The following is a 57,489-nucleotide window of genomic DNA, read 5'->3' as shown; positions in this document are numbered from 1 at the left end:
GATATAGAGTTCCTGATTTTTCAAGACAATTTCACGTACACTTGCAAATTTCTTCAGCTTTTTAAGGTCTTCTGGATGCGTTACTAGAGTGATGACATATCCTTCTTTACCCATACGACCTGTACGTCCTGCACGGTGGGTATAGGTTTCCATATCTCTAGGGACGTCGAAATTGACAACACATTCCAAGCTATCAATGTCGATACCACGAGCGAGAAGGTCTGTGGCAAGAAGTAGTGTCAGTTGATTATCTTTGAATTTTTCTAGAATAACTTTTCTAAATTTAACGTTGACATCGCTAGCTAGCGAAACTGCTAAAACATCACGATATTGTAATTTTTCCTCGGCGCTTCCAAGGTCAGACAAGCTATTAAAGAAGACAAGGCCGCGGAAATCTTCAACCTGTGCCAGTTTACGAAGCATATCTACTCTGTGACGTTGGTCCACCTGCATGTAGAAGTGTTGGATGTTGTCTAACTTTTGGTCTGATAGGTCAATGATGCGCGTGTTAGGTGCAATCTTATCTTGGTCAAATTTGGTAGTGGCACTCATGTAAATAAGTTGATGGTCACGAGGTGCGTAGTGGGTAATCTTTTCTACAAAGTGGATTTGAGAATCATCTAGCAACTGGTCGAATTCATCAAGAATGATTGTTTCCACGTTCATCATCTTGATTTTTTTCAATTTAATGAGTTCGAAGATACGACCGGGAGTTCCGATCAAAATTTCTGGTCCTTTTTTTAGTCGTTCAATTTGGCGTTTTTGACTCGAACCGGATAGAAATAGCTGAGCTGTTAATCCGATAGCCTCACCCCAGATTTTAGTGACTTCAAAAATTTGTCCAGCAAGCTCAGTATTAGGTGCTAAAATCAATAATTGTTGTGCTTTTTTCTTTTGCAGTTTGAGAAGACTAGGTAGGAGATAAGCTAAAGTCTTTCCTGTTCCAGTAGGACTGACTCCAAGGAGTGATTCTCCTTCTAAAATAGGATTAAACAGTTGTTCTTGAATGGGAGTGAATTCTTGGAATCCCAGTTGATCAATCAATTCTTGCCATTCGGTAGGTAGTTTGGTTTTCATTTTTCTGCCTCAAATCTAATGCCAGCATCTTGTCGCATGGCATAGAGAACTTGATGTACATCTGTTGCATCAGTAAGCCATTGCTGATAGAGTGTCTGGTCTGGTTGATTTATCATATGTGCGAAAGCATCGACTTCCTCTGTCATGGTATGAGGAGCCTGCTGGATAGGAAGTTGAACTTCATTTCCTTGATGGTCTGTAAAAGTAGCTGATTGGACATGCTCGATTGTATTAAGTGTCAAGGTTCCATCAGTAGTATAAATCTCACAAGGAAGATTAGAAGTGATATTCTTTCCTGCTTTGATGTGTACTTGATAGTTAGGATATGAGAGAATACCATCCCCATTTAAATCAATGCTATTATCTAGTTTCTGAGCTTGATAGGTTGCACGAGTCGGTTTTCCAAATAAGCAAACAGCAGCGTAGAGAGGATAAATACCAAGATCCATAAGTGCACCACCTGCAAAACGGTCTGAGAAAACATTAGGAGTATCGCCAGCAAGTAGGTTAGGCATCTTAGAAGAGTATTTAGCGTAGTTAAAGTCTGCACCTAAAACATGTTTATCAGCTAAAAAGTTCTTAATTGTAGCGAAAGCATATTCATGATAGTTACGTGCTGCTTCAAAGATAAACCGTTGATTTTCTTGAGCGACTTCAATTAATTCCTGCCATTCGTGTGGTTGAGTGACGGCTGGTTTTTCAAGGACAACATGTTTTCCAGCAGATAAAGCAACTTTAGCTTGGCTGTAGTGCAAGGAGTTTGGACTAGCAACATAAACCACATCAAATGGATGCTTGAAAAATTCATCTAGCTGGTCAAATAATGTTACATTTGAATATTGAGAAGCAAACCTTTCTGCAGTTTCGATTTTTCTTGAATAGACTGCAACCAGTTGATATTCTCCACTTGTATGAGCTGCTTCGATAAAATGATGGCTGATTGCGCCAGTTCCGATAATGCCGAGTTTAAGCATAGAGACTCCTTTTTAAAAACGATTCATTGTGTTTATTATATCACAGATAGGGTGAACTAGCTAGAGAGCTCTTTTGAGATTAGTAGTCACTCTTTGAGCTTTTTTAGAACAATGATTTTATCTCACAGATAAATACTGAACAAGATAGATATTCATAAATTAAAAAAAGCAAAGAAAAGCATCATTTTGATTGAAAATACTTGTCAAAAATTTGGAATCATGCTATACTTGTAGAGTTGACTATGCACATGCCTGTGCAACCGCTCGAACATCGTCGCTCGTTTTATAACAAATTTAAACTTCGTCATGATCGCCTTGCCTAACATAAGTTATGTCTTAGGCTTCATTCCTAGTTTATTCTTTGTTCTATTTGGAGCTCTTCTTTTAAGTGGTTCGTCCCACGATGCTAGGCGAGTCTTCACAAAAATTCGGGGAAACCCCAAAAAATCATAGGAGGTGCATAATGAGCACATACGCAATTATCAAAACTGGCGGAAAACAAGTTAAAGTTGAAGTTGGTCAAGCAGTTTACGTTGAAAAATTGAACGTTGAAGCTGGTCAAGAAGTTACTTTTAACGAAGTTGTTCTTGTTGGTGGTGAAAACACTGTTGTCGGAACTCCACTTGTTGCTGGAGCTACTGTAGTTGGAACTGTTGAAAAACAAGGAAAACAAAAGAAAGTTGTTACTTACAAGTACAAACCTAAAAAAGGTAGCCACCGTAAACAAGGTCACCGTCAACCATACACTAAAGTTGTCATCAACGCAATCAACGCTTAATTTTAAGGAGAACACATGATACAAGCAGTCTTTGAGAGAGCCGAAGATGGCGAGCTGAGGAGTGCGGAGATTAGTGGACACGCCGAGAGTGGCGAATACGGCCTAGATGTCGTGTGTGCATCGGTTTCTACGCTTGCCATAAACTTTATCAATTCCATTGAGAAATTTGCAGGCTATGAACCAATCTTAGAATTAAACGAAGATGAAGGGGGTTATCTGATGGTTGAAATTCCAAAAGATCTTCCTTCTCACCAGAGAGAAATGACACAATTATTTTTTGAATCATTTTTCTTAGGTATGGCAAACTTATCGGAGAACTCATCTGAGTTCGTCCAAACCAGAGTTATCACAGAAAACTAACACGGAGGAAAACATTATGTTAAAAATGACTCTTAACAACTTGCAACTTTTCGCCCACAAAAAAGGTGGAGGTTCTACATCAAACGGACGCGATTCACAAGCTAAACGTCTTGGAGCTAAAGCAGCTGACGGACAAACTGTAACTGGTGGATCAATCCTTTACCGTCAACGTGGTACACACATCTATCCAGGTGTAAACGTTGGACGTGGTGGAGACGATACTTTGTTCGCTAAAGTTGAAGGCGTAGTACGCTTTGAACGTAAAGGTCGCGATAAGAAACAAGTTTCTGTATACCCTATCGCAAAATAAAAGGGGTTAGTAAACCTTTTTATCTCTAGCCTTAAAATGGAAGGTTAGTAGGCTTTAACTAGCATATAATAGAGCTTTTCGAGATTCTCGGAAGGCTTTTTTGTTCCATAAAATTAGAGAAAGTAATGTTTTAAGAATACTTTGGAAATTATTTGGATTCAGTATAGTCTTTAGCAATATATTTCATCAACATCAATAGAAAAAAAGAAAGAAATATGATATAATATAAGGTGAGACCTCATGAATAAATAGTGAAAGAGTTTATAGTAATTAATGAAAAAAATTGTCATTAACGGTGGCCGTCCATTAAAGGGTGAGATAACCATTAGCGGAGCAAAAAATAGTGTGGTTGCTCTGATTCCAGCTATTATTTTATCAGATGATCTTGTCATCTTGGACTGTGTACCAGACATCTCAGACGTGGCTAGTTTGATTGATATAATGGAAATCATGGGAGCTAGTGTTAAACGCTATGACGATGTTTTAGAAATAGATCCTCGTGGAGTTCAAAATAAACCAATGCCATACGGTAAGATTAATAGTCTTCGTGCATCTTATTACTTCTATGGGAGTCTTCTAGGTCGTTTCGGTGAGGCAACAGTAGGTTTGCCTGGTGGATGTGACTTGGGACCTCGTCCGATTGATTTGCATTTAAAAGCATTTGAAGCGATGGGAGCCGTTACAACTTACGAGGGAGACAATATGAATCTCTCCACAAATGGTTCTAAATTGCATGGCGCACATATCTATATGGATACTGTCAGTGTCGGAGCGACCATTAATACAATGCTTGCTGCGGTTAAAGCTCAAGGCCGTACAGTTATTGAGAATGCTGCTCGTGAGCCTGAAATCATTGATGTAGCAACATTGTTAAACAATATGGGAGCTCATATCCGTGGTGCAGGTACAGATATGATTACCATTGATGGTGTTGAATCCTTACACGGAACTCGGCATCAAGTTATTCCAGACCGTATTGAAGCTGGAACTTATATTTCCTTAGCTGCAGCCGTAGGGAAGGGAATCCTTATTAATAATGTACTTTATGAACATCTTGAAGGATTTCTTGCTAAGTTAGAAGAAATGGGTGTTCATATGACTGTTTCTGAAGATAGTATCTTTGTTGAAGAGCAGAAAAATCTAAAAGCTGTTAATATCAAAACTGCTCCATATCCAGGATTTGCTACAGACCTTCAACAACCGATTACACCACTTTTGTTGAAAGCAGAAGGACGAGGAACACTGATTGATACCATTTATGAAAAACGTGTGAACCATGTCTTTGAATTAGCTAAAATGAACGCAGATATTACAACGACTAATGATCACATTATCTATAAGGGTGGTAATTCTTTACACGGTGCAAGTGTAAGAGCGACTGACTTACGTGCAGGTGCAGCCCTAGTTATTGCAGGCCTTATGGCTGAAGGTAGAACTGAGATTACTAGTGTTGAGTATATCTTACGAGGTTACTCAAATATTATTGAGAAATTACGTAACCTTGGAGCAGATATTGAGCTAATCGAAGATTAGACATTTTGAGGAACACAATGAATATCTGGACAAAATTAGCAATGTATTCTTTCTATGAGACGGAACGTTTGTATTTCCGTCCATTCTTTTTTACGGATGTAGATGACTTTCATGCTCTAGCATCAGACCCTGAAAATCTCCAATTTATTTTTCCTACGCAAGCCAGCATTGAGGAAAGTCAATATGCTCTTGCTAACTACTTTATGAAATCACCTTTGGGAATTTGGGCGATTTGTGATAAGAAAGCACAGAAGATGATTGGAGCCATCAAGTTTGAAAAGCTGGATGAAATCCGTAAAGAAGCAGAAATTGGCTATTTTTTAAGGAAAGATTATTGGTCTCAAGGATATATGACGGAAGCAGTGACTAAATTACGCGATTTGTCTATGGATCAGTTTGAATTAAAGCAACTTTCTATTGTGACGCATTTAGAAAATAGTGCTAGTCAAAAGGTTGCACAAAAATCAGGCTTCGTTCTATATCGTCGTTTCAAGGGTAGTGATCGATATACTCGTAAGATGCGGGATTATCTAGAATTTCGCTATACAAAAGGAGAGCTAAATGAGTAAACACCAAGAAATTTTAGCTTATTTAGAAGAATTACCAGTCGGAAAACGGGTCAGTGTTCGAAGTATTTCAAATAGGCTGGGAGTGAGTGATGGTACAGCTTATCGTGCTATCAAAGAAGCTGAAAATAGAGGATTGGTTGAAACACGTCCTCGAAGTGGAACTGTCCGTGTCAAGTCCAAAAAAGTTGCCATTGAGAGATTAACCTTTGCAGAAATTGCAGAAGTCACTGGTTCAGAAGTTTTAGCTGGCCAAGCAGGTTTGGAGAGAGAATTCAGTAAATTCTCCATTGGAGCCATGACAGAAAAAAATATTCTTTCTTATCTTCATGATGGTGGTCTACTTATTGTCGGTGATAGAACACGGATCCAATTATTGGCACTTGAAAATGAAAATGCTGTCTTGGTAACGGGTGGATTTGAAGTTCATAAAGATGTTTTGGATGCTGCTAATAAAAAAAATATCCCAGTGTTACGCAGTAAACATGATACATTTACCATTGCAACCATGATTAACCGAGCTTTGTCAAATGTACAAATAAAGACAGATATTTTAACGGTTGAAAAAATCTATCGCACTTGTCATGAATATGGTTTTTTACAAGAAACGGATACTGTAAAAGATTATTTAGATTTAGTTCGTAAGAATAGAAGTAGTCGATTCCCTGTTATCAATCAGCACAAGGTTGTTGTTGGTGTTGTGACCATGCGTGATGCCGGAGATAAATCACCAGGGACTACCATTGATAAGGTCATGACAAGAACTGTCTACATGACAGGTTTAGCCACAAATATTGCTAACGTGAGCCAGAGAATGATTGCTGAAGATTTTGAAATGGTACCTGTTGTACGGAGCAATCAAACCTTGCTTGGTGTCATTACTAGACGTGATGTTATGGAAAAAATGAGTCGTTCTCAGGTCTCAGCTCTCCCAACATTTTCTGAGCAGATTGGTCAGAAGTTATCATACCATCATGACGAAGTTGTCATTACGGTTGAACCATTCATGCTTGAAAAAAATGGTGTCCTTGCTAATGGAGTTCTTGCAGAAATTTTAACCCATATGACGCAGGATTTGGTTGTTAATAGTGGACGTAATCTTATCATTGAACAGATGTTGATTTATTTCTTACAGGCTGTTCAGATTGATGATATTTTACGGATTCAGGCACGAATTATCCATCATACGAGACGGTCAGCAATTATTGATTATGACATTTATCTCAATCACCAAATAGTATCAAAAGCAAATGTAACTGTAAAAATTAATTAGAATTAGGAGAAAACATGATTACATTAAAATCAGCTAGAGAAATCGAAGCAATGGATAAGGCGGGTGATTTTCTTGCAAGTATTCACATCGGTTTGCGTGAAATCATCAAACCAGGTGTAGATATGTGGGAAGTCGAAGAATATGTACGTCGCCGTTGTAAAGAAGAAAACTTCCTTCCCTTACAAATTGGGGTTGACGGAGCGGTGATGGATTATCCTTACGCAACATGTTGTTCTCTAAATGATGAGGTTGCGCATGCATTTCCGCGACATTATATTCTTAAAGACGGAGACTTACTAAAAGTAGATATGGTTTTAGGAGGTCCTATTGCCAAGTCTGAATTAGACGTTTCTAAGTTAAACTTTGACAAAGTCCAACAAGTGAAGAAATATACTCAAAGCTATACAGGCGGTTTGGCAGACTCTTGTTGGGCTTATGCAGTTGGAACACCTTCTGAGCAAGTAAAGAACTTGATGGAAGTCACTAGAGAAGCTATGTATATAGGCATTGAGAAAGCAGTTGTCGGAAATCGTATTGGTGATATCGGCGCTGCTATCCAAGAATATGCAGAAAGTCGTGGATACGGTGTTGTTCGTGACTTGGTAGGTCACGGTGTTGGACCAACCATGCATGAAGAACCAATGGTTCCCAACTATGGAATTGCAGGCCGAGGACTTCGTTTAAGAGAAGGTATGGTGTTAACAATTGAACCGATGATTAACACAGGTGATTGGGAAATTGATACTGATATGAAAACAGGATGGGCTCATAAAACGGTTGACGGAGGCCTTTCTTGTCAATATGAACACCAATTTGTGATTACAAAGGATGGGCCAGTTATCTTAACTAGTCAGGGTGAAGAAAGAACTTATTAAGTAAAAAGGAGCTAAGCTCCTTTTTTGATCTTTTAAAGTTGAAAATAAATTTGCGTAGCAGATATCTTACAAACGTTTTCTTTTATAGTAAAATAAAATATAACTAAATGAAAGAAGGTTCTGAATTGGAAAGTATTTTATTTTTTATTTCTGTCTTTATAGCTGGGGTCTTGTCATTCTTTTCTCCCTGTATCTTTCCCTTGTTACCAGTCTACGCTGGAATTTTGTTAGATGATCAAGAGGAGTCGAAGACATTTCGTTTTTTGGGTAAAGATGTTTCCTGGTCTGGATTGATTCGCACTCTTTGTTTTATTGCAGGTATTTCTCTTATTTTCTTTATCCTTGGTTTCGGAGCTGGATTTCTTGGGAACATACTCTATGCTGACTGGTTCCGTTATACTATGGGAGTTGTTATTATCCTATTGGGATTACATCAGATGGAAATCCTTCATCTAAAAAAATTAGAGGTACAAAAAACACTAAAGTTTAAACAGGAACAGTCCAGCAAGTATCTATCAGCCTTTCTATTAGGAATTAGCTTTAGTTTTGGCTGGACTCCTTGTATCGGACCAGTTTTAAGTTCTGTTTTAGCATTGGCTGCATCAGGAGGAAATGGAGCACTTCAGGGAGCTTTACTAACTCTTGTTTACACTCTTGGAATGGCACTTCCATTTTTAGTGTTGGCCTTGGCATCAGGTCTTATCATGCCGTTTTTTAGTAGAATCAAATCCCATATACTCTTATTAAAGAAAATTGGTGGTTTGCTGATCATTCTCATGGGAATTTTATTAATGTTGGGACAGTTAAATATATTATCGGGTATTTTAGGATAAAAGGAGTTACATATGAAAAAAATTATTTATTTCGGATTTAGTTTCTTGTCGCTATTTCTTCTGTTTGCTTGTGGCAAAGAAGAGAGTAAACCAAGCCAAACAACTCAGAGTCAACCACAGCAACAAACGACTGTGAAGCAAGTGGCTGTGGGAGCAGAGGCACCAGATTTCACTCTTCAATCAATGGATGGAAAAGAAGTCAAATTGTCTGATTATAAAGGTAAAAAAGTCTATCTTAAATTTTGGGCTTCTTGGTGTGGACCATGTAAGAAAAGTATGCCAGAATTGATGGAACTTGCTGCTAAGGAAGATCGTGACTTTGAAATTTTATCAGTTATTGCACCAGGGATCCAAGGTGAAAAAACTATAGACCAATTTCCAAAATGGTTTGAAGAACAAGGTTATAAGAATATTCCTGTTCTGTATGATACAAAAGGAAGCATTTTCCAAGCTTACCAAATCCGAAGTATCCCAACAGAATATCTTATTGATTCCAATGGTAAAATTGCTAAGATTCAATTAGGAGTAATTAGTAATGCAGATGCTGAAGCAGCATTTGCTAAAATGGATTAAACTATTTTGAAATAAAAAAGTCTAGACAAGTTTGTCTAGACTTTTTATTTCTATGTGAACTTAGTTTTTAGAAGCTGCTTGGAATTCTGGGTTTTTCCATGCTTCGTCAATGATTGCTTTCAATTCTTTAGCAGAAGCGTGCATTTTTTGAAGTTCAGCATCGTTCAATGGGATGTTTACTGGACGTACAATTCCGTGTGCTCCAACAACAGCAGGTTGACCGATATAGACTTCTTTAATTCCGTATTGACCTTCTTGGAATACAGAAAGTGGAAGTACTGCATTTTCATCATCAAGGATTGCTTTAGTGATACGAGCAAGGGCAACTGCGATACCATAGTATGTAGCACCTTTCTTGTTAATGATTGTGTAAGCAGCATCACGAACACCTTCAAACAATTCGATCAATTCAGTTTCTTGAACATTTTGAGTATCTTTCAAGAATTCTTCAAGGTTCACACCAGCGATGTTAGCGTGTGACCAAACGGCGAATTCTGAGTCACCGTGTTCACCCATGATGTAGGCGTGAACTGAACGAGCGTCAACATCCAATTTTTCAGCAAGGGCTTGACGGAAACGAGCTGAGTCAAGTGAAGTACCTGAACCGATAACACGTTCTTTAGGGAATCCAGAGAATTTCCATGTAGAGTATGTCAAAACGTCAACTGGGTTAGCAGCTACTAGGAAGATACCGTTAAATCCAGATTCAACAACTTGTGTTACGATTGATTTGTTAATTGCAAGGTTTTTACCTACAAGGTCAAGACGAGTTTCACCTGGCTTTTGAGGAGCACCTGCTGTGATTACAACGAGGTCAGCATCCGCACAGTCTGCGTATTCAGCTGCATAAATCTTCTTAGGTGAAGTGAAAGCGAGGGCGTGGCTAAGGTCAAGAGCATCACCAACAGCTTTTTCGTGCAATTGAGGGATTTCAATGATACCAAGTTCTTGAGCGATACCTTGGTTTACAAGAGCGAAAGCGTAAGATGAACCTACGGCACCGTCACCAACGAGGATAACTTTTTTGTGTTGTTTAGTTGCTGTCATTTGCCTAAACATCTCCTTTATTTTTATTGTGGGATTTCCCGTTCATCTTCATTTTAGCACTTTTAAAAAGCTTTGTCACGAATAACCTATTTACTTTTTTATGTAAACGTTTTAGACGTTTCAGAACACTGAAATAGACAAGAATTTATGGTATAATAAAACTAGTTATTAATAGTGAAATGAGGCATTTGTTAATGCAGGATAAAAATTTAGTGAATGTCAATTTGACAAGGGAGATGAAGACTAGCTTTATCGACTACGCCATGAGTGTTATCGTTGCTCGAGCTCTTCCTGATGTCCGTGATGGATTGAAACCAGTTCATCGTCGTATTTTATATGGGATGAATGAATTAGGAGTTACTCCTGATAAACCTCATAAGAAGTCCGCTCGTATTACTGGGGATGTTATGGGTAAATACCACCCACACGGAGATTCCTCAATCTATGAAGCTATGGTCCGTATGGCACAATGGTGGAGTTACCGTTACATGCTTGTAGACGGACATGGAAACTTTGGTTCTATGGATGGTGATGGAGCTGCTGCTCAACGTTATACCGAAGCACGTATGAGCAAGATTGCTCTTGAAATGCTTCGTGATATCAATAAAAATACAGTTGATTTTGTTGATAACTATGATGCCAATGAGCGTGAACCTTTAGTTTTGCCTGCACGTTTTCCAAATCTTTTGGTCAATGGAGCAACGGGTATCGCAGTTGGTATGGCGACCAATATTCCGCCACACAACTTAGGAGAGACCGTTGATGCTGTTAAGTTGGTCATGGATAATCCAGAAGTTACAACCAAAGAATTGATGGAAGTACTGCCTGGTCCAGATTTCCCAACTGGTGCTCTCGTTATGGGGAAATCAGGTATTTATAAAGCCTACGAAACAGGAAAAGGCTCTATCGTACTTCGTTCTCGCACTGAAATCGAGGTCACTAAAACTGGTCGCGAGCGTATTGTTGTTACAGAATTTCCATACATGGTTAACAAGACGAAAGTGCATGAGCACATTGTACGATTAGTACAAGAAAAGCGTATCGAAGGTATTACAGCTGTTCGTGATGAGTCAAACCGAGAAGGTGTACGTTTCATCATTGAAGTGAAACGGGATGCGTCTGCCAATGTCATTTTAAATAACTTGTTCAAGATGACTCAGATGCAAACTAGCTTTGGTTTTAACATGTTGGCCATTCAAAATGGTGTTCCAAAGATTCTCTCTCTGCGTCAAATCTTAGATGCTTATATTGAGCACCAAAAAGAAGTGGTGACTCGACGCACTCAGTTTGATAAAGAGAAAGCTGAAGCGCGTGCGCATATCTTAGAAGGTCTCTTGATTGCACTAGATCATATTGACGAAGTCATTCGTATCATCCGTGCCAGTGAAACTGATGAAGAGGCTCAAGCAGAATTGATGAGCAAGTTCAAGCTTTCTGAGCGTCAAAGTCAAGCAATTCTTGATATGCGTCTCCGTCGTTTGACAGGTTTGGAACGTGATAAGATTCAGTCTGAGTATGATGAACTCATAGCATTGATTGCTGACTTAGCAGATATTCTTGCTAAGCCAGATCGTGTGGCACAAATCATCAAGGAAGAATTGGATGAGGTCAAACGTAAGTTTGGTGATAAACGTCGTACTGAGTTGATGGTCGGTGAAGTCTTGACACTCGAAGATGAAGATTTGATTGAAGAATCTGATGTTCTCATCACTTTATCAAACAAAGGTTATATCAAACGTTTGGATCAAGACGAGTTTACTGCTCAAAAACGTGGTGGACGTGGTGTTCAAGGTACTGGCGTCAAGGATGATGACTTTGTGCGTGAGTTGGTATCTACTAGCACCCATGATCACTTACTCTTCTTTACCAACAAAGGGCGAGTTTACCGACTTAAAGGTTATGAAATCCCTGAGTATGGTCGTACAGCCAAAGGATTGCCTGTTGTGAATCTCTTGAAGCTGGATGAAGGAGAAAGTATCCAAACCATTATCAATGTTGATTCAGAACGTAGTGATGATGCTTACCTCTTCTTCACAACTCGAGCAGGTATTGTCAAGAGAACGAGCGTCAAAGAATTTGCAAACATTCGTCAAAACGGTCTCAAAGCCTTAAATCTGAAAGATGAAGATGAGTTAATTAATGTTCTCCTTACTCAAGAAGATATGGACATCATCATCGGAACAAAACTAGGCTACGCAGTCCGCTTTAACCAATCAACTGTTCGCAGTATGAGCCGTAGTGCTACTGGTGTTCGAGGGGTGAACCTTCGTGAAGGTGATACAGTAGTTGGAGCCAGTGTTATTACTGATCAGGATGAGGTTCTGATTATCACCGAAAAAGGTTATGGTAAGCGAACGGTCGCTACAGAATATCCGACCAAGGGCCGTGGTGGTAAAGGTATGAAGACAGCCAATGTTACCGATAAAAATGGTCCACTTGCCGGTCTTTTGACTGTTACGGGTGATGAAGACTTGATGATCATTACAGATAAAGGTGTGATGATTCGAACAAACGTTGCCAATATTTCGCAAACAGGACGCTCAACTATGGGAGTTAAAGTGATGCGTCTTGATCAGGATGCTAAAATTGTGACCTTTACGACAGTTGCGGCAGCAGAGAAAGAAGAAGTTGGGGCAGAAAATGAAATAGAAAGTGAAGAATAATGTCTCAAAAAAGAACTAAAAGAAAAAAGAATAAGCATAAGAATCTGCTGATTAATATTATATCCGGGTTTTTAATCCTTTTGTCTCTAGCTTTAATTTTTAATTCACAGATTCGAAATTTCTTTATGATTTTAAATACCAATAAGTATCAGGTAGGACAAGTTTCTAAAGAAACACTTGATAAAAATGCTTCTGCGGATGGAAATTTTGATTTTAACTCAGTTAAAGCTCTATCATCAGAGGCAGTGCTATCAGCTCAATGGGATTCCCAACAGCTTCCTGTTATTGGTGGAATTGCAATTCCAGAACTTGAAATGAACTTGCCTATATTTAAAGGACTCGCAAATGTTAACCTTTTCTATGGTGCTGGGACAATGAAACCAAATCAGGTAATGGGAGAAGGAAACTATTCTTTGGCGAGTCACCGGATATTTGCTGGAGAAAATGCGGATAAGAAGTTATTTTCACCTCTTGCTCGTGCTCAAAAAGGAATGAAAATTTATCTCACTGATAAAGAAAAAGTCTATACATACGAGATTGAAGAAGTCAAAATTGTAACTCCTGATCGAGTAGATGTAATTGATGAACGAGATGGTGTTAGTGAGGTTACCTTGGTGACCTGTGAAGATGCTAATGCTGTTGAAAGAATTATCGTTAAAGGAAATTTGATAGAGACAAAATCATATGCAGATACTCCATCAGATATTTTAAACGCTTTTAATAAGCCATACAAGCAATTTTACGAATAGTAATAAAAGGTTCGCTAGTATTAGCGGCCTTTTTTGTCATTTTCAGAAAATAGGTATGGTAAAGACTTTTCAATTTTCTTAAAAAGTAGTATAATAGCTCTATTACAGAAATTTTTAGAAAATTCCAAAAGAGGTTTGTTATGGGATACACAGTTGCTGTTGTCGGTGCTACAGGTGCCGTAGGTGCTCAAATGATCAAAATGTTAGAAGAATCAACTCTTCCAATTGAAAATATTCGCTACCTTGCGTCTGCACGTTCTGCAGGGAAGGTCTTACAATTCAAGGGTCAAGATGTGACCATTGAAGAAACCACAGAAGATTCTTTTGAAGGTGTTGATATTGCTCTTTTCTCTGCTGGTGGTTCAACTTCTGCAAAATTCGCACCTTATGCTGTTAAAGCAGGAGCAGTTGTTGTAGATAATACTTCCTACTTCCGTCAAAATCCAGATGTGCCACTGGTTGTTCCTGAAGTGAATGCTCACGCACTTGATGCTCACAACGGAATTATTTCTTGCCCTAACTGTTCAACTATTCAAATGATGGTAGCTCTTGAGCCTGTTCGCCAAAAATGGGGCTTGGAACGTATCATCGTATCTACTTACCAAGCTGTCTCAGGTGCTGGTATGGGTGCTATTCTTGAAACACAGCGTGAGTTGAAAGAAGTTTTGAATGAAGGTGTGAATCCACGTGATGTCCAAGCAAACATCTTGCCATGTGGTGGGGACAAGAAACATTATCCAATTGCGTTCAACGCACTTCCTCAGATTGACGTCTTCACTGACAATGACTACACTTACGAAGAGATGAAGATGACAAACGAAACCAAAAAAATCATGGAAGACGATAGCATTGCCGTATCAGCAACCTGTGTGCGTATTCCGGTCTTGTCAGCTCACTCTGAGTCAGTCTATATTGAAACAAAAGAAGTGGCCCCAATTGAAGAAGTGAAAGCAGCTATTGCTGCCTTCCCAGGTGCAGTTCTTGAAGATGATGTTGCTCACCAAATCTATCCTCAAGCAGTAAATGCTGTTGGTTCACGTGATACATTCGTCGGGCGTATCCGTAAGGACTTGGATGCAGAAAAAGGAATCCATATGTGGGTGGTTTCTGATAACCTCCTTAAAGGTGCTGCCTGGAACTCAGTTCAAATCGCAGAAACTTTACATGAACGCGGATTAGTTCATCCAACTGCTGAATTAAAATTTGAATTGAAATAATGTGTAGGAGTTCTTTTGAACTCCTTCTTTAAAGTAGAGAGGTATTTTGTATGTCTTATCAAGATTTAAAAGATTGTAAAATTATCACGGCTTTTATTACTCCTTTCCATGAGGATGGTTCTATAAATTTCGATTCGATTCCAGATTTGATTGAGCATTTATTGGCTCACCATACGGATGGTATCCTTCTAGCAGGGACAACCGCTGAGAGTCCAACCTTGACCCACGATGAGGAGTTGGAATTATTTGCCGCCGTTCAGAAGGTTGTCAATGGCCGTGTCCCCTTAATCGCTGGTGTGGGGACAAATGACACACGTGACTCTATCGAATTCGTTAAAGAAGTAGCAGAGTTTGGTGGTTTTGCGGCTGGTCTTGCGATTGTTCCTTACTACAATAAACCTTCTCAAGAGGGAATGTACCAACACTTTAAAGCTATTGCAGATGCCTCTGATTTACCAATTATTATCTATAATATCCCTGGACGTGTAGTAGTCGAAATGACTCCAGAAACTTTACTTCGCTTAGCAGAACATCCAAACATCATTGGTGTCAAGGAATGTACGAGTCTTGCGAATATGGCCTACTTGATTGAGCATAAGCCAGAAGGGTTTTTGGTTTATACTGGTGAAGATGGAGATGCCTTCCATGCGATGAATCTTGGTGCTGACGGGGTTATCTCTGTTGCATCACATACCAATGGTGATGAGATGCATGAAATGCTTACGGCTATTGAAGAAAGTGACTTGAAGAAAGCAGCGGCTATTCAACGTAAATTCATCCCTAAAGTCAATGCTCTTTTCTCTTATCCAAGTCCTGCACCCGTTAAAGCAGTTCTCAACTATATGGGATTTGAAGTTGGGCCAACTCGCCTACCGCTAGTTCCTTGCCCTGAAGAGGATGCCAAACGCATTATCAAGGTTGTTATTGATGGGGACTATGAGGCAACCAAGGCAACTGTCACAGGAGTTCTTCGTCCTGATTACTAAAATCATCATTATTAATAATGGAAACTTCCTAAAAAAGTTAAATTTTTGGGAAGTTTTTTTCTTTTTTTACGAATAAATAAATAGATAGAAAAAAAGGAGTCGATCATGAAAATTAAGATTGATAATTTTGAAATTTATAAGTTAAAACAGGCAGGATTAAGTAATCAACAAGTGTTAAATGTTCTTCAATATGGAGAAATTTATGATCAAGAATTGAGTTTAGAGACCATCGCAGAAGCTTCAGAGTGTCGAAATCCAGTGGCTTTTATGGAACGTTATCACAAACTTACCTTTGAAAGTATGGAACGATTGCAAAAGGATTTTGAAAAGTTTCCTTCATTTTCTATTTTGGATGATGTTTATCCAATTGCGCTAAGTGAAATTTATGATGCTCCTGTATTGATATTTTATAAAGGAGATTTAAATCTCTTAAAATTACCAAAGATTGCAGTTGTGGGTAGTCGCTCTTGTAGTCAAGTAGGTACAAAATCTGTGAAAAAAGTTATTGAAGAACTTGAAAATGAATTGGTTGTAGTAAGCGGACTTGCTAAGGGAATTGACACAGCAGCCCACATGTCAGTTCTACAAAAAGGTGGTAAAACGATTGCGGTTATCGGGACGGGTCTAGATGTTTACTATCCTAGAGCCAATAAACGTTTACAGGAATATATTGGAGACAATCATTTAGTATTAAGCGAGTACGGTCCAGGTGAAGAACCCTTGAAATATCATTTCCCAGCTAGAAACCGGATTATTGCAGGCTTGTGTAGAGGAGTCATTGTGGCTGAAGCCAAGATGAGATCAGGAAGTTTGATCACTTGTGAACGTGCTATGGAGGAAGGTAGAGATGTATTTGCTATCCCAGGTTCTATTTTGGATGGGCGCTCAGATGGGTGTCATCATTTGATTCAGGAGGGAGCAAAGTTGGCAACATGTGGGCAGGATATTCTCGGCGAATTTGAGTTTTAGACATAGAATCATTTCATCTAGCAAACTTTTCTTCTATTATATGGGTGTTAAGTCTTGACAGGTTTTTAAAAATGGTTTACACTTTATAAAGTTTATTACTTTGAAAAGGTGTGATACTGTGGCTACGGCAACAAAGAAGAAAAAATCAACAGTTAAAAAAAATCTGGTAATCGTGGAATCGCCTGCTAAGGCTAAAACGATTGAAAAATATCTAGGGCGTAACTATAAGGTTTTAGCTAGCGTCGGTCATATTCGTGACTTGAAAAAATCAAGTATGTCAGTCGACGTGGAAAATAATTACGAACCGCAATATATCAATATTCGAGGAAAAGGTCCTCTAATTAATGACTTAAAAAAAGAAGCAAAAAAAGCCAATAAAGTTTTTCTTGCAAGTGACCCGGACCGTGAAGGAGAAGCGATTTCATGGCATTTGGCTCATATTTTAAATCTTGATGAAAATGATACAAACCGTGTTGTTTTCAATGAGATTACCAAGGATGCGGTCAAAAACGCTTTTAAAGAACCTCGTAAAATTAATATGGACTTGGTAGATGCTCAACAAGCTCGGCGTGTTCTTGACCGCTTGGTAGGATATTCCATCTCGCCTATTTTATGGAAGAAGGTCAAGAAGGGCTTGTCAGCTGGTCGTGTGCAATCTATCGCACTTAAATTAATCATTGACCGTGAAAATGAAATCAATGCCTTTCAGCCAGAAGAATACTGGACTATTGATGGTACCTTCAAAAAAGGAACCAAGCAATTCCAGGCTTCTTTCTTTGGCTTGAATGGTAAAAAGATGAAGGTCACCACCAATGATGAGGTTAAGGAAGTTCTTTCTCAGCTAACCAGTAAAGACTTTATTGTGGATCATGTTGATAAGAAAGAACGCAAGCGAAACGCTCCACTTCCTTATACTACCTCCTCTATGCAGATGGATGCGGCTAACAAGATTAACTTCCGTACACGCAAAACCATGATGGTAGCCCAGCAACTCTATGAAGGAATCAATATTGGTACAGGTGTTCAAGGTTTGATTACCTATATGCGTACCGATTCTACTCGTATTAGTCCTGTGGCGCAAAACGAAGCTGCAAGCTACATTACCGAACGCTTTGGTAGTAACTATTCTAAGCATGGCAGTCGCGTAAAAAATGCTTCTGGTGCTCAGGATGCCCACGAAGCTATTCGTCCTTCAAGTGTTTTCAATACACCAGAAAAGATTGCTAAGTATTTGGATAAAGACCAGCTTAAACTCTATACACTCATATGGAACCGCTTTGTGGCTAGTCAGATGACTGGTGCGATTTTCGATACCATGGCTGTTAAATTGTCGCAAAATGGAGTTCAATTTGCAGCCAATGGTAGTCAGGTTAAGTTTGATGGTTATTTAGCCATTTACAACGATTCTGATAAAAATAAGATGCTGCCAGATATGAAAGTAGGAGATGTGGTCAAACAGGTCAATAGCAAACCTGAACAACATTTCACACAACCGCCTGCACGGTATTCAGAAGCAACACTGATTAAAACCTTGGAAGAAAACGGAGTTGGACGTCCATCTACCTATGCTCCAACCATTGAGACAATCCAAAAACGTTACTATGTAAGACTAGCATCTAAACGCTTTGAGCCAACTGATCTAGGTCAAGTCGTAAACAAGCTGATTGTCGAATACTTCCCAGATATTGTTAACGTGAAGTTTACCGCTGAAATGGAAGGTAAACTGGATGATGTTGAGGTTGGAAAAGAAGAGTGGCAACGGGTTATTGATGAATTTTACAAACCATTCTCTAAAGAGGTCGCAAAAGCTGAAGCAGAGATGGAAAAGATTCAAATCAAGGATGAACCAGCGGGATTTGACTGTGAAGTCTGTGGTAGTCCGATGGTGATTAAGATTGGACGATTTGGTAAGTTTTACGCATGTAGCAATTTCCCAGATTGTCGACACACACAGGCCATTGTCAAAGAAGTCGGTGTTACTTGTCCAAGTTGTCATCAAGGGCAAATCATCGAACGCAAAACTAAACGTAATCGCATTTTCTATGGATGCAATCGTTATCCAGAATGTGACTTTACTTCTTGGGATAAACCGGTTGGACGTGATTGTCCTAAGTGTGGTCACTTCCTGATGGAGAAAAAAATCCGTGGTGGTGGTAAACAAATTGTATGTAGCAATGGTGACTACGAAGAAGAAAAAGTTAAATAAAAGTGAAAGGACTGAAGTAGATATTTTAGTCCTTTTCTAATTTAAACTTGACAGATTTCATCTTTTTATGCGAAACTAGAAGAAGATTATACTGACCTTGGAGTAGACATGCGTATCATTTATCTCAGTATTGGATTCATCTCATTAGCTCTGGCAATCATTGGTGTTGTTTTGCCGCTATTACCAACAACTCCCTTTCTCTTATTGTCAATCGCTTGCTTTTCTAAATCTTCTAAGCGTTTTGAAGATTGGCTCTATCAGACCAAACTTTATCAAACCTATGTTGCTGACTTTAGAGAAACTAAGTCTATTGCGCGTGAACGCAAGAAGAAAATCATTGTTTCGATTTATATCTTGATGGGAATTTCGATTTATTTTGCTCCGCTTTTACCCGTAAAAATTGCTTTAGGTTGTTTAACAGTATTTATAACCTATTATCTATTTAAGGTGATTCCAGATAAGGAATAGCTTTAAAAAGTCGTATTTTTTAAAAAATAGGGTTACTTAAAACAATATGATATAATAACATTAAATAAATCGTCGAGGAGTATCAAATGATTTATGAATTTTGTGCTGAAAATGTGACCTTGATTGAAAAGGCCATGCAGGCTGGAGCTCGACGTATTGAGCTCTGTGATAACCTTGCTGTTGGTGGAACGACACCAAGCTACGGAGTAACCAAGGCAGCTGTTGAACTAGCATCTAACTACGATACGACTATTATGACTATGATTCGTCCACGTGGTGGTGACTTTGTTTACAATGACCTCGAGATTTCTATTATGCTCGAGGATATTTGTCTAACTGCTCAAGCAGGTAGCCAAGGGGTTGTCTTTGGTGCATTGAGAGCGGATAAGAAGCTGGATAAGGTCAACCTTGAAAAATTGATTGCTGCTTCTAAAGGCATGGAAATTGTTTTCCACATGGCTTTTGATGAATTAAGCGATGAAGATCAGTTGGAAGCCATTGATTGGCTTAGTCAAGCTGGAGTGACACGCATCTTGACTCGCGCTGGTGTATCTGGAGATTCGTTAGAGAAACGATTTGCTCACTATCGTAGAATTCTAGAACACGCTGCAGGTAAAATTGAAATCCTACCAGGTGGAGGTATTGACATGGACAACCGTCAAACCTTTATCGATCAACTAGGTGTGACACAATTACATGGAACAAAGGTTGTCTTTTAAAAAATAGAAAGGAACTGCTAGCTTTTGGTAGCAGTTTTCGCTTATGTTTGAAATTTTTAAGTCCTATCAATTTAATACTAAGAAGGCTAAAGAATATGGATTTGTAGAAAATCAAGGAATATGGAACTATAATTTGACTATCTTGGAGGGAGACTTTCTAATGGTAGTTACAGTTGAAGATGGAGACTTATCTTTTCAAGTTTATGACCAAGAAACAGGAGATCTTTATCCTCAAGTCCACATGGAAAGCATGAGAGGAACTTTTGTCGGAAGCGTTCGAGAGGCTTGTTTAGAAGTTCTTTATGGCATTCGAAAGGCTTGTTTTGAGGTACAGGAATTTCTCTGTCCACAGACCAAGAGAATCATGGCGCTTGTTCAAGAAAAGTATGGCAATCAGCTGGAATATCTATGGGAGAAATCGCCTGATACGGCTGTTTTGCGCCATGAAGATAATCAGAAGTGGTATGCTATTTTAATGAGAATTCCTTGGGATAGGCTAGATAAGGAGAGAGATGGGCTAGTGGAAGCAGTCAACCTCAAACACGACCAAGTAGCTGATTTGCTTTCACAAAACGGAATTTACCCAGCCTTTCATATGAATAAACACTATTGGATTAGCGTTCCACTTGATGATACTCTAACTGACGAAAGGGTTCTTGAACTATTTGAAATAAGTTGGTCTTTGACTTCAAAAAAAGAAATAGGATAAAACAACTGACAAGGAGGCTTATACACAGATGATTGATATAAAACAACTTGCTAGCATTTTACTCTTGCTATGGAATTTCTTTATCTTTATCCTATATGGAATAGATAAATATAAGGCCAAACGCGGATACTGGAGAATTCCAGAGAAGTATTTACTCTTAGGAGCTTTTATACTTGGTGGCTTTGGAGCCTGGATGGCAGGACTAATGTTCCATCATAAAACTCGAAAATGGTATTTTAAAACGGTATGGATTTTGGGGATGGTGGTAACAGTAGGAACTTTATATATGGTTTGGAAATGAATTTTATGATGATTGGTTGTATTCTGAGAGGTACTAACTATCAAGTAACATTATAATGTAGCAATAAAAAATTAGAGATATTAGAAAAAATTTTCAAAATAATATAAAACAAAAATAGAGGGCCTATAAACTCTCTATTTTTTGTGAAATAACGAGTAAAATCCGAACATAATAATTTTAATACTTCAAAATGTTTGACAAAAACTTTACATTAGTTTATAATCGTAAAAGGAAACGTCGGAAAAGACGTAGTGATGCGAAAGCGTAGGTAGGTCATCATAAAAGAAACGAGATATCGAAATGTTAAACGAATTTCCGATTTTTGACTATGAAGATATTCAGCTTATTCCAAATAAATGTGTGGTCAAAAGTAGATCTGAGGTTGATACTCATGTTACTTTAGGAAATCATACATTTAAGTTACCTGTCGTTCCTGCAAATATGCAGACGATTTTGGACGAAGATGTGGCAGAACAACTTGCTAAGGATGGTTATTTCTACATTATGCACCGTTTTGATGAAGAAGGACGAATCCCCTTTGTGAAACGCATGCATGATAAAGGCTTGATTGCTTCTATCTCTGTTGGAGTTAAGGAGTACGAGTATGATTTTGTGAGTCAACTCAAGAATGACGCTCCAGAGTATATCACCATTGATATTGCTCATGGCCATTCAGATAGTGTGATTTCCATGATTCAACACATCAAGAAAGAATTGCCAGAGACCTTTGTCATTGCGGGGAATGTTGGAACTCCAGAAGCTGTGCGTGAACTTGAAAATGCGGGTGCCGATGCTACTAAAGTTGGAATTGGACCTGGTAAGGTATGTATTACTAAGGTTAAAACAGGTTTTGGTACTGGTGGTTGGCAGTTAGCAGCTCTTCGTTGGTGTGCTAAGGCTGCTCGTAAACCGATTATTGCTGACGGTGGCATTCGGACACATGGAGATATTGCTAAGTCAATCCGATTTGGTGCTAGAATGGTTATGATTGGTTCTCTGTTTGCTGGACACATTGAAAGTCCAGGAAAAACGATTGAGATTGATGGAGAACAGTTCAAAGAATATTATGGTTCAGCTTCTGAATATCAAAAAGGCGCTTATAAAAATGTCGAGGGTAAAAAGATTCTTTTACCAGTAAAAGGTCACTTACAAGATACATTAACTGAAATGGAGCAGGATTTGCAAAGTGCTATCTCTTATGCAGGTGGTCGCAAGGTAGCTGATCTTAGACATGTTGATTATGTCATTGTGAAAAATTCCATCTGGAATGGAGACGCTCACTAAATCGTATTTTTTACTCATTTATATCACGAATTGGCGTGGTGTTTCTACAAGGTACCGTAAATACCTAACAATGAGTAAGTCACGGGGAAGTATGGTTACTGGACTATATTTCTTATTGGGGACTTACTTTGTAGGTCCCTTTTTCTTTTGGAGGTTACTATGAAATTATTGGAAGAACGGATTTTAAAAGATGGGAATGTTTTGGGTAAAGATATTCTCAAAGTGGATTCTTTCTTAACGCACCAAGTAGATTATTCTTTGATGCGTGAGATTGGGCGTACTTTTTCTCAACATTTTAAAGAGGCTGGTATCACCAAGGTTGTAACCATTGAAGCATCAGGAATTGCTCCAGCTCTTTATGTAGCAGAGCAACTAGATGTGCCGATGATTTTTGCTAAAAAAGCTAAAAATATTACCATGAATGAAGGTATTTTAACAGCAGAAGTTTACTCATTTACCAAGCAAGTGACAAGCACAGTGTCTATCGCTGGTAAATTTTTATCCCCTGAGGATCATGTTCTCATTATTGATGATTTTTTGGCCAATGGTCAAGCTGCTAAAGGGTTGATTGAAATCATTCAACAGGCTGGTGCTAGTGTTGAAGCGGTTGGGATTGTGATTGAAAAATCTTTCCAAAAGGGCCGTGAATTGCTAGAAAATGCTGGACAAACAGTCGTATCATTAGCTCGTGTGGAACGTTTTGAAGATGGAAAAGTAATTTTTAAGGAGGCAGACATCTAATGAACAAGCAAGAAAAACATTCACAAGCAGCCATACTAGGGTTGCAACATTTATTGGCGATGTACTCAGGATCAATCCTGGTTCCTATCATGATTGCAGGTGCTTTGGGATATACCACCGAGCAATTGACGTATTTAATTTCAACAGATATCTTCATGTGTGGTCTTGCAACTCTTTTGCAAGTGCAACTGCATAAACAATTTGGGATTGGACTTCCAGTTGTTCTTGGTGTGGCTTTCCAATCAGTGGCTCCCTTAATTATGATTGGTCAGAGTCATGGTAGTGGTGCCATGTTTGGTGCCTTGATTGCTTCAGGGATTTATGTGATTTTGGTTGCAGGAGTCTTTTCTAAAGTAGCCAATCTCTTCCCTTCAATTGTTACTGGTTCCGTCATTACAACAATTGGTTTGACATTGATTCCAGTAGCTATCGGAAACATGGGAAACAATGTTGAAAAGCCAACAGGAGAAAGCCTTGCCCTAGCTGCTATTACCATCCTTATTATTCTCTTGGTCAACATCTTGACTAAAGGATTTATCAAATCCATTTCGATTTTGATTGGTTTAATCACAGGTACTGTAATCGCTTCTTTTCTAGGCTTGGTTGATTTTTCTCCAGTAGCAAAAGCACCTCTCGTTCATATTCCAAGTCCTTTCTATTTCGGAGCTCCTCAGTTTGAAATTTCTTCCATCGTTATGATGTGTATTATTGCTACAGTATCTATGGTTGAGTCAACCGGAGTTTATCTTGCCCTTTCAGATATTACAAAAGATCCGATTGATAGTACTAGACTACGTAACGGTTATCGTGCAGAAGGTCTAGCAGTATTATTGGGAGGTATCTTTAATACCTTCCCATACACTGGATTCTCACAAAATGTAGGTTTGGTGAAATTATCTGGTATCCGTACACGTTTGCCAATTTATTACGCTGCTGGTTTCCTGATTCTTTTAGGATTATTACCTAAGTTTGGAGCCTTGGCACAGATTATTCCAAGTCCAGTTTTGGGTGGAGCTATGCTCATTATGTTTGGTTTTGTTTCTATCCAAGGAATGCAAATTTTGTCACGTGTTGATTTTGCACACAATGAACATAATTTCCTGATTGCTGCTGTATCAATTTCAGCTGGTGTAGGGTTAAATGGAAGCAATCTCTTTAATAGTTTACCAACTGCCTTCCAAATGTTCTTTTCAAATGGGATTGTGGTTGCCAGTGTACTTGCTATCCTACTAAATGCAATTTTAAATCGTAAAAAATAAAAATTAGGTGAGAAGAGATAAAAATCTCTTCTCACTTTTTGTTTTTAAGGTTCTATCTACCTTATAGGCCCATTTTTATGGTAAAATAGTTCTATGAACGAAAGAATGAATGAGTTAGTAGAGTTACTAAATCGTTATGCGACAGAATATTACACAAGTGACAATCCATCTGTATCTGATAGTGAGTATGACCGCTTGTATCGTGAGTTAGTGGAGTTGGAGCAAGCACATCCAGAACAAGTCTTACCCAATAGTCCGACTCATCGTGTGGGGGGAAAGATTCTTGATGGTTTCGAAAAATATAGTCACCAGTATCCTCTATATAGCTTGCAGGATGCTTTTTCTCGTGAAGAATTACTTGCATTTGATGCGCGTGTTCGAAAAGAATTACCGAATGTTACCTATATTTGTGAATTAAAGATTGACGGTCTCTCCATTTCATTAACCTATGAACAAGGAGTTTTAGTAGTTGGAGCGACGCGTGGAGATGGCTCAATCGGTGAAAATATTACAGAAAATCTAAAACGCGTTAAAGATATTCCATTGACATTGCCAGAAGCGCTCGATATGACTGTTCGTGGTGAATGTTATATGCCCAGAGCTTCCTTTGACCAGGTTAATCAATCTCGTCAAGAAAATGGAGAGCCAGAGTTTGCTAATCCACGAAATGCTGCTGCAGGAACCCTACGCCAATTAGATACAGCAGTAGTAGCTAAGCGTAATCTCGCTACCTTCCTCTATCAGGAAGCTAGTCCTTCTACTCGAAATAGTCAAGAACAAGTTTTAAAACACTTGGAACAGTTAGGTTTTGTTGTCAATCCTAGACGTGTATTAGCTCACAGTATGGATGAGGTTTGGCAATTCATCCAAGAAGTCGGTCAAGAACGAGACCAGTTGCCTTATGATATCGATGGAGTTGTGATAAAAGTCAATGATCTAGTTGGTCAAGAGCAGTTAGGTTTTACTGTGAAGGCTCCAAAGTGGGCAGTAGCTTATAAGTTCCCAGCTGAAGAAAAAGAAGCTAAACTACTTTCTGTTGATTGGACAGTAGGGCGTACGGGTGTAGTGACGCCAACGGCTAATCTAACACCGGTGCAACTTGCTGGTACAACTGTTAGTCGTGCGACTCTCCATAATGTGGATTATATTTCTGAAAAGGATATTCGTAAGGATGATACAGTTATCGTCTATAAAGCTGGAGATATCATTCCTGCAGTCTTGCGTGTCGTAGAATCTAAGCGAATTTCTGAAGAAAAACTCGACATTCCAACAAACTGTCCAAGTTGTGAGAGCAAGCTTTTGCATTTTGAAGATGAGGTGGCTCTACGTTGTATCAATCCGCGTTGTCCTGCTCAGATCATGGAAGGTTTAATTCATTTTGCTTCACGTGATGCCATGAATATCTCAGGTCTTGGCCCATCAATGGTTGAAAAGCTCTTTGCAGCCAATTTAGTTAAGGATGTAGCCGATATTTATCGCTTGACTGAACATGATTTCCTCCAATTAGAGGGTGTGAAAGAAAAAACAGCTCAAAAACTCTATCAAGCTATTCAAGCTTCCAAAGAAAATTCTGCTGAAAAACTCTTATTTGGATTGGGAATCCGTCATGTTGGAAGTAAAGCTAGCAAATTATTAGTCCAACACTTTCATTCTATCGAGACACTAGCTCAAGCAGATCCAGAAGAAGTGTCCAACATTGAAACTTTAGGAAGTGTCATCGCAAAAAGTTTGCAAACTTATTTTGCAACAGAAGGCTCAAAAATTCTTTTAAGGGAATTGAAAGAATTAGGTGTTAGTCTAGATTACAAGGGACAGGTAGTTGCAGGTGATGCAGCTTTATCTGGTCTGACTGTCGTATTGACTGGAAAGCTAGAGCGCCTCAATCGCTCAGAAGCTAAATCTAAATTAGAAAGTCTGGGAGCCAAGGTTACAGGTAGTGTATCGAAAAAAACAGACCTTGTAGTTGCTGGAGCAGATGCAGGAAGCAAGCTCCAAAAGGCACAAGAACTAGGAATCGAGATTCGAGATGAAGCTTGGTTAGAGGGTTTGTAACCAGCACATATTTTACAATATCCGTTTTTTATTTCTTGATATCATTCGAATCATTTAAACAAGAAATGAAATGGTATAAAATCAACAATTAGAAATTAGGTAAATTTATGTACAATTATCCTGTACTTATTCATTACCATCGTAAAGATGAAGATTATGACGCATGCAATTATAGTAAAGATCCAATAGACACAGAAAAACTTAATAGAGTAAAAGAATATTTTGGAACTACATTTTCATTGACTCAAGCAAGTGAAACACCTCTTGAACAGTTTATCTTTAGAGTAGAAAAGGACGGGGAGACAAGAGAATATCCTATCCGATTCAACTATTATCCACTTTTGACAGAAGTTTGGATTTTGGATGGAGATGATACAGTTTATTATTCTGAAAATCCAGCCATTGCAAGTCCACACTATAAAGATCAAAATCCATTTGCTTTTGATAAAGCGATTAATAGTGCAAGCTTTGATCACCACTGGGGTTATCAAGGAGAATTGGGCTGCCGAGTTTCTGCTAACGAAACGAGCTTTAAACTCTGGTCGCCTACAGCAACAACTGTAAAAGTTGTAGTTTATGAATCAGCCAGCAATGATGCTCCTATCTTGAAAACTTATGAGATGAAACGTGGGAATAGTTATTCTTATAGTCACAAGGATAATACAATTGGTGTTTGGAGTTTAACAGTTCCAGAAGGTCTTGCAGGTCGTGCTTATCAATATCAGATTGATTTTCCTCATCACCAATCATTGACGCGCGATCCATATACGACTGCAACGAGTCCAGATGGTAAACGTTCAGCAATTCTTTCAGAAGAAGAACGTCAAGTTGAAGGATTTGAAGTTAAAAACGGAACAGAAGCAACTTGGCGATTGGAAAATCCTTGTCAAGCTGTTGTTTATGAAATGCATATTCGTGATTTGACCAAGTCTGAAACTTCTGGTGTTGCTCCTGAATTAAGAGGAACTTTCTTGGGTGCAGCCCAAACTGGAACAGTCAACCAATACGGCCAGTCTACTGCATTTGACTACATCAAGGAATTGGGTGTGAACTATGTTCAACTACAGCCAATAGCTGATCGTCACAAAGAGTATGATGCAGATGGAAATGTAACTTACAACTGGGGCTACGACCCACAAAACTACAATGCACCAGAAACTAGCCTTTCTACAAATCCTAATGATCCTGGTCAAGTTATTCGTGACTTGAAAAAGATGATTCAAGCTTATCATGATGCAGGTATTGGCGTTATCATGGATGTGGTTTATAATCATACCTTTTCAACTGTTGATGCTCCATTCCAAACAACGGTTCCAGACTACTATTATCGAATGAATCGTGATGGTAGTTATCAAAATGGAACAGGTGTAGGCAACGAGACAGCCAGTGAGCACGAAATGTTCCGTAAGTACATGATCGACTCACTGCTCTATTGGGTGAATGAGTTTAATATTGATGGTTTCCGCTTTGACTTAATGGGAATCCATGATGTTAAAACCATGCAGATGATTCGTTGGGCAATGGATGAAGTCGATCCTAAAATTATCCTTTACGGAGAAGGTTGGGATATGGGGACAGGTCTTGCTCCCTATGATAAGGCTAAGAAGGACAATGCTTATCAGTTGCCAAATATTGGATTTTTCAATGATGACCAACGTGATGCTGTAAAAGGTGGCGAAGTCTATGGAGATATCAAATCTGGTTTTGTCAGTGGAGCTGCTACTGAACCGATTGTTGCTAAAGCTATCCTTGGTAGCCGTGAGTTGGGTTCTTATTTAAGCCCTAATCAGGTTGTTAACTACGTAGAAGCACACGATAATTATAACTTGCATGATTTGCTGGCGACTCTTCATATAACGGAAGACCAAGAAAGCATCATGAAAAAGGTAGAAACAGCAACTGCCATGAATCTGCTTATGCAAGGTATCTCCTTTATGGAACTCGGTCAAGAATTTGGTCGTACCAAATTGGTACCTACAGGGGAAAATGGTGAGCTAACTCATGACGACCGCGAACGTGCTATGAATAGTTACAATGCTCCAGATGCAGTGAACCAGGTAGATTGGAACTTGATGAACGAACGTCAGGATAGTATTGAATTTATTCGTGAAATAATACGCCTAAAAACAAAGTGTGGTGCCTTTTCATATCCTACATATGAGGAAGTTTACCGTCACGTCTTTGTTCATACATCGGTTGAAAATAGTGGTTGGATTGTCTATGAAATTCATGATGAGGACGAGCATTTCTTAGTCGTTTTTAACGCCAAAGGAGAATCTCACTATTATGAGAATGCAGGTAACCTTGAAGTGTTGATTTCTAATAGTCGATCAAACCAAGAAAATACTCTTGACAATGTAAGCGTAGCTGTCATGAATATTTTATCTTAAATCATCAAGCAAAACTCAAGATTTAATCTTGAGTTTTTTTTGCGTAAAATGTAAGAATATATCAAAATAAAAAAAGTTACAATAAATAGTTGAAAATTTCAGAAAATTTGGTAAAATGATATCATATATGATTAAACCGAACAAAAAATAACATTTAATCATAAAACGTTAAGTTTCTGGGTGGTGTAATTCATAAAATAAGAACTGAAATCTTTATAGTAAGTAATTTGTTACTACAACAAATAAAATCAAGCAAGGATAATGATAAGTAAAGAAGATTACTAAAATAATAAGAAAATGATTTAAGGAAATTTTGAAAAAAATTTATATTAATTCGGAAATTAGTTGAAAGTTTCCTTAAAAGATAGTATAATAGAATTATAGAAAACGCTTACAATATAAAGGGGGATTTATGGATAAATTTGAAGCTTTAAGAACTTTTACAACTGGCGAAAATTTCCATCTTCAACACTATTTGGGCGCACACCTTGAGGAGAGAGATGGGGAATGGGGCTACTCATTCCGTGTTTGGGCTCCAAATGCGCAGGCAGTCCATCTAGTCGGTGATTTTACCAATTGGATTGAAAACCAAATCCCCATGGTTCGGAATGAATCTGGAGTTTGGGAAGTTTTTACCACTTTAGCCAAAGAGGGACATATTTATAAATATAATATTACTCGCGCTAATGGTCATCAACTTATGAAGCTCGATCCTCTAGCCATTCGCTATGAGGCTCGTCCGGGAACAGGGGCTGTTTTAACAGAAATTCCTGAGAAGAAATGGAAGGATGGGCTCTGGCTAGCTCGAAGAAAACGTTTAGGATTCTTTGAGAGACCTGTTAATATTTACGAAGCTCATGCGGGCTCTTGGAAAACAAATCCTGATGGAACACCATACAGTTTTGCTCAATTAAAAGAAGAATTGATACCTTACCTAGTTGAGATGAATTACACTCATATTGAGTTTATGCCGTTGATGGCGCATCCGCTAGGCTTGAGTTGGGGTTATCAACTCATGGGTTACTTTGCTTTAGAGCATACTTATGGTACCCCAGAAGAGTTTCAGGACTTTGTTGAGGAGTGTCACTTAAATAATATCGGCGTCATCGTAGACTGGGTTCCAGGCCACTTTACCATCAATGATGATGCATTAGCCTATTATGATGGAACACCAACTTTTGAATATCAAGACCATGATAAAGCACACAACTATGGTTGGGGGGCATTGAATTTTGACCTTGGTAAAAACGAAGTCCAATCTTTCTTGATTTCAAGTATTAAGTTCTGGATTGATTTTTATCATTTGGATGGTATTCGAGTTGATGCTGTAAGTAATATTCTCTATCTTGATTATGATAATGCTCCATGGACGCCAAATAAAGATGGTGGCAATCTTAACTACGAAGGTTATTATTTCCTTCAACGTCTAAATACTGTTATTAAACTTGCTCACCCTGATGTTATGATGATTGCTGAAGAGTCTTCTTCAGGAACTAAGATAACTGGAATGAGGGAGATGGGTGGACTTGGATTTGATTACAAGTGGAACATGGGATGGATGAATGATATTCTCCGTTTCTACGAGGAAGATCCAATCTATCGCAAGTATGATTTTAACCTTGTGACCTTCAGCTTCATGTATATCTTTAGCGAAAACTACCTTTTGCCATTTTCACATGATGAGGTTGTCCATGGTAAGAAGAGTATGATGCATAAGATGTGGGGAGATAGGTACAATCAATTTGCGGGTCTGAGAAATCTATATACCTACCAAATCTGTCACCCTGGGAAGAAATTACTTTTCATGGGTAGCGAGTTTGGCCAATTCTTAGAGTGGAAATCAGAAGAACAATTAGAGTGGTCTAACCTTGAAGATCCGATGAATGCTAAGATGAGATACTTCACATCTCAGTTGAATCAACTTTATAAAGAGAATCGTTGCCTCTGGGAAGTAGATATGAGTTATGATGGTATCGAAATCATTGATGCCGATAATAGAGATCAAAGTGTCCTATCCTTTATCCGTAAAGGAAAGAAAGGCGATATGCTAGTCTGTGTCTTCAATATGGCACCAGTTGAACGCCCTGACTTCACAATTGGTCTTCCTGTCGCAGGTGTTTATGAAGAAATTTGGAATACAGAGTTAGAACAATGGGGTGGTGTTTGGAAGGAACACAACCAAACAGTTCAAACTCAAGAAGGATTATGGAAGGATTATAAGCAGACATTAACCTTTACTTTACCAGCAATGGGGGCAAGTATCTGGAAAATGAAACGTCGCTTGAAACCTACTAAAAAAGAATTAAATAAAACATATAAAGGAGTAGAAAATGAAGAATGAAATGCTAGCCTTAATCCTTGCTGGTGGGCAAGGAACTCGTCTCGGTAAACTCACTCAAAGCATTGCAAAACCTGCTGTGCAATTTGGCGGGCGCTACCGCATTATCGACTTTGCTCTCTCAAACTGTGCTAACTCTGGTATCAATAATGTTGGTGTTATTACACAATATCAACCGCTAGCTCTAAATAGTCACATTGGTAATGGTTCTAGTTGGGGTTTAGATGGTATTGACACAGGAGTTTCTATCCTTCAACCATATTCTGCTAGTGAGGGAAATCGCTGGTTTGAAGGTACAAGTCATGCAATTTACCAAAACATCGACTATATTGATAGCATCAATCCTGAGTATGTATTGATTCTTTCAGGTGACCATATCTACAAGATGGATTACGATGATATGCTCCAATCTCACAAGGACAATAACGCCAGCTTGACAGTTGCTGTTTTGGATGTACCATTAAAAGAAGCAAGTCGTTTTGGTATCATGAATACCGATGCCAACAATCGTATTGTCGAATTCGAAGAAAAACCAGCCGAACCAAAATCAACGAAGGCTTCTATGGGTATTTACATCTTCGATTGGAAACGTCTACGCAACATGCTTGTTGCAGCTGAAAAAGCAAACATTGACATGTCTGACTTTGGTAAAAACGTTATTCCAAACTATCTTGAAACTGGTGAAAGTGTCTATGCTTATGAATTTAATGGATACTGGAAGGACGTTGGTACGATTGAATCACTTTGGGAAGCAAATATGGAATATATCTCCCCAGAGAATGCTCTAGATAGCCGTAACCGTCAATGGAAAATATATTCACGTAACCTTATCGCTCCACCAAACTTCCTTGGAGAACACGCACATGTAGAAGATTCTCTTGTAGTAGATGGATGTTATGTAAATGGAACAGTTAAACACTCTATCTTATCAACAGCTGCTCAGGTTCGTAAAGGAGCTGAAGTTGTTGATTCTGTAATCATGAGTGGAGCAGTTATCGGAAGAGGCGCTAAAATTACTCGTGCGATTATCGGAGAAGGAGCAGTCATTGCTGATGGTGTAGAGATTGATGGTACAGAAGAAGTACAAGTAATCGGATATAATGAAGTAGTGGGGGTAGCAACAGATGAAGATTGATAAATATTCAGCGATTTTAGGAAACACCGTTGGTTTTCATGATATGTCAACCTTGACAAGTAATCGTCCTGTGGCAAGTTTGCCATTTGGAGGAAAGTATCGTTTGATTGACTTCCCACTTTCAAGTCTAGCCAATGCTGGTGTTCGTAGTATCTTCGGAATTTTTCAACAAGATAATATCAGCTCTGTTTTTGACCATATTCGATCAGGACGTGAATGGGGCTTGAATACGCTTCTTAGTCACTACTACCTTGGAATTTACAATACCCGTGTAGAAAGCAGTACGGTTGGTAAAGAGTATTATCAACAACTCTTGACCTACTTGAAACGTTCTGGTTCAAATCAAACAGTATCCTTGAACTGTGATGTTTTGGTGAATATTGATCTTGCTCAAGTTTTCCACCTGCATAATACAACAAAATCACCAATCACAGTTGTGTATAAGAAATTGCCTAAGAAGGAAATTTCAGAAGTAAATGCAATCCTTGATATAGATGAAACTGATCATGTGGTTTCCCACAAACTCTTTGATAAAAAATCAAACCAAGAGTACTACAACATGTCTACTGATATTTTTGTTGTAGACACTCCGTGGTTGATTAAGAGATTGGAAGAAGAAGCTCAAAAGGAATTTCCGGAAAAATTACGGTATGTTTTGCGGGATTTGGCGGCAAAAGAGGGTGCTTTTGCGTATGAATACACAGGCTATCTAGCAAACATCCACTCAGTGGAAACATACTATCAAGCTAATCTGGATATGCTTGATCAGCATAAATTCTACTCTTTGTTCTCACCAAATCAAAAGATTCATACAAAGGTTAAAAATGAAGAGCCTACTTACTATGCACCTGGTTCAAAAGTAAACACCTCACAATTTGCTTCTGGTAGTATCGTTGAAGGTGAAGTCGTTAAGTCAGTTATTTCACGTAATGTTCGTATCAATAAAAATAGCTTTGTAAAAGAATCTATCATTTTCCCTCGCGTTGTCATCGGAGAAGGTGCACAAATTGAAAATGCTATCGTAGATAAGGGTGCTGAAATAGCTGCGGGAGTTGTGATTCGAGGTACAGTAGAAAACCCTGTAATCATCAAAAAAGGCGACAAAGTAACAGAGGATATCTTTTCATGAAAATTTTATTTGTAGCAGCAGAAGGTGCGCCCTTTTCAAAAACTGGTGGATTGGGAGATGTTATCGGAGCTCTTCCTAAATCACTAGTAAAAGCAGGACAGGAAGTTGCTGTTATCTTACCGTATTATGATATGGTAGAGGCTAAGTTCGGTGATCAAATCGAAGATGTTCTTCAATTTGAAGTCTATGTTGGTTGGCGCAAACAATTTTGTGGAGTTAAGAAAACAGTTTTAAACGGTGTTACTTTCTACTTTATTGACAATCAATACTATTTCTTCCGTGGGCATGTTTACGGAGATTTCGATGATGGTGAACGCTTTGCTTTCTTCCAACTTGCTGCCCTAGAAGCTATGGAACGTATTGGGTTTATCCCTGATGTCCTCCATGCTCATGATTACCACACAGCTATGATTCCTTTCTTGTTGAAAGAAAAATACAGATGGATTCAAGCTTACCAAAACATCAAAACTGTCTTGACTATCCATAATTTGGAATTTCAAGGTCAGTTCTCTGAAGGTATGCTTTGGGATTTGTTCCGAGTTGGTTTTGAACGTTATGCGGATGGTACAGTTCGCTGGAATGATTGCCTCAACTGGATGAAGGCTGGTATTCTCTATGCTGATCGTGTTACAACTGTATCACCAAGTTATGCTCATGAAATTATGACAACAGAGTTTGGGTGTGGTATTGATCAAATTCTCCGAATGGAATCTGGTAAGCTTTCTGGTATTGTAAACGGAATTGATACTGATTTATACAACCCAGTGACAGATGCTTTGTTAGAGTACCATTTTGATAAAACTGATTTGTCAGGTAAGGCTCAAAATAAAGCTAAACTTCAAGAAAAAGTTGGTCTTCCTGTCCGTCCGGATGTTCCAATGATTGGTATTGTATCACGTTTAACAAGACAGAAAGGTTTTGACGTCGTTGTTGAAGGATTGCATCGTATGCTTCAAGAAGACCTTCAAATCGTTCTCTTGGGTACAGGAGATCCTGGTTTCGAACAAGCTTTCTCCTGGTTTGGACAAGTATTCCCAGAAAAATTGTCTGCCAATATTACCTTTGATGTAAAACTCGCACAAGAGATTTATGCAGCGTGTGATATTTTCCTTATGCCAAGTCGCTTTGAACCATGTGGACTTTCACAAATGATGGCTATGCGCTATGGAACTTTGCCTCTTGTCAATGAGGTTGGTGGTTTGAGAGATACTGTTCAGCCATTCAATCCGATTGAAGGAACTGGTACAGGATTTAGCTTTAACAACCTAACTCCTTACTGGCTCAACTGGGCTTTACAAACCGCCTTGGATGTTTATCACAACCATCCAGATGTTTGGGAAAATATGCAAGTTCAAGCCATGGAATGTGACTTCTCATGGGATACTGCTTGTCAGTCTTACCTTGATTTGTATCACAGCTTAGCAAACTAAATCATTAAAATCGTATGAAGTTTTCATACGATTTTTTGAGATGATGAAAGTAAGGGAAATAGATGAATAAAGTCAGAGGACTCTGTGTCTTAGATGTTGATGGAACCTTGATAGAAGAAGAGGTTATTGATTTATTAGGGAAAGAGGCGGATTGTGAAGAAGAAGTAGCTTTGCTAACCGCCCAAGCTATGAAAGGTGAATTAGACTTCGAATCTAGTTTGATAAAACGTGTTTCTCTTCTGAAAGGGCTTTCTATAGAGGTTTTTGATAAGATTTATCACGAACTACACCTTAGTAAAAATGCTGAGCAGTTTATTGAAACTCTTCAAGAAAATCAGATAGAAGTCGGCTTGGTATCAGGTGGATTTACCACTATCGTGGAAAGATTGGCAAAAGATTTAGGAATTTCATTGTTTGCTGCCAATCAACTGGAAATTAGAGATGGTTGTTTAACTGGAAATCTGGTTGGTCAAGTCATCAGTAGAGAAGTCAAAGAAGAAACTCTTGTAAGATGGGCTGATGAATTAGAGGTGCCAATCGAAAGAACTATTGTAATCGGTGATGGAGCCAATGATTTAAAAATGCTTAAAAAATCAGGGACTGGCATAGCTTTTTGTGCTAAGGACATTGTGAAAAAGCAAATAAATCTTCAGGTAGATGATAGAGATTTACTAAAAGCATTAGATAAGATAGACTTCTTTTAGGTAGAAAGAGAAATCAATATGAAAATAATTATAGCACCTGACTCTTTTAAGGAGAGTCTACCTGCAAAACAAGTAGCAGAAGCTATAAAAAGAGGATTCGAAAGGGCCATACCTAACGTGGAGTGTTTACTTTTACCCGTTGGTGATGGAGGTGAAGGAACAGTAGACGCCATTAAAAGTTCTCTAGGTTTGGAAGAGAAAACAGTACAGGTTACTGGTCCTTTTGGTGATGAGGTTCAAATGCCTTACTTTCAAAAAGGAAAACTAGCTCTTTTTGAAGTTGCAGATTTAGTAGGTCTTGCTAAAATTCCTATTGAAAAACGAAATCCTATAGCAATTCAAACAGAGGGAATTGCTCAACTGATTCTGCATTTAATAGACCAAGGGATTAAAGATATCTACGTTGGTGTTGGTGGTACAGCTAGTAACGATGGCGGACTTGGGATTGCATCAGGTCTTGGTTATCAGTTTTATGATAAAAATGGAATGGAACTTAAGGCTTGTGGCCAATCTTTGTTTGAAATCAGAAAGATTTCGAAGGAAAGAGTACTTCAAATTCCCTCTGATGTAAATATAAAAATACTGGCCGATGTGACCAATCCTCTCTGTGGACCTCATGGTGCTACCTTTACATTTGGGAAACAAAAGGGATTGGATCCATCTAAATTTCAAGAAGTTGATGTTGCAATTAAAAACTTTTATGGTAAAGTTGCACCTGAAATTTTACAATTGGATGGTGCAGGAGCAGGCGGTGGGATTGCAGCTGGCTTGTGTGCCTTTGCTGGAGCAGAGATTGTATCTGGTATTCAAACTTGTTTAAATTTGATAAACTTCGATCAAAAAGTGACTAATGCAGACCTAGTGATTGTCGGCGAAGGTAGACTGGATTCACAAAGTTTAGCCGGTAAAGCTCCCATCGGTGTAGCAAAAAGAACACCTAGGGGTGTTCCAGTTCTTGCTATTTGTGGTAGTTTGGCAGATGATTTACCTCCCTTACCATTTGAGAATATCGTCGCTGCTTTTTCCATACTAGAAAAAAGCGAACCATTGGAAGAGAGTCTAAAAAAAGCAGCTGTCTACTTAGAAAATACAGCTGCAAACATCGGTCAAGTCTTAGCTTTGAAAAAAATTAACCAAACCATTTTTTCCAGAGAGAAGTAGGAGCTTTACTCTCTTTTTCCAACCATAAGTCTGAAAAGGCCTTTCTGAGGTCTTTTTCATTTGTTTGAACAGGAGCATCGCTATGGATAACTAGACCAAAAGGAGAAGAGTTATGTTCTTCAGAAACGATGGTTGCTTGGCAGTCAGCATCTTTGGCTTGTTTTAGATAATAGACCTGCTTTTCAAATACTACTTGAGGAGAAATTTTGACAAAAAGTTGTTCAGTTTCTTTTTTTAGACTCTCTAAAATAGATACATAAGCCTTTTCAAATTTATCATCATTAGCTGTTTCAAGGTCTGCATATCCAAGAACACGTTCTTCAAAGGTACCGAGGAAGCGTCTTTGTTCATCAGGATTTAATTTAAGACCACCATTGGCCTTTTCTAGGATTTGTTTTGATAAATCAGTCATAATCATAGTATATCATAAAAGTCTCAATATCACTTGCAAAAGAAAACGGTTACTTTATATAGATAAGGAGAATTTGCACAAAGATAACGTTTTTTCTTGAAAAAGGTCTCTTTTTGAGGTATCATAGAGGTGTAAAAAATTTAACTCAAAAGGAGAGTAAAAAATGTCAATTATTACTGATGTTTACGCTCGCGAAGTCCTAGACTCACGCGGTAACCCAACACTTGAAGTAGAAGTTTATACTGAATCAGGTGCTTTCGGACGTGGTATGGTTCCATCAGGAGCTTCTACTGGTGAACACGAAGCAGTTGAACTTCGTGATGGTGATAAATCTCGTTACGGTGGTCTTGGTACACAAAAAGCTGTTGACAACGTAAACAACATCATCGCTGAAGCAATCATCGGCTACGATGTACGTGACCAACAAGCTATCGACCATGCTATGATCGCACTTGACGGTACTCCTAACAAAGGTAAATTGGGAGCTAACGCAATCCTTGGTGTGTCTATCGCTGTAGCTCGTGCTGCTGCTGACTACCTTGAAATCCCACTTTACAGCTACCTTGGTGGATTCAACACTAAAGTTCTTCCAACTCCAATGATGAACATCGTTAACGGTGGTTCTCACTCAGACGCTCCAATCGCTTTCCAAGAATTCATGATCGTACCTGCTGGTGCACCATCATTCAAAGAAGCTCTTCGTTGGGGTGCTGAAATCTTCCACACTCTTAAGAAAATCCTTAAATCTCGTGGTCTTGAAACAGCCGTAGGTGATGAAGGTGGATTCGCTCCTCGTTTCGAAGGAACTGAAGATGGTGTTGAAACTATCCTTGCTGCTATCGAAGCTGCTGGCTATGTTCCAGGTAAAGACGTATTTATCGGATTTGACTGTGCTTCATCAGAATTCTACGATAAAGAACGTAAAGTATACGACTACACTAAATTCGAAGGTGAAGGCGCTGCTGTTCGTACTGCTGAAGAACAAATCGCTTACCTTGAAGGATTGGTTGACAAATACCCAATCATCACTATCGAAGATGGTATGGATGAAAACGACTGGGAAGGTTGGAAAGCTCTTACTGAACGTCTTGGCGGTAAAGTTCAATTGGTTGGTGACGACTTCTTCGTAACAAACACTGACTACCTTTCACGTGGTATCAAAGAAGGATGTGCTAACTCAATCCTTATCAAAGTTAACCAAATCGGTACTCTTACTGAAACATTCGACGCTATCGAAATGGCTAAAGAAGCTGGTTACACTGCTGTTGTATCACACCGTTCAGGTGAAACTGAAGATTCAACAATCGCTGACATCGCAGTTGCAACAAACGCAGGACAAATCAAGACTGGTTCACTTTCACGTACTGACCGTATCGCTAAATATAATCAATTACTTCGTATCGAAGATCAACTTGGTGAAGTGGCTGAATACCGTGGATTGGAATCATTCTACAACTTGAAAAAATAAAATAGTTCATTGAACTAATTAAAGCCCTTGGATTTTTTCCGAGGGCTTTTGTATATTATAAGATAAGGTCAAAGAAATCTAGTCTTGTTTTCGTATTCTAGAGGTGAAAAAAGAGATTTTTAAACGGTTTTTTGGTATAATAATACTCAGGAAAAACTTTAGAAAGAGGGAGGCTGAGATGGAAAAGTATTTATCGGTAACAACTTTGACCAAGTATCTAAAAATGAAATTCGATAAAGACCCATACTTAGAACGGGTCTATTTAACTGGTCAGGTTTCTAACTTCCGGAAGCGTCCAACTCACCAATACTTTTCTCTAAAAGATGATCGTGCTGTTATCCAAGCAACCATTTGGTCAGGTATCTATCAGAAACTTGGTTTTGATTTGGAAGAAGGTATGAAGGTCAATGTGGTCGGCCGTGTCCAAGTCTATGAACCGAGTGGTAGTTATTCCATTATCATTGAAAAGGCTGAACCAGATGGTGTCGGTGCGCTTGCTATTCAGTTTGAACAACTGAAAAAGAAACTTTCGGAAGAAGGGCTGTTTCAAGATCGTTTTAAACAAGCAATTCCGCAGTTTTCAAAACGCATTGGTGTAGTAACCAGTCGTAGTGGAGCTGTTATTCAAGATATTATTACTACTGTGGGCAGACGCTTTCCAGGTGTGGAGATTATCCTTTATCCCACAAAAGTTCAAGGAGACGGTGCTGCAGAGGAAATTGCTCGTAATATTGCAAGAGCAAATGAACGAGAAGATTTAGATGTTCTGATCATCGGTCGAGGTGGTGGCTCCATCGAAGATCTTTGGGCTTTTAACGAAGAGATTGTTGTTCGTGCTATTTTCGAATCACGCTTACCCGTTATTTCAAGCGTAGGGCACGAAACGGATGTAACTTTGGCAGACTTTGTAGCGGACAAGAGAGCGGCAACACCAACAGCTGCAGCCGAATTAGCAACACCTGTTAGTAAGTTTGACCTTCTGACTTATCTAAAAAATCAAGAAAAACGGATGGCTACGGCCGTACAAAATACTTTATCAAAAAAGAAAAAGCTTTAAAAGTGCTAAGTCAATCTGTCATCTTCAGGCAACCAGAGCGTTTGTATGATAGCTATTTACAACGATTGGATCAGTTGCAACTTCGTCTTAAACAAAGTGTAAATACAGAACTTGTAAGGCAACAACAAAAGGTCTTGGAACAAGTTCATCGTTTAGAACAGTTATCACCAATTAATAAGATTCAACGTTACCAGGACCGCCTGCTACAATTGGAAAAGTTACTCCGTAGTCAGATGGCAGTGGTTTACGATGCCAAAGTTGCTGAAGTGAAACGATTGTCAGAAGCACTGATGATGTTGGACACTGGTCGTATTGTAGCTCGTGGATATGCGATTGTAAAAAAAGAAGATACTGTAGTAGATTCTGTACAAATTCTAAAGAAAAAAGACCAGTTAACTCTCCTTATGCGAGATGGTCAAGTAAAATTAGAGGTAAAAGATGTCAAAGCAAAAGAAATTTGAGGAAAACCTAGCAGAACTGGAAACCATTGTCCAAAGTTTAGAAAATGGAGACATTACTCTTGAAGAAGCAATCACTGCATTTCAAAAGGGAATGCTCTTATCAAAAGAGTTACAAGAAACTCTTGATAAAGCTGAAAAGACCTTGGTTAAAGTTATGCAAGAAGATGGTACAGAAAGTGAACTAGAATGAACAAGCAGGAAAAACTAACTCTGGTTGAGTCTGCAATAGAGAAATTTTATGGCGACAAACAAGTTTCATCAAGCTTGAGAGAAGCAGTTCTTTATTCAGTTCATGCAGGGGGTAAACGAATTCGTCCTTATCTGCTTTTAGAAGTTTTGGAGTCTTTGCAGGTGCCAATCACTATAGCTCATGCCCAGGTTGCAGCAGCGCTTGAGATGATTCACACAGGTAGCTTAATTCATGATGATCTTCCGGCTATGGATGATGATGATTTTCGTCGTGGGCGTTTAACCAACCATAAGAAGTTTGGTGAAGCACTAGCAATTTTAGCAGGAGATGCCCTCTTTTTTGATCCTTATGCTTTGATAGCGCAAGCAGACTTGCCAAACGAAATTAAGATAGATTTAATAGCTTCTTTGTCCCTTTCTTCTGGAAGTATGGGGATGGTCGCTGGCCAAGTTTTGGATATGGAAGGTGAAGGTAAACATTTAAACCTAGAAGAACTTCAGACCATCCATGCTAATAAAACGGGTAAACTTTTAGCCTATCCTTTCCAGGCGGCTGCAATCATTGCTGAATTAACACCAGAATTACAAGCAAAACTAAAAACTGTTGGAGAGTTGGTTGGTCTCGCTTTTCAAGTGAGAGATGATGTCCTTGATGTCACTGCAAGTTTTGAAGAGATTGGTAAGACACCTCAGAAAGACCTGAAAGCAGAAAAATCAACCTATCCTGCCTTGCTAGGCTTAGATGAAGCAAAAGAGTTTTGTAACCAAACCTTGGATCAAGCCAATATCAAGCTGGAGGAAATCGCTCAGCAAGTGAATTTTGATAAAGAACCAATTGTAAAAATAGTAGAAAGTTTGAGAATCAATGCCTAAGGAAAGAGTAGATGTACTTGCCTACAAACAAGGTTTATTTGAAACAAGAGAACAGGCTAAGCGGGGCGTAATGGCTGGTTTGGTTGTTGCTGTTCTAAATGGTGAACGTTTTGATAAACCAGGAGAAAAAATCCCAGATGATACTGAATTAAAACTCAAAGGGGAAAAGCTGAAGTATGTGAGCCGTGGAGGTTTGAAACTTGAGAAAGCCTTGGAAAACTTTGATATATCAGTTAAAGGTAAAACAACTATCGATATTGGTGCCTCTACAGGAGGATTTACGGATGTCATGCTTCAAAACGCTGCTAAGCTAGTTTATGCTGTTGATGTCGGTACCAATCAACTTGCTTGGAAATTGCGTCAAGATTCACGGGTTGTTAGCATGGAACAGTTTAACTTTCGATATGCTGAAAAAACTGACTTTGAAGAAGAGCCAAGTTTTGCAAGTATCGATGTAAGTTTTATTTCCTTGAGTTTAATATTACCAGCCTTGCATCGTGTTTTAGCAGATAAAGGTCAGGTAGTAGCTCTCATCAAACCTCAATTTGAAGCAGGACGAGAACAGATTGGTAAAAATGGAATTATCAGAGATGCCAAAGTTCACCAACATGTTTTAGAATCAGTTACTAAAATGGCAGTTGATGAAGGATTCTCAGTCTTAGGATTGGATTTCTCTCCTATTCAAGGTGGACACGGAAATATTGAATTTTTAGCCTATTTGCGGAAGGAAGAAGAAGCCGGTAGCTGTATATCTGGCAATATAGAAGAAATTGTAGAAAAGGCACATAGAGAATTTAAAGATGAATAAAAAAGAAAGACTTGAAAAAATTAGACGCTTTGTTTCAGATTATCAAATTGGAACACAGGAAGAAATTGTTGAATACTTAAAAAAAGCGGGAATTACTGCTACACAAGCAACCGTTTCACGGGATATCAAAGAATTAGGAATTGTAAAAATCCCATTGAAAGACAACACTTATGTCTACGAATTACCGAAGTCTGTGGTTAAAAGTTTACGTTTAGCTGAGGACAATATCGAAAGCTTTGAGAGAATGGGAAATCTCATCAATTTAGATGTCATTCCTGGAAATTCAATTTTTGTTAAAAGTCAATTAACCCAAACATTTGCAGATAAAATTTTTAGCTGTTTAGCAGATGATAATTCGATTTTAATTGTTGCGCGAACTGAAGAAGCAGCTATAGAAATTGTTGAACAAGTTAAAAAGTGGTAGAAGCTTATGTTACTTGAAATTTCAATTAAAAACTTTGCTATCATCGAGGCTATTTCCCTTAATTTTGAAAAAGGAATGACCGTTCTAACAGGTGAAACTGGTGCTGGGAAGTCTATCATCATTGATGCTATGAACATGATGTTAGGAGCCAGAGCTACTACTGATGTCATTCGCCATGGTGCGGCCAAGGCAGAAATTGAAGGTCTTTTCTCAATTGAAAATAGTCGAGCTTTACAAGAGATTTTTGATGAGCAAGGTCTTGAGTTAGGCGATGAGATTATTATCCGTCGTGAAATTTTACAAAACGGGCGAAGTGTTAGTCGAATCAATGGACAGATGGTCAATCTTTCTGTTCTACGCTCAATAGGACAGCACCTAGTTGATATTCATGGTCAGCACGACCAAGAAGAGTTAATGCGTCCACAATTGCATATTCAAATGTTAGATGAGTTTGGAAATGCAGATTTTTTGGAACTCAAGCAAGGTTATCAAGAACATTTTGATGCTTACCGACTAATGCGTAAGCAACTTTTTGAGATTAAAAAAAATCAAGAGGAACACAAGGCTCGTATTGAAATGCTTGAATTTCAGATGGCTGAAATTGAGTCAGCAGCCTTACAACCATCAGAAGATATCAAACTAACTCAAGAAAGAGATAAACTTCTAAATTATAAAAATATAGCGGACACGCTAACCAATGCTTATGCGATGTTGGATAATGAAGAGTTTTCTAGTCTGGCAAATGTTCGTTCTGCTATGAATGATATGGAAAGCCTAGAAGAGTATGACCCAGAGTACCGTGAAATCTCTACATCTCTATCTGAATCTTATTATGTTTTAGAGGATGTCACGAAGCGTTTAGAGGATATTATTGAAGATCTCGATTTCGATGGGAATCGCTTAATGCAAATTGAAAGTCGTTTAGATCTCATTCATGCTATCACTCGTAAGTATGGTGGAAGTGTCGACGATGTTTTGCTATATTTGGCTAAAATAACTGAAGAATACAATCTTCTGACTGGGAATAATCTATCTTCAGAAGATATGGAAGCAGAACTCAAAAAATTGGAAGTAAGTCTTGTTGATTTAGCAGGCCAGCTTTCCTCTGCTCGTCACAAGCTAGCCCAACAATTAGAAAATGAAATTCAGCAAGAACTAAAAGACCTCTACATGGATAAGGCGCGTTTTCAGGTTCAATTTACCAAAGGTAAATTTAGTCGTGAAGGGAATGAAGCAGTTGAATTTTATATTTCAACCAACCCTGGGGAAGACTTTAAACCATTAGTAAAAGTAGCTTCTGGTGGTGAGTTATCTCGTTTGATGTTGGCTATTAAATCAGCCTTTTCTCGAAGAGAAGGCAAAACGAGTATCGTATTTGATGAGGTAGATACGGGTGTTTCTGGTCGAGTGGCTCAAGCCATCGCACAAAAGATATATAAGATTGGGCAACATGGTCAAGTTTTGGCCATTTCGCATCTTCCACAAGTCATCGCTATTGCTGATTATCAGTTCTTCATTGAGAAGATTAGTGACACTCATTCGACCGTTTCAACTGTTCGACTATTAACCATTGAAGAACGCATACAAGAAGTAGCCAAGATGTTGGCTGGTGATGATGTAACAGAAGCTGCCTTATCACAAGCAAGAGAATTATTGAAAGGCAAGGTAAATTAAATGTCAAATTACTACGTTATTGGAGATGTGCACGGAAAAGCAGGTATGTTAGAAGACCTCCTCAAAACTTGGGATGGTCAGACACCGTTACTCTTTTTAGGGGATTTAATCGATAGAGGTGAAAATAGCCGACGTGTGTTAGAAATAGTCAAAGACTTGGTAGATCATAAAGGAGCTACTTGTATCTCCGGAAATCATGAGTATATGTTTTTAACATGGCTTGATAATCCAGAGGAAAGTTACGACCATTATCGCCGAAATGGTGGTGATACTACAATTAACTCTATTTTAGGGCGTCCCCTAGATGCACCAGTAGATGCTATAAAGGATGCTGAACGAGTAAAAACAGAAGCAGCAGATTTAGTTGAATTTATTCGCCAAATGCCTTTTGTGATTGAAACGGATAAGTATATCTTTGTTCATGCAGGTGTTGACTTGACGCTTGATGATTGGCATGACACAACCGATTATAAAAAAGTTTGGTTACGAAAACCATTCCATGAAGCAGAAAATCATACTGGTAAGACCATTGTATTTGGACACACACCCGTATATGGGTTGTTAGATCAAGAACCAGGCACTTCTGATTTGTGGATTACAAAAGATGGAAAAGTCGGTATGGATGGAGGAGCTGTCTTTGGTGGTGTTCTTCATGGTATTATCTTTGCAGACCAAGGAATGACTGAGCACTATTTCATTGAAAATGATGGCTTTGTTGCTGAAGATTAATACTCCTAGCAGGGTATTATCTTGTCAAAATGTTTAAAACAACTTATAATAATAGATACCCTGAAAGGAAGAGAAGCATGAACTTAGAAGAATTAAAAAAACGACAGGAGAAGATTCGAAATTTCTCTATTATCGCTCACATCGACCATGGGAAGTCAACTCTAGCTGATCGTATTTTAGAAAAGACGGAAACAGTCTCTAGTCGTGAAATGCAAGATCAATTATTAGACAGCATGGACTTGGAGCGTGAACGCGGGATTACCATTAAACTAAACGCTATCGAATTGAATTACACAGCAAAAGATGGTGAGACTTATATTTTTCACTTGATTGACACACCTGGACACGTTGACTTTACCTATGAAGTATCACGATCACTAGCAGCTTGTGAAAGTGCGATTTTGGTTGTCGATGCTGCCCAAGGGATTGAGGCTCAAACGCTTGCAAATGTCTATCTTGCCTTGGATAATGATTTGGAAATTCTTCCAGTTATTAATAAAATTGACCTACCAGCAGCAGATCCAGAGCACGTTCGTGCAGAGATTGAGGATGTTATTGGACTAGATGCTAGTGAGGCAGTATTAGCATCAGCCAAAGCAGGGATTGGTATCGAAGAGATTCTTGAACAAATCGTTGAAAAGGTTCCGGCGCCAACTGGTGATGTAACAGCTCCTCTTAAGGCTTTGATCTTTGACTCCGTATACGATGCTTATCGAGGTGTTATCTTACAAGTTCGTGTCATGGACGGAGTTGTCAAACCAGGTGATAAGATTCAGCTCATGAGTAATGGCAAGACCTTTGATGTTACTGAAGTTGGGATTTTTACTCCAAAAGCAGTAGGTCGTGATTTCTTGGCAACTGGTGATGTCGGTTATATTGCTGCATCAATCAAGACTGTTCAGGATACACGTGTTGGTGATACTGTAACTTTGGCTTCTAATCCAGCTGATGAACCATTACATGGTTACAAACAGATGAACCCAATGGTTTTCGCAGGTCTCTATCCAATTGAGTCTAACAAATATAATGATCTCCGTGAAGCTCTTGAAAAATTACAACTCAATGACGCTAGTTTGCAGTTTGAACCGGAAACCTCTCAAGCTCTTGGATTTGGTTTTCGTTGTGGCTTCCTTGGACTTCTTCATATGGATGTTATTCAGGAACGATTAGAGCGCGAGTTCAATATCGACCTCATCATGACTGCACCATCTGTTATCTACAAGGTAAACCAAACAGACGGTGAGTTTATGGATGTTTCTAACCCATCTGAATTTCCAGACCCAACTAAGATTGCAACCATTGAAGAGCCCTATGTTAAAGCTCAAATAATGGTACCACAGGAATTTGTGGGAGCAGTTATGGAACTGGCTCAGCGTAAACGTGGTGATTTTGTAACCATGGATTATATTGATGAAAATCGTGTCAATGTTATCTATCAAATTCCATTAGCTGAAATTGTCTTTGACTTCTTTGATAAGCTCAAGTCTTCGACACGTGGCTATGCGAGCTTTGACTACGAATTATCAGAATATCGTCCATCTAAACTTGTGAAAATGGATATTCTTTTGAATGGTGACAAGGTTGATGCTCTCAGCTTTATCGTTCACAAAGATTTTGCCTACGAACGTGGGAAACTCATCGTGGATAAGCTAAAGAAAATCATTCCACGTCAACAATTTGAAGTCCCTATCCAAGCAGCAATTGGTCAAAAAATTGTCGCACGTACTGATATTAAAGCTCTTCGAAAGAACGTCCTTGCCAAATGTTACGGAGGAGATGTTTCGCGTAAACGTAAACTCCTCGAAAAACAAAAAGCTGGTAAGAAACGTATGAAAGCTATCGGTTCTGTAGAAGTCCCGCAAGAAGCCTTCCTTAGCGTTTTGAGCATGGATGAAGAATAGTATTTTTCTACATTAAGTTATTATTTTATATCTCTCTGTACATACATAAAAAAATGCAAAAGGAGAACAGTTATGAAAAAACGAATTAGTTTGACCACGCTTTTGGTGTGTTGTCTTTTCCTCGCTGCTTGTAATACTTTAAAAACTAAAAAAGAAGCAACAACAGTTCAGGAAACTACTACAGTTCAAGATTCAACAACGGTAGCTGAATCAACCATTAAAGATACACAAGTAATCGGATCGGATGCATATGGCTATGTAAAGGTTCCAAAATCTTGGATTCATTTCACGGAAATTGAGGGCGGTGATGATATTCAGTATTGTGATGGAACTGATGTCAATATCGTTACCTTAAATACCCTTAAACCAGAGCACCTAGGTGTTAGTGAAAGTGAATACGCTGCTCTTGATGCTGTTCAAGTTTCGACAAGCATTTATCAAACAAGAAAACAGAGTAAAGATTTCTCAAAAGTATGGGGATCTAAGTCAAAAATTGGTGGCTATGATGCCTATGTCGTAAACTGTATTGCTAAAAATGGAAAATATTTAGTTATCTGGATCTTTAAGTCAGATGATGGTAAGTTCAGATACGTCTCATTAGAGGGAACACCTGAAGTATTAAAGGATATGCTTCCGTTGATTGAGCAAAGTTGGACTGTTAAAAAAGATTAAAATAAAAGCAGGATAGCTATCCTGCTTTTTTGTCGTATTTTATATGAAAGATGTTTCATACACTCATAATAATCCTCTAACCAAACAAAAAACATTGAAAACCAAACAGAAAACGATAATAAAAAAACTTGACAACGATTTCATATAGTGTTATACTTAGAACATAAAAGTTAAATATGGAAGGAGAATGTTATGGGATTAGATCATTTCTTTGACAAAGACTTAGTATTTTGCTTAGAAGCGGATAATCAAGAACAACTCTTTGATCAGGTTGCTTCCTTATTGGAAGAACGAAAAATTGTTACGGATACCTACCGATCGGCCTTAATTGAACGTGAAAAATCATTTCCGACTGGTCTAGATATGGAATTTTTAGGGAAAGATCTTCCTAATGTAGCTATTCCTCACACGGACACAGTTCACAATTTAGCTGAAAAAGTAGTGGTAGTTCGTTTACCAAAACCAGTTACATTTCATAATATGATTGCTCCTGACAAGGAAGTTGAAGTATCATTACTCTTTTTCATCATTAATAATTCAAGTTCAAGCCAAACAAATATTCTTGCTCAGTTAATGGACTTCTTTACTGGGCCTGGTCATCTCGAAGATTTGGCTAAGATTACAGAACCAGAAGCTCTGTTTCAATATATAACAGAGGCAACTGCTTAAAACGTATATAAAAAAATGGAGGAAATCCAAATGATTAAAATTCTCGCTGCCTGTGGTGCAGGTGTTAACTCAAGCCACCAAATTAAGAGTGCTCTTGAAGAAGAACTTTCAAATCGTGGTTATGATGTTCATTGTGATGCGGTAATGGTAAAAGATGTCAATGAAGACCTTATCAAAGGTTATGACTTATTCACTCCAATTGCTGCAACTGACTTAGGTTTTGAACCAGATATTCCAGTTATTGAAGCTGGTCCAATCTTATTCCGTATTCCGGCTATGAGTGCACCTGTTTATGACAGCATTGAAGCTGCTATTAAAGAGCGCGGATTAAGCTAATATTTATTTTATTGTATACATTCATAAAACTATAAAAAAGGGAGGTTCTATTATGGATGTCATTATTCAATTAGCCAATGATTTCTTCAAACCAATTTTGGCTATGGGTGGCCCTATCATCATGTTAATCATTTTGACAGTTTTGGCCCTATTGTTCGGAGTTAAATTCTCCAAAGCTCTTGAAGGTGGTATTAAACTTGCCATCGCTCTTACTGGTATCGGTGCTATCATCGGTATGTTAAATGGTGCATTCTCAGAATCACTTAAAAAATTCGTTGAAAACACAGGACTTCAACTGAATATCACTGACGTAGGTTGGGCACCACTTGCTACAATCACTTGGGGTTCTGCTTGGACTCTATACTTCTTGCTTGTCATGTTAATTGTTAACGTTATTATGCTAGCAATGAAGAAAACTGATACATTGGATGTCGATATCTTTGATATTTGGCACTTATCTATCACAGGTCTTTTGATTAAATGGTATGCTGATAACCACGGTGTAAGTCAAGGAGTATCACTCTTCATCGCAACTGCAGCAGTTGTTCTTGTTGGTGTTATGAAAATTATTAACTCTGACTTGATGAAACCAACATTTGATGATTTGCTTAATGCACCAAGTTCATCACCAATGACTTCAACTCACATGAACTACATGATGAACCCAGTTATCATGGTTTTGGACAAGATCTTTGATAAAGTTATGCCAGGTCTTGACAAATACGACTTTGATGCTGCAAAATTGAACAAGAAAATCGGTTTCTGGGGATCTAAATTCTTTATCGGTTTCATTCTTGGTATTGTCATTGGATTGATGGGTACTCCACATCCAGTTCCAGGAACAGAAGATGCAGGGTCATGGGAATTAGTTGTTAAAGGCTGGTTGTCTCTTGGTTTGACTGCAGGTGTCTGCTTGGAGCTCTTCTCACTTATCGGTTCATGGTTCATCGCAGCCGTAGAACCACTTTCACAAGGTATTACAAACGTTGCTACTAAACGTCTTGAAGGACGTAAATTCAACATTGGTCTTGACTGGCCTTTCATTGCTGGTCGTGCTGAAATCTGGGCTTGTGCAAACGTACTTGCTCCAATCATGTTGGTAGAAGCTGTGCTTCTTTCTCACGTAGGTAATGGTATTTTACCACTTGCAGGTATCATCGCTATGGGTGTAACTCCAGCTCTCTTGGTAGTTACACGTGGTAAATTGCTCCGTATGATTATCTTCGGAACACTCTTATTGCCACTCTTCCTTCTTTCAGGTACACTTATTGCACCATTCGCAACAGAACTTGCTAAAGGTGTAGGTGCATTCCCAGCAGGTGTAGATCAAACTCAATTGATTACTCACTCAACACTTGAAGGACCAATCGAAAAACTTCTTGGTTGGACTATTGGTAATGCAACAACAGGTGATGTTAAAGCGATTCTTGGTGCAGTAGTCTTCCTTGTTTTCTATATCGGTATCTTTGCATGGTACAGAAAACAAATGATTAAACGTAACGAAGAATATGCAGCAAAAGCAAAATAACTCACTCCAATAAACTGTAAATTGAATAAACTAGGTTGTCAATTTCCGAAAGGTGGAGTGGGCGGCCTAGTTTTTTCTAAATATTCAAAAAGGAGGTATACATGACAATTGAAATAAAATCAGATGAGTTAACTGTTCAATTTCAAACTTTTGGTGGAGCACTATCTTCCATAAAAGACAAGGATGGAGTTGAATATTTGTGGCAAGGAGATCCAACTTATTGGAGTGGACAGGCACCTGTTCTTTTCCCGATTTGTGGTTCCATTAGAGATGACCAATACTTGTATTTATCAGATGATCAAAAGGAATTAACTGGGAAAATTCCACGTCATGGTTTAGTTCGCAAAAAGGAATTTGAATTAGTCAGTCAAACAAATGATTCTGTGACATTTGCGATTGAAGATGATGAAGGAATGTATCAAAATTATCCTTATCATTTCCGTCTTGAAATCACTTATACTGTGACAAGTAAAAAAATTCGAACTCAGTATCATGTGACAAATAAAGAAACTGCTAAGGAAATGCCATACTTTATCGGAGGACATCCAGGTTTTAACTGTCCGTTGCTAACCGACGAAGCATATGAAGATTATTACTTAGAATTTGACAAGGTCGAATCTTGCACAGTTCCACGTTCCTTCCCTGAAACAGGGCTACTCGATTTTCAAGATAGAAGTCCATGGTTAGATAATCAAAAAGAGCTCGACTTGAGTTATGATTTATTTAGTCATGACGCTGTTACTCTAGATAAATTAAATTCACGAATCGTATACTTGAAATCGCGTAAGCACGAAAAAGGATTGAAGTTAGATTTTAGTGAATTTTCATACTTAATCGTTTGGTCAACACTTAATAAAGGTCCTTTCATTGCATTGGAACCATGGTCAGGGTTATCTACTTCTTTGGAAGAAGGTGACCACTTAGAGGATAAAAAGGATGTTCGTATTTTAAAACCAGGTCAAGATGATCAAATTGGTTTTGATATTGAAATTCTATAAAAAAATAAACAAAAACAAACATAAAATGTTGACTTTTTTAAACAATAGTAGTATATTATGTTTATAAAGAAAAATTTGTGTTTGTTTTACAAATAATTCTTTAACTTTCTCTAAGGAGAAGTTATTAAGGGTGAATGAAAAGTTCATTCTTACATTAAACAGTCAACAAAACTACTAGTAACTACTTGGTTAAGGTGATTTTGATATCCAGCACCAAGCAATTGTTACTGGTCTATTATATAAAAAGGAGTATACAATATGTCTATTGTTATCGGTGCAGATGCTGCAGGTTTAAGATTGAAAGAAGTTGTAAAAGACTTCTTGGAAAAAGAAAACTTCCACGTTGTGGATGTAACAGCTGAAGGTCAAGACTTTGTTGATGTGACTCTTGCTGTTGCTGCAGAAGTAAACAAAGAAGAACAAAATCTTGGTATTGTTATTGATGCCTATGGTGCTGGTCCATTTATGGTAGCTACTAAACTTAAAGGAATGGTTGCAGCGGAAGTTTCTGACGAACGTTCAGCTTATATGACTCGTGGACACAATAACTCACGCATGATTACTATGGGTGCTGAAATCGTTGGTGATGAATTGGCTAAAAATATTGCTAAAGGATTTGTTAACGGTAAATACGATGGTGGTCGTCACCAAATCCGTGTTGATATGTTGAACAAAATGTGTTAATTAGAGTATTAAAAAGGAAGGTAACAGAAAAATGAGAATTGCAATCGGATGTGACCATATTGTAACAGATGAAAAAATGGCGGTTTCAGAATTTTTGAAATCAAAAGGTTATGAAGTTATCGACTTCGGTACTTACGACCATACACGTACTCACTACCCAATCTTTGGTAAAAAAGTTGGGGAAGCTGTAACAAGCGGACAAGCTGATCTTGGTGTTTGTATCTGTGGTACTGGTGTTGGTATCAATAACGCTGTTAATAAAGTTCCTGGTATCCGTTCAGCTTTGGTACGTGATATGACTACAGCTCTTTATGCGAAAGAACAATTGAATGCAAACGTTATTGGTTTCGGTGGTAAAATCACTGGTGAATTGTTGATGTGCGATATTATTGAAGCTTTCATCCACGCAGAATACAAACCAACTGAAGAAAACAAAAAATTGATTGCTAAAATCGAGCATGTTGAAACTCATAATGCTCATCAAACAGATGCTAACTTCTTTACAGAATTCCTTGAAAAATGGGATCGCGGTGAATATCACGACTAAGAGGTGACCTATGATTTTAACAGTCACAATGAACCCATCCATTGACATTTCATATCCTTTGGATGAGTTGAAAATTGATACAGTCAATCGTGTTGTTGATGTTACGAAAACCGCTGGTGGTAAAGGACTCAATGTAACACGCGTTTTATCAGAATTTGGTGATCCTGTTGCCGCAACTGGTCTAGTTGGTGGTAAACTCGGAGAATATTTGCTAGAAAATATTGGTGGAGATGTCAAAAAACATTTCTATACAATTGCTGGTGAAACGAGAAACTGTATTGCTATTCTCCACGGAGACAATCAAACAGAAATCCTTGAAAAAGGTCCAAAAATTCAAGAAAAAGAAGGTCAAGGTTTCCTTGGACATTTTAAAGAATTGTTGAACCTTGTTGATGTTGTTGCAATTTCAGGAAGTCTACCAGCTGGTCTTCCAGTAGATTATTATGCTAATCTTGTTCATCTAGCGAATCAAGCAGGTAAACCGGTAGTTCTCGACTGCTCAGGTGCTGCACTTCAAGCAGTTTTGGAATCAGATCACAAGCCAACAGTCATCAAACCAAATAATGAAGAGTTATCTCAACTCCTTGGAAGAGAGATTTCTGAAGATTTGGAAGAGTTAAAGGCAGTTCTTCAAGAACCTTTATTTGAAGGAATTGAATGGATTATCGTATCGTTAGGTGCGAATGGAGCCTTTGCAAAACATGGAGATACTTTCTATAAAGTAGATATTCCAAAAATTCAAGTGGTTAATCCTGTTGGGTCAGGAGATTCTACAGTTGCAGGGATTTCTTCAGGTTTGTTCCACAAAGAATCTGACCAAGATTTGCTTAAAAAAGCTAATGTTCTTGGAATGCTAAATGCTCAAGAAAAAATGACTGGTCATGTAAACATGTCCAATTATCAAACACTATTTAATCAATTAACAGTAAAAGAGGTATAAAATGGTTTTATCAACACAAAAACGTGCATATTTAGAAAAACTTTCTGACAAAAATGGTATTATTTCAGCTCTTGCTTTTGACCAACGTGGAGCTTTGAAACGTTTGATGGCTCAATACCAAGATGAAGCACCAACAGTTGCACAAATGGAAGAATTGAAAGTCTTGGTAGCTGATGAATTGACAAAATATGCTTCATCTATGCTTCTTGACCCTGAATACGGACTTCCTGCAACTAAAGCTTTGGATAAAGAAGCTGGTCTTCTCCTTGCTTATGAAAAAACAGGATATGATACTTCAAGCACAAAACGTTTGCCTGACTGCTTGGATGTTTGGTCTGCAAAACGTATCAAAGAACAAGGTGCTGATGCAGTTAAATTCTTGCTTTACTATGATGTAGATAGTTCAGATGAGTTGAACCAACAAAAACAAGCATACATCGAACGTGTTGGTTCTGAATGTGTTGCTGAAGATATTCCTTTCTTCTTGGAAATTTTGGCTTACGATGAAAAAATTGCAGATGCTGGTTCTGTAGAATATGCGAAAGTAAAACCTCGTAAAGTTATCGAAGCTATGAAAGTATTCTCTGATCCACGTTTCAACATTGATGTATTGAAAGTTGAAGTTCCAGTAAACGTGAAATATGTTGAAGGATTTGGTGATGGAGAAGTTGTTTACAGCCGTGAAGAAGCAGCAGCATTCTTCAAAGCTCAAGACGAAGCAACTAACTTGCCATACATCTACTTGAGTGCTGGTGTATCTGCTAAATTGTTCCAAGAAACATTGCAATTTGCACACGATTCAGGTGCTCGTTTCAACGGAGTACTTTGTGGACGTGCTACTTGGGCAGGTTCTGTTGAACCTTATATCAAAGAAGGTGAAGCAGCAGCTCGTGAATGGTTGCGTACTACTGGATTCCAAAACATTGATGAATTGAACAAGGTTCTTCAAACAACTGCAACTTCTTGGAAAGAAAGAGTTTAATGATTTATTCTATAATCTAATAGAATTGAAATCAAAATTTGCTAAACTTTAGTTAATCTTTACATTTAGTCGGTTTTAAAGTCATGAATTTAGTCAATTTATTCATGACTTTACTGGTTTTTATAGAAAAATATCCTTCACCATTCTGTCCCTGGAAAATTCTTTTATTTAATGTATAAAAAGTTTAAGAAAGGGTTTACAAATGATGAAAAAAGTGTTATACTCTTCTTATAGATTGAATAAGGTGGATCGTTACTGAGTAATATTAGGCGAGACTGCAAGTGAGAGAAGTAACTTCCGTAGGTTGATTTTACGATCATTTGTGGTCTCTTTTCTTTTGTCTAGTTTATTATATGGATATGCACTATGGAAAGGTTGGTTTTGGATGTTTCGCATTGTTAACGTCATCAATAATAATGTTGCTTTAGCGAAAAATGAAAATCATGAGGAAGTAATGATAACTGGAAGTGGTATTGCTTTTCAAAAGAAAAAGGGTGATATCATTATTCAAAGTAAGATTGAAAAGATTTTTAGGTTGAATACTGAAGAATCTAAGAAAAATTTTCTAACCTTATTGCAAGATGTTCCTCTTGATTTTATAACTGTAACATATGACGTTATCAATACTTTGATATCTAAATATCAGTATCCTTTTCAAGAATATTTATATGTAACTTTAACCGACCATATCTATAGTGCTTATCAAGCTATTCACAAAGGAATTTACGAAGACAGTAAACTTCCTGATATTTCTGCGGATTACCCATTAGAATTTGAAATGGCGGCATATGCACTTGGGCTATTTAAGGAAAGGTTATTGGATAGTTTTCCAGATAACGAGACTGAAAGAATAGCGCTACATTTTATCAATGCAAAAGGTGGAGATAATCAAGTTGTAAATTTACAAATTGATCAGTCAAAACAAATCATTGAGCATATTAAGCGCGAATTAAAAACCCATAATATCTTGAGAACAAAGGAAAATGCTCCTTTATTTGATCGCTTTATGGTTCACCTAAATTACTTTTTAGAATACCTTGATCAATCGAGAAGCGATAATACTTCCTTGCTCGACATGGAAGAGTATATTGAAACAGTTTATCCGTTAGCCTATGAGATAGGTGATAAAATTTATCGGATAATTGCAAGTGAGACTGGTGTAGCTCTTCATAGAAGTGAACGGGTCTACATAGTCTTACATATTCAAAGATTGCTTTAAAAATTTTTTTATAAGGAGGTCTCTATTATGAATAGAGAAGAAGTTGCGTTGCTAGGTTTCGAAATCGTTGCCTACGCTGGTGATGCTAGATCAAAGTTACTAGAAGCTCTTAAAGCAGCTGAAAATGGTGATTTTGATAAAGCGGATGCTTTGGTCGAAGAAGCTAATGGTTGCATTGCAGATGCCCACCATGCTCAAACAAGTCTATTGACTAAGGAAGCTGCGGGTGAGGATATTGCTTATAGTATCACTATGATACATGGGCAAGACCACTTGATGACAACAATCTTGCTAAAAGATTTAATGCATCACTTAATCGAACTTTACAAACGGGGAGTTAAATAATGAATAAATTAATCGCTTTTATCGAGAAAGGGAAACCTTTCTTTGAGAAACTGTCGCGTAACATCTATTTGCGTGCTATTCGTGATGGTTTCATCGCTGGAATGCCAGTTATCCTTTTCTCAAGTATCTTTATCTTGATTGCATTTGTACCAAACTCATGGGGCTTCAAATGGTCTGATGAAACTGTTGCTTTTCTTATGAAACCTTACAGCTATTCAATGGGGATTTTAGCAGTATTGGTAGCTGGTACAACTGCTAAATCGTTAACAGACTCTGTTAACCGTAGCATGGAAAAAACAAATCAAATCAACTACATGTCAACACTATTGGCAGCTATTGTTGGTTTGTTGATGTTGGCAGCTGACCCTATTAAAGAAGTAGTAACTGAAACTGTTTCTAAAGATGGTCTTGCTACTGGTTTCTTAGGAACAAAAGGTTTGCTTTCAGCTTTCCTCGCTGCATTTGTAACAGTAGCAATTTATAAAGTCTGTGTGAAAAACAATGTGACAATTCGTATGCCTGACGAAGTTCCACCAAATATTTCACAAGTCTTTAAAGACGTTATCCCATTCACTTTATCAGTCTGCTCATTATATGCGTTAGACTTATTAGCACGTCATTTTGTTGGTGCAAGTGTTGCAGAATCAATTGGTAAGTTCTTTGCTCCTCTATTCTCTGCTGCTGATGGTTACCTCGGAATCACAATCATCTTTGGTGCCTTCGCCTTCTTCTGGTTCGTAGGGATTCATGGTCCATCAATCGTTGAACCAGCTATCGCAGCGATTACTTATGCTAATGCCGAAGTAAACTTGAACTTGATTCAACAAGGAATGCACGCTGATAAGATCCTTACTTCAGGTACTCAAATGTTTATCGTTACTATGGGTGGTACTGGTGCGACTCTTGTCGTTCCATTCATGTTCATGTGGTTAACGAAATCAAAACGTAACCGTGCAATTGGACGTGCATCTGTAGTTCCAACATTCTTTGGTGTTAACGAACCAATCTTGTTCGGTGCTCCATTGGTATTGAACCCAATCTTCTTCATTCCATTTATCTTTGCTCCAATTGCAAACGTTTGGATTTTCAAATTCTTTATTGATACACTTGGAATGAACTCATTTACTGCTAACCTACCATGGACAACTCCAGCCCCACTTGGTCTAGTTCTTGGTACTAACTTCCAATTTTTATCATTCGTTCTGGCTGCATTACTAATTGTAGTAGACGTAGTTATTTACTACCCATTCCTTAAAGTTTATGATGAACAAATTCTTGAAGAAGAACGTTCTGGTAAATCTAACGATGAATTGAAAGAAAAAGTAGCTGCAAACTTTAACACAGCAAAAGCTGATGCTATTCTTGAAAAAGCTGGAGTTGAAGGTGCTCAAAACACAATTACTAAAGAAACAAACGTACTTGTACTTTGTGCAGGTGGTGGTACAAGTGGTCTTCTTGCAAATGCTTTGAACAAAGCTGCTGCAGAATACAATGTTCCTGTGAAGGCTGCCGCTGGTGGTTACGGTGCTCACCGTGAAATGTTGCCAGAATTTGACCTTGTTATCCTTGCTCCTCAAGTAGCTTCAAACTATGAAGATATGAAGGCTGAAACAGATAAACTTGGAATTAAATTGGCTAAGACTGAAGGAGCTCAATACATCAAGTTGACTCGTGATGGTAAAGGTGCTCTTGCATTCGTTCAAGAACAATTTCAATAATAATAAGATATACTGTTGATTGAAGTGAGATGGAGAAGGATTGCTC

The 57,489-nt window shown here is 38.3% G+C and carries 55 protein-coding genes, 1 pseudogene and 1 riboswitch; of the genes and pseudogenes, 52 read left to right on the top strand and 4 right to left on the bottom strand.

Annotated features, from left to right (window positions below; all coding sequences use genetic code 11):
- Both HMPREF9180_RS06275 and HMPREF9180_RS06270 read right to left on the bottom strand, forming a co-directional pair.
- The coding region (locus HMPREF9180_RS06275) for a DEAD/DEAH box helicase (RefSeq protein ID WP_006145669.1) at positions 1-1,077 on the bottom strand (1,077 nt) is incomplete at its 3' end.
- Complete coding sequence (locus HMPREF9180_RS06270) at positions 1,074-2,051, bottom strand: Gfo/Idh/MocA family protein (protein ID WP_006145668.1); 978 nt, start codon at positions 2,049-2,051, stop codon at positions 1,074-1,076. The genes HMPREF9180_RS06270 and HMPREF9180_RS06275, both read right to left, overlap by 4 nt.
- A gap of 200 nt (positions 2,052-2,251) precedes the next feature.
- Here HMPREF9180_RS06270 and HMPREF9180_RS10490 point away from each other — a divergent pair, with 200 nt between their 5' ends.
- The 10 genes from HMPREF9180_RS10490 to sdbB all read left to right on the top strand — a co-directional run bounded on the left by HMPREF9180_RS10490 (position 2,252) and on the right by sdbB (position 9,152).
- Complete coding sequence (locus HMPREF9180_RS10490) at positions 2,252-2,374, top strand: hypothetical protein (RefSeq protein WP_279624964.1); 123 nt, start codon at positions 2,252-2,254, stop codon at positions 2,372-2,374.
- Positions 2,375-2,514: 140 nt separating this feature from the next.
- Positions 2,515-2,829, top strand: a complete 315-nt coding sequence (gene rplU / locus HMPREF9180_RS06265) for a 50S ribosomal protein L21 (RefSeq protein ID WP_000109141.1) — start codon at positions 2,515-2,517, stop codon at positions 2,827-2,829.
- Positions 2,830-2,844: 15 nt separating this feature from the next.
- Positions 2,845-3,189, top strand: a complete 345-nt coding sequence (locus HMPREF9180_RS06260) for a ribosomal-processing cysteine protease Prp (protein WP_006145666.1) — start codon at positions 2,845-2,847, stop codon at positions 3,187-3,189.
- Positions 3,190-3,205: 16 nt separating this feature from the next.
- The gene (rpmA, locus tag HMPREF9180_RS06255; RefSeq protein WP_000916509.1) at positions 3,206-3,499 is read left to right on the top strand and encodes a 50S ribosomal protein L27; all 294 of its coding nucleotides are present in this window, start codon (positions 3,206-3,208) and stop codon (positions 3,497-3,499) included.
- A 273-nt stretch (positions 3,500-3,772) separates the two neighbouring features.
- The gene (locus tag HMPREF9180_RS06250; protein WP_006145665.1) at positions 3,773-5,032 is read left to right on the top strand and encodes a UDP-N-acetylglucosamine 1-carboxyvinyltransferase; all 1,260 of its coding nucleotides are present in this window, start codon (positions 3,773-3,775) and stop codon (positions 5,030-5,032) included.
- Between the two features lie 17 nt (positions 5,033-5,049).
- Positions 5,050-5,601 carry a GNAT family N-acetyltransferase gene (locus HMPREF9180_RS06245; RefSeq protein ID WP_006145664.1) on the top strand — a complete coding sequence of 184 codons (552 nt, stop codon included), beginning with the start codon at positions 5,050-5,052 and terminating at the stop codon, positions 5,599-5,601.
- A complete protein-coding gene (spxR, locus tag HMPREF9180_RS06240) occupies positions 5,594-6,871 on the top strand; it encodes a CBS-HotDog domain-containing transcription factor SpxR (protein ID WP_006145663.1) in 1,278 nt (425 codons plus the stop codon). The genes HMPREF9180_RS06245 and spxR overlap by 8 nt, the downstream gene beginning before the upstream one ends.
- Before the next feature lie 14 nt (positions 6,872-6,885).
- Positions 6,886-7,746 (top strand): methionyl aminopeptidase, encoded by an 861-nt coding sequence (locus tag HMPREF9180_RS06235; RefSeq protein WP_006145662.1) that lies wholly within the window; start codon positions 6,886-6,888, stop codon positions 7,744-7,746.
- 125 nt (positions 7,747-7,871) lie between these two features.
- Positions 7,872-8,579 carry a thiol-disulfide oxidoreductase-associated membrane protein CcdA2 gene (ccdA2, locus tag HMPREF9180_RS06230; protein ID WP_025168690.1) on the top strand — a complete coding sequence of 236 codons (708 nt, stop codon included), beginning with the start codon at positions 7,872-7,874 and terminating at the stop codon, positions 8,577-8,579.
- Positions 8,580-8,591: 12 nt separating this feature from the next.
- Positions 8,592-9,152, top strand: a complete 561-nt coding sequence (gene sdbB / locus HMPREF9180_RS06225; RefSeq protein ID WP_006145660.1) for a thiol-disulfide oxidoreductase-associated lipoprotein SdbB — start codon at positions 8,592-8,594, stop codon at positions 9,150-9,152.
- Between the two features lie 60 nt (positions 9,153-9,212).
- Here sdbB and HMPREF9180_RS06220 read toward each other — a convergent pair whose 3' ends face one another.
- Positions 9,213-10,199 carry an L-lactate dehydrogenase gene (locus HMPREF9180_RS06220; protein WP_025168689.1) on the bottom strand — a complete coding sequence of 329 codons (987 nt, stop codon included), beginning with the start codon at positions 10,197-10,199 and terminating at the stop codon, positions 9,213-9,215.
- 194 nt (positions 10,200-10,393) lie between these two features.
- On the opposite strand from HMPREF9180_RS06220, the gene gyrA reads away from it, so the two are divergent.
- The 21 genes from gyrA (at position 10,394) to HMPREF9180_RS06115 (ending at position 36,809) form a co-directional block, all read left to right on the top strand.
- A complete protein-coding gene (gyrA, locus tag HMPREF9180_RS06215) occupies positions 10,394-12,862 on the top strand; it encodes a DNA gyrase subunit A (protein ID WP_006145656.1) in 2,469 nt (822 codons plus the stop codon).
- Positions 12,862-13,611: a class A sortase gene (locus HMPREF9180_RS06210; RefSeq protein WP_006145655.1), complete on the top strand. Its 750-nt coding sequence runs from the start codon at positions 12,862-12,864 to the stop codon at positions 13,609-13,611. The genes gyrA and HMPREF9180_RS06210 overlap by 1 nt, the downstream gene beginning before the upstream one ends.
- Positions 13,612-13,751: 140 nt before the next feature.
- The gene (locus HMPREF9180_RS06205) at positions 13,752-14,828 is read left to right on the top strand and encodes an aspartate-semialdehyde dehydrogenase (protein ID WP_006145653.1); all 1,077 of its coding nucleotides are present in this window, start codon (positions 13,752-13,754) and stop codon (positions 14,826-14,828) included.
- A gap of 50 nt (positions 14,829-14,878) precedes the next feature.
- Entirely contained in the window at positions 14,879-15,814 is a 936-nt protein-coding gene (gene dapA, locus HMPREF9180_RS06200) for a 4-hydroxy-tetrahydrodipicolinate synthase (protein ID WP_006145651.1), read from the top strand.
- A 111-nt stretch (positions 15,815-15,925) separates the two neighbouring features.
- Positions 15,926-16,783, top strand: coding sequence for a DNA-processing protein DprA (dprA, locus tag HMPREF9180_RS06195; RefSeq protein ID WP_025168688.1), 858 nt, complete (start codon positions 15,926-15,928; stop codon positions 16,781-16,783).
- 118 nt (positions 16,784-16,901) lie between these two features.
- Entirely contained in the window at positions 16,902-18,989 is a 2,088-nt protein-coding gene (topA, locus tag HMPREF9180_RS06190) for a type I DNA topoisomerase (protein ID WP_006145648.1), read from the top strand.
- 108 nt (positions 18,990-19,097) lie between these two features.
- Positions 19,098-19,457, top strand: coding sequence for a YbaN family protein (locus HMPREF9180_RS06185; protein WP_006145646.1), 360 nt, complete (start codon positions 19,098-19,100; stop codon positions 19,455-19,457).
- Positions 19,458-19,543: 86 nt separating this feature from the next.
- Positions 19,544-20,176, top strand: a complete 633-nt coding sequence (locus tag HMPREF9180_RS06180; RefSeq protein WP_006145645.1) for a copper homeostasis protein CutC — start codon at positions 19,544-19,546, stop codon at positions 20,174-20,176.
- 43 nt (positions 20,177-20,219) lie between these two features.
- Positions 20,220-20,885 carry an MmcQ/YjbR family DNA-binding protein gene (locus HMPREF9180_RS06175; protein WP_006145644.1) on the top strand — a complete coding sequence of 222 codons (666 nt, stop codon included), beginning with the start codon at positions 20,220-20,222 and terminating at the stop codon, positions 20,883-20,885.
- Between the two features lie 31 nt (positions 20,886-20,916).
- Complete coding sequence (locus HMPREF9180_RS06170; protein ID WP_025168687.1) at positions 20,917-21,186, top strand: DUF1294 domain-containing protein; 270 nt, start codon at positions 20,917-20,919, stop codon at positions 21,184-21,186.
- 300 nt (positions 21,187-21,486) lie between these two features.
- Positions 21,487-22,470: a GMP reductase gene (gene guaC / locus HMPREF9180_RS06165; RefSeq protein WP_006145642.1), complete on the top strand. Its 984-nt coding sequence runs from the start codon at positions 21,487-21,489 to the stop codon at positions 22,468-22,470.
- Positions 22,465-22,561: riboswitch (purine riboswitch) on the top strand. It overlaps the preceding gene by 6 nt.
- 68 nt (positions 22,562-22,629) lie before the next feature.
- On the top strand, positions 22,630-23,211 hold the full coding sequence (locus HMPREF9180_RS06160; protein WP_006145641.1) for a xanthine phosphoribosyltransferase: 582 nt from the start codon (positions 22,630-22,632) through the stop codon (positions 23,209-23,211).
- A complete protein-coding gene (locus tag HMPREF9180_RS06155) occupies positions 23,211-24,470 on the top strand; it encodes a nucleobase:cation symporter-2 family protein (protein ID WP_006145640.1) in 1,260 nt (419 codons plus the stop codon). Before HMPREF9180_RS06160 ends, HMPREF9180_RS06155 begins: the two co-directional genes overlap by 1 nt.
- Positions 24,471-24,563: 93 nt before the next feature.
- Entirely contained in the window at positions 24,564-26,522 is a 1,959-nt protein-coding gene (gene ligA / locus HMPREF9180_RS06150) for an NAD-dependent DNA ligase LigA (protein WP_006145639.1), read from the top strand.
- Positions 26,523-26,629: 107 nt separating this feature from the next.
- Positions 26,630-28,912: a type I pullulanase gene (gene pulA, locus HMPREF9180_RS06145; RefSeq protein ID WP_006145638.1), complete on the top strand. Its 2,283-nt coding sequence runs from the start codon at positions 26,630-26,632 to the stop codon at positions 28,910-28,912.
- A 412-nt stretch (positions 28,913-29,324) separates the two neighbouring features.
- On the top strand, positions 29,325-31,253 hold the full coding sequence (gene glgB / locus HMPREF9180_RS06140) for a 1,4-alpha-glucan branching protein GlgB (RefSeq protein ID WP_006145637.1): 1,929 nt from the start codon (positions 29,325-29,327) through the stop codon (positions 31,251-31,253).
- Positions 31,243-32,385, top strand: coding sequence for a glucose-1-phosphate adenylyltransferase (locus HMPREF9180_RS06135; protein WP_006145636.1), 1,143 nt, complete (start codon positions 31,243-31,245; stop codon positions 32,383-32,385). The genes glgB and HMPREF9180_RS06135 overlap by 11 nt, the downstream gene beginning before the upstream one ends.
- Positions 32,375-33,514 (top strand): glucose-1-phosphate adenylyltransferase subunit GlgD, encoded by a 1,140-nt coding sequence (glgD, locus tag HMPREF9180_RS06130; RefSeq protein ID WP_006145635.1) that lies wholly within the window; start codon positions 32,375-32,377, stop codon positions 33,512-33,514. Before HMPREF9180_RS06135 ends, glgD begins: the two co-directional genes overlap by 11 nt.
- On the top strand, positions 33,511-34,944 hold the full coding sequence (gene glgA, locus HMPREF9180_RS06125) for a glycogen synthase GlgA (protein WP_006145634.1): 1,434 nt from the start codon (positions 33,511-33,513) through the stop codon (positions 34,942-34,944). The genes glgD and glgA overlap by 4 nt, the downstream gene beginning before the upstream one ends.
- Before the next feature lie 62 nt (positions 34,945-35,006).
- On the top strand, positions 35,007-35,648 hold the full coding sequence (gene serB, locus HMPREF9180_RS06120; RefSeq protein ID WP_006145633.1) for a phosphoserine phosphatase SerB: 642 nt from the start codon (positions 35,007-35,009) through the stop codon (positions 35,646-35,648).
- Between the two features lie 18 nt (positions 35,649-35,666).
- Positions 35,667-36,809, top strand: coding sequence for a glycerate kinase (locus tag HMPREF9180_RS06115; protein ID WP_006145632.1), 1,143 nt, complete (start codon positions 35,667-35,669; stop codon positions 36,807-36,809).
- Here HMPREF9180_RS06115 and HMPREF9180_RS06110 read toward each other — a convergent pair.
- A complete protein-coding gene (locus HMPREF9180_RS06110) occupies positions 36,778-37,221 on the bottom strand; it encodes a DUF1694 domain-containing protein (RefSeq protein WP_025168686.1) in 444 nt (147 codons plus the stop codon). The two genes, HMPREF9180_RS06115 and HMPREF9180_RS06110, sit on opposite strands and share 32 nt — an antisense overlap.
- Positions 37,222-37,384: 163 nt before the next feature.
- Between HMPREF9180_RS06110 and eno the strand changes: the two genes are divergently transcribed.
- From eno to HMPREF9180_RS06005, 21 genes and pseudogenes are all read left to right on the top strand, one after another.
- A complete protein-coding gene (gene eno, locus HMPREF9180_RS06105) occupies positions 37,385-38,689 on the top strand; it encodes a surface-displayed alpha-enolase (RefSeq protein ID WP_006145630.1) in 1,305 nt (434 codons plus the stop codon).
- A 178-nt stretch (positions 38,690-38,867) separates the two neighbouring features.
- A pseudogene (xseA, locus tag HMPREF9180_RS09990) lies at positions 38,868-40,207 on the top strand (exodeoxyribonuclease VII large subunit).
- Complete coding sequence (locus tag HMPREF9180_RS06095; protein WP_006145627.1) at positions 40,185-40,397, top strand: exodeoxyribonuclease VII small subunit; 213 nt, start codon at positions 40,185-40,187, stop codon at positions 40,395-40,397. The pseudogene xseA and the gene HMPREF9180_RS06095 overlap by 23 nt, the downstream one beginning before the upstream one ends.
- On the top strand, positions 40,394-41,269 hold the full coding sequence (locus HMPREF9180_RS06090; protein ID WP_006145626.1) for a polyprenyl synthetase family protein: 876 nt from the start codon (positions 40,394-40,396) through the stop codon (positions 41,267-41,269). Before HMPREF9180_RS06095 ends, HMPREF9180_RS06090 begins: the two co-directional genes overlap by 4 nt.
- A complete protein-coding gene (locus tag HMPREF9180_RS06085) occupies positions 41,262-42,077 on the top strand; it encodes a TlyA family RNA methyltransferase (RefSeq protein WP_006145625.1) in 816 nt (271 codons plus the stop codon). The genes HMPREF9180_RS06090 and HMPREF9180_RS06085 overlap by 8 nt, the downstream gene beginning before the upstream one ends.
- Positions 42,070-42,501 carry an arginine repressor gene (locus HMPREF9180_RS06080; protein WP_006145624.1) on the top strand — a complete coding sequence of 144 codons (432 nt, stop codon included), beginning with the start codon at positions 42,070-42,072 and terminating at the stop codon, positions 42,499-42,501. Before HMPREF9180_RS06085 ends, HMPREF9180_RS06080 begins: the two co-directional genes overlap by 8 nt.
- A gap of 6 nt (positions 42,502-42,507) precedes the next feature.
- Positions 42,508-44,175, top strand: coding sequence for a DNA repair protein RecN (gene recN, locus HMPREF9180_RS06075; RefSeq protein ID WP_006145623.1), 1,668 nt, complete (start codon positions 42,508-42,510; stop codon positions 44,173-44,175).
- Positions 44,176-44,904: a metallophosphoesterase gene (locus tag HMPREF9180_RS06070; RefSeq protein WP_006145622.1), complete on the top strand. Its 729-nt coding sequence runs from the start codon at positions 44,176-44,178 to the stop codon at positions 44,902-44,904.
- 77 nt (positions 44,905-44,981) lie between these two features.
- Complete coding sequence (gene lepA / locus HMPREF9180_RS06065) at positions 44,982-46,805, top strand: translation elongation factor 4 (protein ID WP_025168685.1); 1,824 nt, start codon at positions 44,982-44,984, stop codon at positions 46,803-46,805.
- A 72-nt stretch (positions 46,806-46,877) separates the two neighbouring features.
- Entirely contained in the window at positions 46,878-47,477 is a 600-nt protein-coding gene (locus tag HMPREF9180_RS06060; RefSeq protein WP_006145620.1) for a hypothetical protein, read from the top strand.
- Positions 47,478-47,669: 192 nt separating this feature from the next.
- Positions 47,670-48,146, top strand: coding sequence for a PTS sugar transporter subunit IIA (locus HMPREF9180_RS06055; RefSeq protein WP_006145619.1), 477 nt, complete (start codon positions 47,670-47,672; stop codon positions 48,144-48,146).
- 30 nt (positions 48,147-48,176) lie between these two features.
- Positions 48,177-48,482: a PTS sugar transporter subunit IIB gene (locus HMPREF9180_RS06050; protein ID WP_025168684.1), complete on the top strand. Its 306-nt coding sequence runs from the start codon at positions 48,177-48,179 to the stop codon at positions 48,480-48,482.
- Between the two features lie 52 nt (positions 48,483-48,534).
- Positions 48,535-50,010 (top strand): PTS galactitol transporter subunit IIC, encoded by a 1,476-nt coding sequence (locus HMPREF9180_RS06045; RefSeq protein WP_006145617.1) that lies wholly within the window; start codon positions 48,535-48,537, stop codon positions 50,008-50,010.
- Positions 50,011-50,111: 101 nt separating this feature from the next.
- Entirely contained in the window at positions 50,112-51,008 is an 897-nt protein-coding gene (locus HMPREF9180_RS06040) for an aldose 1-epimerase family protein (protein ID WP_006145616.1), read from the top strand.
- 258 nt (positions 51,009-51,266) lie between these two features.
- Entirely contained in the window at positions 51,267-51,692 is a 426-nt protein-coding gene (lacA, locus tag HMPREF9180_RS06035) for a galactose-6-phosphate isomerase subunit LacA (protein WP_006145615.1), read from the top strand.
- 31 nt (positions 51,693-51,723) lie between these two features.
- Positions 51,724-52,239: a galactose-6-phosphate isomerase subunit LacB gene (gene lacB, locus HMPREF9180_RS06030; RefSeq protein ID WP_006145614.1), complete on the top strand. Its 516-nt coding sequence runs from the start codon at positions 51,724-51,726 to the stop codon at positions 52,237-52,239.
- Between the two features lie 10 nt (positions 52,240-52,249).
- Entirely contained in the window at positions 52,250-53,179 is a 930-nt protein-coding gene (locus HMPREF9180_RS06025; RefSeq protein WP_006145613.1) for a tagatose-6-phosphate kinase, read from the top strand.
- A gap of 1 nt (position 53,180) precedes the next feature.
- On the top strand, positions 53,181-54,161 hold the full coding sequence (gene lacD, locus HMPREF9180_RS06020; RefSeq protein WP_006145612.1) for a tagatose-bisphosphate aldolase: 981 nt from the start codon (positions 53,181-53,183) through the stop codon (positions 54,159-54,161).
- 385 nt (positions 54,162-54,546) lie between these two features.
- Positions 54,547-55,380: a PRD domain-containing protein gene (locus tag HMPREF9180_RS06015; protein WP_025168683.1), complete on the top strand. Its 834-nt coding sequence runs from the start codon at positions 54,547-54,549 to the stop codon at positions 55,378-55,380.
- Between the two features lie 27 nt (positions 55,381-55,407).
- Positions 55,408-55,725 carry a PTS lactose/cellobiose transporter subunit IIA gene (locus HMPREF9180_RS06010; protein WP_006145610.1) on the top strand — a complete coding sequence of 106 codons (318 nt, stop codon included), beginning with the start codon at positions 55,408-55,410 and terminating at the stop codon, positions 55,723-55,725.
- A complete protein-coding gene (locus HMPREF9180_RS06005; RefSeq protein WP_006145609.1) occupies positions 55,725-57,443 on the top strand; it encodes a lactose-specific PTS transporter subunit EIIC in 1,719 nt (572 codons plus the stop codon). Before HMPREF9180_RS06010 ends, HMPREF9180_RS06005 begins: the two co-directional genes overlap by 1 nt.
- The last annotated feature ends 46 nt before the right edge of the window (positions 57,444-57,489 follow it).

Source organism: Streptococcus peroris ATCC 700780 (assembly GCF_000187585.1).
Taxonomy (GTDB): Bacteria; Bacillota; Bacilli; order Lactobacillales; family Streptococcaceae; genus Streptococcus; species Streptococcus peroris.
This window is presented reverse-complemented; position numbering and strand designations above follow the sequence as displayed.

Coding starts and splice junctions, on each gene's coding strand:
- HMPREF9180_RS06270 (WP_006145668.1), bottom strand. CDS start 2,051: ATGCTTAAACTCGGCATTATCGGAACTGGCGCAATCAGCCATCATTTT.
- rplU (WP_000109141.1), top strand. CDS start 2,515: ATGAGCACATACGCAATTATCAAAACTGGCGGAAAACAAGTTAAAGTT.
- HMPREF9180_RS06260 (WP_006145666.1), top strand. CDS start 2,845: ATGATACAAGCAGTCTTTGAGAGAGCCGAAGATGGCGAGCTGAGGAGT.
- rpmA (WP_000916509.1), top strand. CDS start 3,206: ATGTTAAAAATGACTCTTAACAACTTGCAACTTTTCGCCCACAAAAAA.
- HMPREF9180_RS06250 (WP_006145665.1), top strand. CDS start 3,773: ATGAAAAAAATTGTCATTAACGGTGGCCGTCCATTAAAGGGTGAGATA.
- HMPREF9180_RS06245 (WP_006145664.1), top strand. CDS start 5,050: ATGAATATCTGGACAAAATTAGCAATGTATTCTTTCTATGAGACGGAA.
- spxR (WP_006145663.1), top strand. CDS start 5,594: ATGAGTAAACACCAAGAAATTTTAGCTTATTTAGAAGAATTACCAGTC.
- HMPREF9180_RS06235 (WP_006145662.1), top strand. CDS start 6,886: ATGATTACATTAAAATCAGCTAGAGAAATCGAAGCAATGGATAAGGCG.
- sdbB (WP_006145660.1), top strand. CDS start 8,592: ATGAAAAAAATTATTTATTTCGGATTTAGTTTCTTGTCGCTATTTCTT.
- HMPREF9180_RS06220 (WP_025168689.1), bottom strand. CDS start 10,199: ATGACAGCAACTAAACAACACAAAAAAGTTATCCTCGTTGGTGACGGT.
- gyrA (WP_006145656.1), top strand. CDS start 10,394: ATGCAGGATAAAAATTTAGTGAATGTCAATTTGACAAGGGAGATGAAG.
- HMPREF9180_RS06210 (WP_006145655.1), top strand. CDS start 12,862: ATGTCTCAAAAAAGAACTAAAAGAAAAAAGAATAAGCATAAGAATCTG.
- HMPREF9180_RS06205 (WP_006145653.1), top strand. CDS start 13,752: ATGGGATACACAGTTGCTGTTGTCGGTGCTACAGGTGCCGTAGGTGCT.
- dapA (WP_006145651.1), top strand. CDS start 14,879: ATGTCTTATCAAGATTTAAAAGATTGTAAAATTATCACGGCTTTTATT.
- HMPREF9180_RS06185 (WP_006145646.1), top strand. CDS start 19,098: ATGCGTATCATTTATCTCAGTATTGGATTCATCTCATTAGCTCTGGCA.
- HMPREF9180_RS06180 (WP_006145645.1), top strand. CDS start 19,544: ATGATTTATGAATTTTGTGCTGAAAATGTGACCTTGATTGAAAAGGCC.
- HMPREF9180_RS06175 (WP_006145644.1), top strand. CDS start 20,220: ATGTTTGAAATTTTTAAGTCCTATCAATTTAATACTAAGAAGGCTAAA.
- guaC (WP_006145642.1), top strand. CDS start 21,487: ATGTTAAACGAATTTCCGATTTTTGACTATGAAGATATTCAGCTTATT.
- HMPREF9180_RS06160 (WP_006145641.1), top strand. CDS start 22,630: ATGAAATTATTGGAAGAACGGATTTTAAAAGATGGGAATGTTTTGGGT.
- HMPREF9180_RS06155 (WP_006145640.1), top strand. CDS start 23,211: ATGAACAAGCAAGAAAAACATTCACAAGCAGCCATACTAGGGTTGCAA.
- ligA (WP_006145639.1), top strand. CDS start 24,564: ATGAACGAAAGAATGAATGAGTTAGTAGAGTTACTAAATCGTTATGCG.
- pulA (WP_006145638.1), top strand. CDS start 26,630: ATGTACAATTATCCTGTACTTATTCATTACCATCGTAAAGATGAAGAT.
- glgB (WP_006145637.1), top strand. CDS start 29,325: ATGGATAAATTTGAAGCTTTAAGAACTTTTACAACTGGCGAAAATTTC.
- HMPREF9180_RS06135 (WP_006145636.1), top strand. CDS start 31,243: ATGAAGAATGAAATGCTAGCCTTAATCCTTGCTGGTGGGCAAGGAACT.
- glgD (WP_006145635.1), top strand. CDS start 32,375: ATGAAGATTGATAAATATTCAGCGATTTTAGGAAACACCGTTGGTTTT.
- glgA (WP_006145634.1), top strand. CDS start 33,511: ATGAAAATTTTATTTGTAGCAGCAGAAGGTGCGCCCTTTTCAAAAACT.
- serB (WP_006145633.1), top strand. CDS start 35,007: ATGAATAAAGTCAGAGGACTCTGTGTCTTAGATGTTGATGGAACCTTG.
- HMPREF9180_RS06115 (WP_006145632.1), top strand. CDS start 35,667: ATGAAAATAATTATAGCACCTGACTCTTTTAAGGAGAGTCTACCTGCA.
- HMPREF9180_RS06110 (WP_025168686.1), bottom strand. CDS start 37,221: ATGACTGATTTATCAAAACAAATCCTAGAAAAGGCCAATGGTGGTCTT.
- eno (WP_006145630.1), top strand. CDS start 37,385: ATGTCAATTATTACTGATGTTTACGCTCGCGAAGTCCTAGACTCACGC.
- HMPREF9180_RS06095 (WP_006145627.1), top strand. CDS start 40,185: ATGTCAAAGCAAAAGAAATTTGAGGAAAACCTAGCAGAACTGGAAACC.
- HMPREF9180_RS06090 (WP_006145626.1), top strand. CDS start 40,394: ATGAACAAGCAGGAAAAACTAACTCTGGTTGAGTCTGCAATAGAGAAA.
- HMPREF9180_RS06085 (WP_006145625.1), top strand. CDS start 41,262: ATGCCTAAGGAAAGAGTAGATGTACTTGCCTACAAACAAGGTTTATTT.
- HMPREF9180_RS06080 (WP_006145624.1), top strand. CDS start 42,070: ATGAATAAAAAAGAAAGACTTGAAAAAATTAGACGCTTTGTTTCAGAT.
- recN (WP_006145623.1), top strand. CDS start 42,508: ATGTTACTTGAAATTTCAATTAAAAACTTTGCTATCATCGAGGCTATT.
- HMPREF9180_RS06070 (WP_006145622.1), top strand. CDS start 44,176: ATGTCAAATTACTACGTTATTGGAGATGTGCACGGAAAAGCAGGTATG.
- lepA (WP_025168685.1), top strand. CDS start 44,982: ATGAACTTAGAAGAATTAAAAAAACGACAGGAGAAGATTCGAAATTTC.
- HMPREF9180_RS06060 (WP_006145620.1), top strand. CDS start 46,878: ATGAAAAAACGAATTAGTTTGACCACGCTTTTGGTGTGTTGTCTTTTC.
- HMPREF9180_RS06055 (WP_006145619.1), top strand. CDS start 47,670: ATGGGATTAGATCATTTCTTTGACAAAGACTTAGTATTTTGCTTAGAA.
- HMPREF9180_RS06050 (WP_025168684.1), top strand. CDS start 48,177: ATGATTAAAATTCTCGCTGCCTGTGGTGCAGGTGTTAACTCAAGCCAC.
- HMPREF9180_RS06045 (WP_006145617.1), top strand. CDS start 48,535: ATGGATGTCATTATTCAATTAGCCAATGATTTCTTCAAACCAATTTTG.
- HMPREF9180_RS06040 (WP_006145616.1), top strand. CDS start 50,112: ATGACAATTGAAATAAAATCAGATGAGTTAACTGTTCAATTTCAAACT.
- lacA (WP_006145615.1), top strand. CDS start 51,267: ATGTCTATTGTTATCGGTGCAGATGCTGCAGGTTTAAGATTGAAAGAA.
- lacB (WP_006145614.1), top strand. CDS start 51,724: ATGAGAATTGCAATCGGATGTGACCATATTGTAACAGATGAAAAAATG.
- HMPREF9180_RS06025 (WP_006145613.1), top strand. CDS start 52,250: ATGATTTTAACAGTCACAATGAACCCATCCATTGACATTTCATATCCT.
- lacD (WP_006145612.1), top strand. CDS start 53,181: ATGGTTTTATCAACACAAAAACGTGCATATTTAGAAAAACTTTCTGAC.
- HMPREF9180_RS06015 (WP_025168683.1), top strand. CDS start 54,547: ATGTTTCGCATTGTTAACGTCATCAATAATAATGTTGCTTTAGCGAAA.
- HMPREF9180_RS06010 (WP_006145610.1), top strand. CDS start 55,408: ATGAATAGAGAAGAAGTTGCGTTGCTAGGTTTCGAAATCGTTGCCTAC.
- HMPREF9180_RS06005 (WP_006145609.1), top strand. CDS start 55,725: ATGAATAAATTAATCGCTTTTATCGAGAAAGGGAAACCTTTCTTTGAG.